Below are 47181 nucleotides of genomic sequence, written 5' to 3'. Positions count from 1 at the left end.
CGGCCTCCTGCTCCTTCAACACCGCGATGATCTGCTCCTCGCTGAACCTGCTCCGCTTCATATCCATCCAACTCCTTCACGGGCCGGACTCTACTCAAACCTGGAGGAAATCCACGGGCTCAGACCACTCAGACCAAGTTGTTAGCGGTCTGCCGCCCCAAAGCCAGCGCGCGATTGCGCAGCTGGGCAAGGACATTTCAATTGCTCGCCGCCGCCGAAAACTGCCGCAAAGACAAATGGCCGAGCACATGCTTGTTTCGGTGCAGACGCTTCAGCGCCTGGAGAGTGGCGATCCAACGGTGGGGCTCGCAGTTCTCGCGAGTGCCCTCCACGTGTTGGGTATGACAAAGCGTTTGGCCGAGCTTCTTGCCCCCGACACGGACCTCGCGGGCATAAGCGCAGACCTTGCTCGGCTACCCAAGGCCACACATGCCGTCCGAAGCGACGAACTCGATTTCTGAGGAACTTGGCGGCAGCACGGACCCGAAAGGCAAGCCGAAAAAACAGTAGAACTTGAATAAATTCCTTCAAAAATCTTGCAACAAGCAGATACTCTATGCTACAAAATGAATGTGCCTGAAACATCGCCCAGAGACCCAAATCTTTACTGCAAATGTGACTTGGGGGCACGGCAAGTGGCATTTCAATCTTCGAAATTGATATCTACCAAGTATTTCAAATACTTGAGTATTACTTTGTCGTCCTCTTCTGGGCACCATTTTCCGAAATTTGTCAGGGGCGATAGACCGCCCGGCAGGGCCAAGGGCCCGCAGCATGCAGACTTTTCGGTGCTTTCCGGCGCTGGTCAGCGCACTGCGCTTTGCGGGGCGGGTGCAGGGGGCTATGGCGTGGAAGCGGCGCCAGAAGCGGCGCCAGAAGCGGCGCCACTGGGGAACAGGACCAGCCTGATGAAAAGTTCGATCGCCACCGTTTCGCTCAGCGGCACTCTGGCCGAAAAGCTGGTCAGTATTGCCGAACGCGGGTTCGATGCGGCCGAGATCTTCGAGAACGACCTGCTGTCCGCGGCCCAATCCGCCGCAGAGATCGGGACTTTGGCGCGCGATCTGGGGCTGGTGATTTCGATCTTCCAGCCGTTCCGCGATTTTGAGGGCCTGCCGGACGATCTGTCGCAGCGGGCGCTTGAACGGATGCGCCGCAAGTTTGCGGTGATGGACGAATTGGGCACCGACCTGGTGCTATTGTGCTCGAACTGCTCGCCCCTGGCCAGCGGCGAGCGGGCGCGGCTGGTGGACGACCTGGGGCGGATCGCCGAACTGGCCGCCGCCCATGGCAAGCGGATCGCTTATGAAGCGCTGGCCTGGGCGCCGCACGTCAACGATCACCGCGAAGCCTGGGCCTTGGTCCGTGATGTCGATCATCCCGCGCTGGGGCTGTGCCTCGACAGCTTTCACTCGCTGGCGCGCGGCGTGCCTTCGTCCTCGATCGGGGACATTCGCGGCGACAAGCTGTTCATGCTGCAATTGGCCGATGCGCCGCGGCTGGACATGGACTTGCTCAACTGGAGCCGCCATTTCCGCTGCATGCCCGGCCAGGGCGATTTTGCGCTGGAGGAATACGCCGCCGCGATCCACCGCACGGGCTATCAGGGCTACTGGAGCCTGGAAATCTTCAACGATCGGTTCCGCGCCGGATCGTCAAGCCAGGTTGCGCGCGATGGGCTGCGCGGACTGAAGGTGCTGCACGACAGCGCGGTTCGGGCGGGCGGCGCGCCCGCAGAGCTGGCTCCGCCGTGCGAGCCGGAGCGGGTCGAATTCATCGAATTTGCCGCCAGCCATGCCGAGGCGGAGGAGTTCGGCCGCTATTTCCAGGCGCTGGGCTTTGCCCCGGCCGGGCGGCACCGCAGCAAGGACGTGGTGCGCTGGCAGCAGGGCGCGATCAACCTGGTGATCAATTCCGAACCCGAAGGGCTGGCCCACAGTTTCGACATCGTCCACGGCGGCTCGGTCTGCGCGATCGGGCTGGCGGTGGATGACCAGCAGGCCGTGCTGGACCGGGCCGATGCGCTCGACATGCAGCGCTTTGCCCAGGCCGTGGCACCGGACGAATGGGCGATACCGGCCGTGCGCGGGATCGGCGGGGCGCTGCTCTACCTCGTCGATGCGGCCACGCGCGAGGCGATGTGGCAGGAAGAATTTCCCCTGCCCGTGCCCGGCGCGCCGACCCCGCGCGCCGACCTTCGCGTGGTCGATCATGTGGCGCAGACCATGCAGTACGAGGAATTCCTCAGCTGGCTGCTGTTCTACACGGCGCTGTTCGCGATGACCAAGACGCCGCAGCTGGAAATCGCCGACCCGATGGGGATCGTCTACAGCCAGGCGGTCGAAACTCCGGGGCGGGGGGTGCGCTTTACCCTGAACGGGTCGATGGCGGCCAATTCGCTTTCGACCCGCTTCATTCACAACTATTTCGGCGCGGGCGTGCAGCACATCGCCTTTGCCACGGACGATGTGTTCGGCGCGGCCGAGCGGGCGCAGGCGGCAGGGCTGCCGATGCTGGAAATCGGGCCGAACTATTACGCCGATATCGAAGCGCGCTTTGGTCTGGACGCGGACCTGGTCGCGCGGATGGCGCGGCTCAACATCCTGTATGACCGGGATGAGCGGGGCGAATACTTCCAGTTCTATAGCCGGGCGGTGGCCAAGCGGGTGTTCTTCGAAGTGGTCCAGCGGCGCGGCTATGACGCCTATGGCGCGGGCAATGCCGCGATCCGGCTCAGCGCGCAGGCGCGCCACCGCGATCCGGCCGGGGTCTGACGATCCTGGCCGGGCGGGCCTGCCCGATCAGGCCTGGCCGAGCCGTTCGATCCGTTCCAGCCGCTGCACCTTTGCCGCGAACCGGTCCACCAGCGCGTCCAGTGCGGCGTCGGGGCGGGCGTCGGCCCCGCAAGTGAAGATGTCGATCGCGGCCAGGCCGTGTTCGGGCCAGGTGTGGATCGAGATGTGGGATTCGGCCAGCAAGGCCACCCCGGTCACCCCGAAGGCCGCGCCGAAGTGATGCAGGTTGAGGCCCAGCAGCGTCACCCGCGCCGCCGCTGCCGCTTCGCGTAGAGCGGCTTCGACAAAGGCGGGATCGTCCAGCCCCCGGCTGGCGGCCAGGTCGGCGATCAGGTGGATGCCGTGGGGCAGGGCGGGGGCGGGCGGGGTCACAGCAGGCTCGTGAACGAATGGCCCAGTGCGCGCAAGGCGGCTTCGGCAGCGGCGACGCCGCGGTAGTGCGCCTCCTCGAACAGTGACAGGCCCGACAGGTCGGAATGGGCGAGCAGCAGCGGCGGCGTCAGCGCGGTGGCGGCCTGGCGGGCAGGGTCCGACAGGAACCCCGGCACCGGGCGGATCATCGCATGGCCCCAGCGCCACAGGTCGATCCGCTCGATCGCGCCGTCCAGGTCCGGGTTCATCGTCAGCAGATCGTCGCGCACCAGCGCCTGCCATTCGCCCAGCGTGCGGGCCAGCAGCGCCTCGCGCGCGGCGCGCGGGGTTTCGCGCGACAGCGGCAGATACCAGGTCAGCACGGCGGGGCCCTGGCCCGCGCTTGAGGACTGGTGCGTGGCCATGACGTAGCCCAGCGATTCGCTGCCGGTGGAGACATTGTCCCAGGCCAGTGGCGCACCGGGCCCGGCGGGGCGGCGGCTGACCGTGACATTGGCGACCACCCAGGGCGCATAGCTGAACTGGCCGGCCGGGCCGGGCAGGGGGGCAATGCGGCTGGCCACGAAGTGCGGCATGGCCAGGATCGCCAGCGCGGCGCGGGTGCGGCGCGACTGGCCGCTGGCGATGTCGAACCGGTCGACGATCACGCCGCCTGCATCCGGCCGGGCGGCGAATACGGGGCTGGCCGGGCGCAAGTGGGCCGCCAGCCGTTCGCGCAGCAGCTGCACGAGGCGGCCGTTGCCTTCGGGCCAGGTCAGTTCCCGGTCCCCGGCGCCATCCGCTGCCCAGCCGCGCCGCGCCGCGAAATAGTGGATCCCCGCCCAGGCGGAAACCTGGTCCGGCTCGGTCCCGTAATCGTCGCGGCAGCAATAGCGCAGGTGGGCGAGCAGGGCGGGCGCGGTGAACCCTTGCGCCGCCAGCCAGGCGGCAAAGCTTTGCCCGTCGAGCGCTGCGAAGCGCGGATCGCGGCTGGACAGCGCCATCGGGCTGGCAAAGGCGGGGCGGCCATCGCTGCCCGTCGCGGCGCGAAATTCGGCCATGCGGGCGAAGAAGGCATCGCGCTGGCGCAGGTCCTCAGGGGGCAGGCCGGCGGCGGGAAACAGCCCTTCGTGCCACTTGCCGCCGCGCAGCACGCGCTCTTCCAGATCGGCGCACAGTTGCAGCGGATCGAATCGGGGGGCGCCCGCCCCGTCGCGCCCGGTGACCATGCCGAACTGGTCCAGCATGCGGTGCAGCGCGCGCGCCTCGCGGTTGGGGACGGGCAGGTAATGCGCGCCCAGCGGATAGGGGGATACCGCGTTGCGGCCCGACCGGGCGTTGCCGCCAGTCTCGTCCTCCAACTCGTACAGCACGAAATCGGTGTAGCCGGCTTCGCTGAGCGCCCAGGCGGCGGACAGGCCGGCCACGCCGCCCCCGGCGATCACCACGCCGGCGCGGTCATCTGGCGCGGTGGGCGGGGGAAAGGCGCGGGTGCGCAGGCGGTGGCCGCGCGCCATGTCCGCCCCGCCAAGCGTGCCGGGAAACGGGGTGGGGCCGCTGCATCCGCCCGGCAGCAGCGCGGCGGCGGCCAGCGCCGGACCCGCCGCCAGCACCGCGCGGCGGCTGGCCTCAACCGTCATAGCGGCCCCACTCCTCGGCAAAGCTGCGCACCAGCGCCTGGTTGTCGAGCCGGTTCACCGGGGCGGGGCGGCGGGCCATGTCGGGGGGGAAGTGGAACAGCAGCGGCTCACTGGCCTGGGTCAGGAACCGCAAGCCCGGCGGGATCGTCGCCTGCGCCGGAATTGCGCCGTGCGCGGCCATGGTAAAGCCCCATTCGCCAAAGCTGGGGACATAGGCGTGATAGCCGCGCGCGGTCAGCCCGGCGGCTTCCAGCGTGCTGGCCACGGTCCAGAAGCTGCGCGGGGCGATCAGCGGGGACGTGCTCTGCACCGTCATCACCCCGTTCGGGGCGAGCAGCCGCGCGACCTCGCGGTAGAAGTTCTCGGTATAGAGCTTGCCGAGCGAGAATTCGGTCGGATCGGGAAAGTCCACGATCACCGCGTCGTACTGGCCCGCCGCGCCGCGCACCCAGCGGAACGCGTCGGCGTTTTCCACCCGCAGCCGGGGCGAGGCGAGGGCATGGCCGTTAAGCGCGGCAAGCTGCGGCGTGTCGCGGAACAGCCGGGTCATTTCCGGGTCAAGATCGACCAGCGTCACCTGCCGCACGCGCGGATCGCGCAGCACTTCGCGCGCGGCCAGGCCATCGCCGCCGCCCAGCACCAGCACCCGGGCCGGATTGGCCACCCGGCCCAGCGCCGGCCAGACCAGCGCCTCGTGATAGCGGTATTCATCGCGCGAGGAGAATTGCAGGTTGCCGTTGAGATAGAGCCTGAGATCATCCCCGCGCCGAGTCAGCACGATCCGCTGGTACGGGGTGGAGCGGGCGTAGACGATCGGTTCGGCATAGGCGGCCACTTCCGACCAGCGTTGCAGCCGTTCGGCCATGACCAGCCCGGCCACCAGGCTGGCGGCGACCAGCAGCGCGGCGACCAGATCGGCCGCGACCTTGCGGCGGGCGCGGCCCAGCACCACCAACAGCGCGATCGCCACCGCGACATTGGCCAGGCCAAAGACGAACCCGGTGCGGATCATCCCCAGCCGGGGCACCAGCAGCAGCGGGAACAGGACCGAGGCGACCAGCGCGCCGACATAGTCGAAAGTCAGCACGTTCGACACGAGCTCGCGAAAGGCGAAGCGGTGCTGGAGGATGCGGATCAGCAGCGGGATTTCCAGGCCGACCATCGCCCCGATCGCCAGGACCAGGGCATAGAGCGCGAAGCGGAAGTCCGCGACCAGCGGGAACAGCAGGAACAGCCCGGCGGCCGACCAGCCGCCGAGCAGCGCGATCAGCACTTCGACCCGCACGAACACGCGCATCTCGTCGCCGCGGACATAGCGCGACAGCCAGCTGCCCATCCCCATGGCGAACAGATAGGCGCCGATCACGGTTGAAAACTGGGTGACGCTGTCGCCCAGCAAATAGCTGGCCAGCGTGCCCGCCAGCAATTCGTAGATCAGCCCGCAGGTGGCGACCACCAGCACGGACAGCAGCAGGATTGCGGCCAGCGAGGCCGGGGCGGGCGGCTCGTCCGGCGTGCCCGCCGGGGGTGCTTCAGCCATGCACGGCGGCAGCGATGATCGTGGAAATGCCGATCGCCACGGCCCCGGCCAGGATCGCCACGGCGTTGTTCTGCCGCTCGATGATCTCGCGCCACAGCTCGCCCGGAGTCAGCCGGTCAACCAGCACGAAGCTGATGATGAAGATCGCGATGCCCAGCCCGGCATAGAGCATGGTGGCAAGGAAAGTGTCGGTGGTCAGCATCATGGCTTGCTCCCTGGGAAATGTCATTTGTGGGTCGGACCGCGCACGCCCGCGCCGCCGCCGCGGGCTTCGTCGGAAAACGGCGACCAGCCGTACCAGGCCGCCGCGACCGATCCCGAAAAGACCATCAGGCACCAGGCGGCGAACAGGATCAGGCGTTTGCTCATCGGTCAATCATCATCATCGTTGTTGTGCCGCCACCACAGGATCAGCAGCGGCACGCCCAGCAGCAGCGCCAGTTCCAGCCACAGGTTGCCCCACATGATCCCGCCGGCGCTGGCGGTCAGCTTCACGCGGATGCGTTCGTCGCTGGCCCAGGCCGAACCGCTTGTGGCCGCAGGGGTAAAGCTCGATCCGCCCCAGGCATTGGCCTTGAGCTGGGCGACCACGTCATAGCTGCCGCGCGGCACGCTGGAAAAGCGGGTGGTGGTGGAATGGCTGCCCTCGCTCCAGGTCCCGTCGCTGTCGCGCCCGGTGTAATGTTCGACCACGCCATAGGCGGTGTAGCCGCGCTGGGTGGCCCGGTCGACCAAGGTATAGTCGATGTCGATCCAGCGGTTCTCGAACGGGTCGGCGCGCGCAGCGATCGATACCGCCTGGTAGGGCCGGTTGATCGTGATCCGGCCCACCGGCACGCTCACTTCCGGTCCGCCGACCACGAGTTGCGTTTCGGCGTTGACGCTGGCCGTGGTCCAGCCCAGCGCGATCATCGCCAGCAGCGAGAGCAGCAGCGTTGCGAGGGCGAGAGCGAACATGCGCGGCAGGTCCGACCAGGCCATGCCCTCGGCCGCGTCATAGGCTTCGCCCAGGCGGGCGGCCAGGCCATCGTCGCTGGGCGCGGCGGTCGCGGTCAGGCCCTGCACGCCGCGCCGGCCAAACGCCGGGCGCGGGCCGCTGCCGGCGGGCGGGGCAAGGCGGAAAGCCTGCTTCACCGTGTCGCCGGGCACCGGCACCAGGTGGGTCCAGTTGACTTCGTCGGCGCTCCATTCAGCCGACAGCAGTTCATCGCCGTGGCTGTATGTGGCCGCGCTCACTTCATCCCCGGCGCGGACCCGCCAGTAGAATTCGCCGATCACGCGGGTGGTGGTGGTCGGCGCCGGATCATAGTCCTGCGTATAGCGCGCGCCGCGCCACAGCGCCGCGCCGCCGCTGCCGGTGGGGCGGTCGATCAGCATGGTGCCAAAGGTCCATTCGCCTTCGCTCAGCACCAGCCAGCGATAGCCGGCATAGGGGTTGAACAGCAGCGTTTCGGTCCAGTCCACATCGCCGTCGCTGCGCGCCAGCGCGCCGATCGCTTCCCATTCGGTGTCCAGCAAGGTGCCGCGCCGCCCCAGCGGGATCGGCAGGTCCTGCATCGCGCCTTCGTACTGTTCAATTACCGCCACGTCCGGGTGGGCAACATCCAGCAGCGCGCCGCAGTGCTGGCAGCCGACCGACACGGAATAGCCCGCCGCCTTGACCGCGATGGTCCCCCCGCAATTGGGGCAGGTGATGGCGCGCGCCGCGTTCATCGCAGGCCCACCGGGATGGTCCAGCCGTCCAGCTGGCGCAGGCCAGTGGGGCGCAGTGCGGCCAGGTCCAACGCCGTGCCCAGCCAGGCGCTGGGGCCGGCGCCGTCCCGTTGCAGACTGATCACGCCGCCCCGGCTGCCGCGCAGGTCGATGCTGACCAGTTCGCTTGCCGCCGGGGTGGGGCGGGGCAGTTCACCCTCGCTGCCCAGGCACTGCGCGGTCTTGATGTCGCTTGCCTCGAACTCCTCGTCCCCCAGTGTCAGCCGGGTGCCGCGCGCCAGGGCGGCGCCTTCGGCAAAGCCGTGCAGTTCGGCGCGCTCGAGTAACTCGGGATGTTCCTCGGTCAGCATGAAGCTGCCCATCGCCTCGCCCAGCCAGCGCGGCTGGCCGTCGCTGCAATCGAGCAGCCATTCGTTCCACGATCCGTCGGCCCACCCCCAGCGCACCCGTCCGGCCACGCTGAAGCGCACCGGGCCGAAGCTGCCGGCAGTGCCGAGCTGGATCGGCGACACGTCGAACGGCAGCACCGCGCTTTTGCCGATCGCGCTCAGCGCTTCGCCCTCGCGGCGGATCAGGGTCTGGCAATAAGGGCAGGTGACATAAGGCAGCGCGGCGCTGCGCACCGGCACGGGGGCGCCGCACGACGGACAGGAAAGTTCGCTCACCGCGCGTGTCCCCCGGCGCCTTCGGCCCTACTTCACCCGGCCCAGCAGTTCGGCCTTCTTGGCGTCGAATTCGGCCTGCGACAGCGCGCCCATCGTCAGCAGCTTGTGCAGCTTTTCGATCAGCGCGAAGGGATCCTCGGCTGGGGTGGCGGGCGCGGCGCTGGCAGCCGCGCTGCCGCCAGTGCCCAGGCCCTGAGCCATGGCCCCGCCCATCGCGGCGGCGGCGGCCATCCCGGCGCCCATCGCGGCCAGGCCGCCATCCTGCCCGGCGGCCTTTTCCAGCGCTTCGGCGGCCTGGAACTTGGTGTACTTGTCCAGATCGCCGATCGCCCGCATCGAAGTGCCCTTGTCGAGATGGGCCTGGACTTCATCGGGCAGCGACACGCTTTCGACGAAGAAGGTCAGGCACGACAGGCCCCAGGCCGCAAAGGCCTTGTCCACTTCGGCCTTGATCTTGTCTGACATGGCCTGCTGGTTCGCCGCCAGGTCAAGGAACGGTACGCCGCTGCCGCCCAGCGCGGCGGCGATGGCGGTGACGATGGCCGAACGCAGTTGCGCTTCGAGCGCCTGCGCGGTGACTTCGCCGGTGGTGCCCAGAATGCGCTGGGAAAACGGCTGCAATTCGTTGATCTTGAAGGAATAGGTGCCAAAGGCGCGGAGCCGCACCGGCCCCAGATCGGCGTCGCGCACGGTGACCGGCTGGCTGGTGCCCCATTTCAGCCCGGCCTGTTCGCGCATCGAGAAGAACACCACGTCCGACTTGAACGGCGATTTGAACGCCTTGTCCCAGTTCAGCAGGTTGGTCAGCACCGGCAGATTGGCCGTGTCCAGCGTGTGCAGCCCGGGGCCGAAGAAATCGGCCAGTTGCCCTTCGTTGAAGAAGGCAGCGATCTGCCCTTCGCGCACGGTCAACTGCGCGCCGTTCTGGATCTCGTGATCGGCAAACGGCACCCGCCAGGCCAGCTGGCCCGGTTCTTCCAGCCATTCGATGACGTCAACGAACTGCTTTTTCAGGAAATCAAACATGGTCCACTCCGCCGGAGATCATGCCCCGGAGGATAGTGTATCGCTTGGGTAATACAATAAAAACCGGACAAGCCGTTGCCATATTTCAGGCACTTGCGGCCAGCACCGCCAGATGCGCCAGCGCCGCGCCCAGCGCCAGAACCAGTGCCACGGTCAGGCGCGGGCCGGCATAGATCGAGACCTGCCGCTGGGTCGGAAAGCTGAACGTGGTCGGGATGCCGAGCAGCTTGAAGGCGTGGTGATCGGCAAAGCGCGGATCGGTGATCATCGCCAGCATGTCGCGGCGGCTGCGATAGCGCATCAGCCCGAAGATGGTCCAACCCGGATCGGGTTCGACCTGCCAGGCATCGACATAAGGGCCAACCTTGCGCCCGACCATGCCGGGATGCCCGCCGCGCCGGATCAGCGCGCGCACGAACGGATCGGAATAACGCCGCATCATCTCGGGACCGGGGACGGGTTCGCCCGTGTGCGGATCCGCGACCACGCCCTGTTCGACCTTGACCAGGTTGAGCATGACGAATTCCTTGCCGTCGTCCGCCTCGAGGAAGGAGCGCAGCACGGCCGGATCGTTGCCGCCGGAGAACTTGCCCTGCACCGCCGCAAAGAAGGCGTCGATCTCCGCCTTGGTCAGCGGGCCGCGCCAGCTGTCGTACCACAGGCGGAACAGCAGGTAGAGCGCGGCCGCTGCCGTCCAGATCATCCCGCCGCTCACTTCGCGGTCTCCACCCTGGGGGCGGGAGCGAAGGGCCGGATGCCCAGCTTGGGATAGATTTCGGGCGGGAAATAGACCGTCCCGTCCTTGACCACCATGCCGATCGCCTTGATCGCCTTGAGATCCTTGGTCGGATCGCCGGGGATCAGGAAGAAGTCGGCCAGCTTGCCGCGCTCGATCGAGCCGAGCTGCTGGTCCTGGCCAAGGTACTGCGCCATTTCCAGCGTGGCGCGCGACAGCACCTGGGCCGGGGTCATCCCCAGCTTGCCGAACAGTTCCAGCTCGCGGTGATAGGTGAAGGCCCCGCCGGTATCTGTGCCCGGGATCAGCAGGATGCCCTTGCGGTTCATCTCGGTCAGCGTTTCGAGGATCTTGCCATAGGCGGCGACATATTCGGCGCGCTGCTGCGGGGTATCGGCCCCGAACAGCGCCTGCTTCAGCTGGCGCTGCTCGGACGGCGGCATGTGGTCGATATAATCCAGCGCGCCGGGATTGGCCTGGCCGTCCAGCGCGGTCAGGCCCAGCTCGTGGATGCCGATGGTCGGTTCATGCGCAACCTTGCGGGCGGCCATCGCGTCCAGCGTGCCCTGGACTTTGGCCGACTTGATGTCGAGCGTGGGGAAGCGCCGCATCGCGGTGAAGCGGAACAGGGTGCGGGTATCCTCGCCGGGTTGCAGCACCCAGCCCAGCATCAGCTGGTTGACGTGGGTCAGCTCGTCGAACCCGGCGGCGATCATCGCGTCGGCGCTGGAAAAGGCCGGCACGTGCCCGGCCACGCGCAGCCCGTGGCGGTGCGCTTCGGCGACCACCGCCGGGGCCCAGGCCGGGTCCATCGAATTGTACAGCTTGGCCTGCCAATAGCCGCGCGCCGCATACCAGCGCACCGCGTCAAGCGCTTCGGCCTCGCTTGAGGCGAGAATCCCGTTGCGCGCGCTGAACTGGCTCTTGCCTTCGATGAAGCCGCTGCGCACCACGCGCGGGCCGGCCACCTCGCCCGCCTCGATCCGATGGATCAACTGGTCGAGCACGGCGTTGTCATTGCCCATGTCGCGCAGCGAGGTGATCCCGGCCAGGACGTTGAGCAGCGCGTCTTCCTGGCCCAGGTGGCCGTGCATTTCGAACATGCCCGGCACCAAGGTGCCGCCGGCCCCGTCGATCACCGTTTCGCCCGCCGTCGCCTTGCTGCCGGCTGGCAGCACTTCGGCGATGGCGCGCCCGGCAACCACCACGTCGCTGGGCGCGGTCAGCGCCTTGGCGCGCGGATCGAACAGGCGGACGTTGCGGATCCGCACCGGCCCGGCATAGCGGTGCGCGCCGTCCTTCTGCAGCCCCGCCAGCCGTTCCGAGGCGAGCCGTTCGGACAAGTCGCGCAGCGGCTTGTCGGCGGCCTTTTCATAGCCCGCGCGGGCGATGATCAGATCGGGCGTGGCAAAGGCGAAGAACTCGCCCTTGCCGTCCAGCGTGATGTACAGCGGGGCAAGCGACAGTCCGCCCAGCTCGTAAGTGATCGCGTCCAGCCGCCCATCGGGACCGTCAAAGCTGGCGCGCGCGCGTTCGCGCAGCGTGGCCGTGCCGCCCGGGGCCACCGGCAGCCTCTTGTCCGGCGCGGCGAGCAGCGCCTTGGCGAGCAGCGACACGTCCAGCGGTGAGCCGTTCTGCGCGGCATAGAAACGCGGCGCGTCCTTGCCCGCGATCTTGCCGGGGCCGGACAGGTCGCGCCATTGCGCGCCCTTCGCCGTGCGGGTGAAGCGTTCGTTCACCGCGTTGCCGAACGTGGTGCGCCCGGTGATCGTCCAGTCGACCGGGCGGCCGTCCTTGTCCAGCCGCAGGCTTTCCTTGATCGTCGGCCCGCGTCCGTTCTGCTTGAAGTCATAGTCCACCGTCACCCGGTCGCCCTCGGTATCGACGATGTAGTGGCCGATGTCGGTGTCCTGGGTGACCACGCGGTAGGTTACGGGCTTGGCGGCCAGCGGCATGGCACAGGCGGCCAGGGCGACAGCGCCCAGCAGACGGAATTTCATGGCAGGTTCTCCCCGGAAGCGATTTGGGGGCAGCCTAGCCGATTATCGCACCCCCGCCAGTGCCTTTTGCCGGCGGCGCTGCACCGAACTGCCCAGGCCAATCGCCTCGCGGTACTTGGCCACGGTGCGGCGGGCGAGTTCGAAGCCGCGCGCCTTGAGCAGATCGACCAGCGTGTCGTCCGACAGGATCGCCTTGGGATCCTCGTTGTCAATCAACTGCTTGATCGCGGCTTTTACCGCTTCGGCGGAAGCGCCGCCTTCGCCATCGGTCGAACCGACGCCGCTGGTGAAGAAGTATTTCAGCTCGAAGGTGCCGCGCTCGCAGTGCAGATACTTGTTGCTGGTGACCCGGCTGACCGTGCTTTCGTGCATGGCAATCGCCTCGGCCACCTGGCGCAGGGTCAGCGGGCGGAGCTGCGAGACGCCGTGGCGGAAGAACCCGTCCTGCTGCTTCACCAGTTCGCTCGCCACTTTCAGGATGGTCTTCTGCCGCTGGTCGAGCGCCTTCACCAGCCAGTTGGCATCGGCCAGCTTGTCCGACAGCCAGCCGCGCGCGGCCTTGTCGTCGCAGGCATGGCGCATTTCGACATAGTAGCTGCGGTTGACGATCAGGCGGGGCAGGGTGGCCTGGTTGATGCTGACGTCCCAGCCGCCGTCCTTGCGCGGGGTGACCAGGATGTCCGGCGTTACCGGCTCGCCCCCGCCCGAACCAAACCTCAAGCCTGGTTTAGGATCGTATCCGCGCAGTTCGGCGAGCATCTCGGCGAAGTCTTCGTCGTCAACGCCGCACATCCGCTTCAACCGGGGCAGTTCCCCGCGCGCCAGCAGGTCGAGGTTGTCGAGCAGGCGGGCCATGCACGGATCATAGCGGTCCGCCTCTTTCGCTTGCAGGATCAGGCATTCTGCCAGGCCGCGCGCGCCGACCCCGGTGGGATCGAGCGACTGGATCAGCGCCAGGCCGTCCTCGGTCAGGTCCTCGCTGACCCCCAGTTCCGCCGCGATCTCGCGCAAAGGCACCGGCAGATAGCCCGCCTCGTCCAACTGGCCGGCGATATGGCGGGCGATGAAGGCCTGCACCGGATCGCGCGCCGCCGGACCGATCTGGCTGTCGAGGTGTTCGGCCAGGCTCGGCTCGCCGCCGCCGCGCTCGTCGATCCCCGGGCCGTCTTCGCCGGCCGGGCCGCGTAGTTCCGCACCCCAATCGCCGCGCTCGCCATCACCGGTGTCGCGCTCGGTATCGAGCGCGGCGGCGTCGATGTCGAGCGGGCGGTCGTCCGCCGCGCGCCCTTCGGCAACCAGTTGATCGACCGGCGAGCTTTCCAGCGTGGTGCGGCGCGCGTCGATTTCGTCCGGGACGGTGTCGGGTGCGGCGGGCGCGCCGTCACCCAGTTCGAGCAGCGGGTTGCCGTCGAGCGCTTCGCCGATGAAGGTTTCGATTTCGAGGTTCGACAGCGCCAGCAGCTTGATCGCCTGCTGCAATTGCGGCGTCATTACCAGCGACTGGCTTTGCCTTAGGTCGAGGCGAGGCCCCAGCGCCATTGATCCGTTCCGCGACCCGCCCCGATCAGAGCGTGAAGCCTTCGCCCAAGTACAGGCGGCGCACGTTCTCGTCCGCGACCAGCGCTTCGGGGCTGCCGGCGAACAGCACCTGCCCGCCATAGATGATGCAGGCGCGGTCCACGATATCCAGCGTTTCGCGCACGTTGTGATCGGTGATCAGCACGCCGATGCCGCGCTGCTTCAGGTCTTTCACCAGGTCGCGGATGTCGCTGATCGACAAGGGGTCGATCCCGGCGAAGGGTTCGTCGAGCAGCATGATCGACGGCTTGGCCGCCAGCGCGCGGGCGATTTCGCAGCGGCGGCGTTCCCCGCCCGACAGCGCCATGGCCGCGCTGGTGCGCAGCCGGGTCAGGCCGAATTCGCCCAGCAGGCGTTCCAGCTCGTCAGCGCGAACGGCCGGATCGGGTTCGACCAGTTCCAGCACGCAATTGATGTTCTGTTCGACCGTCATGCCGCGAAAGATGCTGGTTTCCTGCGGCAGGTAGCCGAGGCCAAGGATTGCGCGGCGATACATCGGCAGGTGGGTGACATCGACCCCGTCCATCAGGATCCGGCCGCTGTCGGGCCGCACCAGCCCCATGATCGAATAGAAGCAAGTGGTCTTGCCCGCGCCGTTGGGGCCAAGCAGGCCCAGCACCTCGCCCTTGCCGACCGACAGCGAAATGTCGGTCAGCACCGCGCGCTTGTCATAGCTCTTGGCGATCGAGATCACTTCCAGCCCGCCCTGCGGGATCGGCTGGGCGGCGCTGGCGCCGGAGCGCTCGGATTGAACGGTTTCGGTCATCACTTGCGTCATTTATGCGCCCCCCGTCCGGTCGGCAAGCACCTGCGGTGCCAATTGGCAAGATTCGTGCATGACCGGCGATAAACCGCATTGCACGGCAATGGTAAACGAGTCTTGCAAGGGGCCGCCTTCGGTGATTTACTCCGCCTCCGGGGAACGAGAGGGGAATGCCGATGGTCAAGGTGTGGAACGCCGCCGTCAACAATCGGGCCAATGCCAAGCCGCTCGACTGGCGCAAGCGGATGAGCGACAATATCGCCTATGCCCTGCTGGTCTATACCGGCTTGCAGATCTTCGTGACGATGGGCGCGCTGCACGGGCAGGGCGGGTCGATCCTGCCCTATTTCGCGCTGGTCCTGCTGGTCGCCGCGATCATCCCGGCCTGCCGTCGGTTTGAACGGCGCTGGGCGCGCCTGTCGGACGCGCAGGCGGCCGATCCCGAATTCGTCAGCTACTACCGCCGCGACCAGCGCTGGCTGTGGGCGATGGCTGTGGGCCTGCCCTTCATGGTCACCGCATTGTTCAAGCTGCTGGCGCTGGCGATCGGCTGATTGCACAATGCCGGGCTGATCCCTAGATCGGCAGCTCCCGCTTACGGAGTTGCTCACCGCCCATGCTTACGCCCCAACAGGCCCAGGATCGCGCCGCCGCGCTGATCGACCTTGCCCGCCGCGCCGGCGCCGATGCTGCCGATGCGGTTTATGCGGGCGGATCTTCCGAAGGGGTGTCGGTCCGGCTGGGCGAACTGGAAGACATCGAACGCTCCGAAAGCGAGCACCTTGACCTCAGGGTGTTCGTCGGTCGCTGCTCGGCCTCGATCGGGTCGAGCGACCTGTCGGACGCGGCGCTGACCGAACTGGCCGAGCGCGCGGTGGCCATGGCCCGCGCCACGCCCGAAGACCAGTATGCCGGGCTTGCCCCGCAGGACCGGCTGGCAAGCGGGCCGTTCGTTGATCTCGACATTGCCGATGCCACCGCGCTGTCGCCGCAGGACCTGCGTGAACGCGCGCTGGCGGCGGAAGATGCCGCGCGCGCCGTGGCCGGGGTGACCAACAGCGAAGGCGGCCATGCCAGCGTGGCGCGGCGGGTCTTTGCCCTCGTCACCAGTCACGGCTTTGCCGGGGCCTATGAAGGGGCAATGCACGGCCTGTCGGCCACGGTGGTCGCGGGCGAAGGTTCGGCCATGCAGCGCGACTATGCCTGGCGCAGCGCCCGGCACCTGGCGGACCTGCCCGACCCGGCCGAGATCGGCCGCGAGGCGGGCGAACGCACCGTCCGGCGGCTGAACCCCGGCAAGCTCAAGAGCGGGCCGCTGCCGGTGGTGTTCGATCCGCGCGTTGGCGGTTCGCTGGTCGGACACCTGACCGGGGCGATGTCGGGCAGTTCGATCGCGCGCCGGGCCAGCTTCCTGCTGGGCAAGGAAGGCGCGCAGCTGTTCGCGCCGGGGATCGAGATTGTCGATGATCCGCTGCGTCCGCGCGGACTGTCCTCGCGCGCGTTCGACGGGGAAGGGCTGCCCACGGCGCGCACCGTGCTGGTGGCCGATGGCAAGCTGGGCGGCTGGCTGATGGACAGCGCCTCGGCCCGGCAACTGGGCCTGGCGCCGACCGGCCACGCGGTGCGCGGCCACGGCGGCGCGCCGGGCGTGGGCACGACCAACCTGCACCTGTCCGCCGGCAGCGCGACCCCGGCCGAATTGATGTCCGACATCAAGGACGGCGTCTATGTCATGGAATTGATTGGCCACGGCGTGAACGGCGTGACCGGCGATTACAGCCGCGGTGCGTCGGGCTACCGGATCGTCGATGGGCAACTGGCCGGGCCGGTGGCGGAATTCACCGTGGCCGGCAACCTGCTCGACATGTTCGCCCACCTCAGCGTGGCGAATGACCTGGAATGGTATCGCAGCGTCAACGTGCCGACGATCCGGGTCGACGGCATGACGGTGGCAGGGGATTAGCAGGAAACCCGGGGAAGGCCGGTTGGCCTTCCCCGAGGGTTATCAGTCAACCGCAGCGGCCTTGGCGGCCTTGTCTGCTTCGTAGCGCTCGATGCATTCCAGCACGATGCGCTTGGCATCGTCGGCATCGCCCCACTTGCCGATGCGGACCCACTTTTCAGCTTCCAGGTCCTTGTAGTGGGTGAAGAAGTGTTCGATCTGCTGCAGCACGATCGAGGGCAGGTCCTTGCGTTCGCCCACGTCCGAATAATACGGGAAGGTCGAATCGACCGGCACGCAGATCAGCTTTTCATCGCCGCCGTGCTCGTCTTCCAGGTTCAGCACACCGATCGGCCGGACGCGGATGACGCAGCCCGGGACGAACGGCGAGCGCGCGATCACCAGCGCGTCCAGCGGGTCGCCATCGTCCGACAGGGTGTGCGGAACGAAGCCGTAGTTGGCGGGATAACGCATCGGCGTGTGCAGGATGCGGTCCACGAACAGCGCGCCCGATTCCTTGTCGAACTCGTACTTCACGGGTTCGCCGCCGACGGGCACTTCGATGATGACGTTAAGGCTCTCGGGCGGGTTATCGCCCACGGGGATCTTGTCGATACGCATAGTGGGATCGCCTTAGCGGCGATAATGTTGCGCTGCAACACGCCTTTGCGGGTTCTTTCTTTGGTGCGCCAATCGCATCCGCGGTTGGCTTGCAGCACCAGCCCGCTCCCCCGGCCCAACCACCCACAGGGTACCTTGAACGGGTGGTTGGGCCGGGGGAGCGGGCTGGTGTCGCAAGGACAGGCCGGATGGCCTGTCCGCACCAATCAACCAATCCCTAACCCGCCGCGCCGGCCAGCACGTTGATCGAAAAGGCCAGCACGCCGATGTTGAACACGAAGCTCAAGACGCTGTGCGCGGTCAGCACGCGGCGCACGGCGGTGTGGGTCACGTCGACGTCGCTGGCGGCAAAGCTCATCCCGGCGGTGAAGCTGAAATAGAGGAAATCCCAGTAATCCGGCTCGGGCGTGCCGGGAAAGTCGAACCCGCCAAGGTCCCGGCCATCGGGCCCGCGCGAATAGTGCATGTGCGCATAGTGCAGCATGAACACCAGGTTGGTGAACACCCACGACAGCGCCAGCGTGGCGATCAGCTTGACGATCGCCAGCGGCTCGCCGTGGTGCGCGGCCGGCAGTTCCGCGCTGATTGCGGCCAGGATCGCCAGCGCGGTGGCGGCAGTGACCACCAGTACGGTCGGGCGGTTGGCATCGTTCTGCGCGGCGTGGCGGCGCATTGCCGCCGCGCTGCGATCGCGCAGCAAGGGGGAAAGCGACAGGATGAAGGCCAGCGCGGCCACGTCAAACCCCAGCACCAGCGCGTCGCCCGGCGGGCTGGCACGGGCCAGCCGCCAGCCCAGCGCCACGGCTGCCATCACCGCCATGAACAGGACAAAGCGCGGCGGCGCGATCCGCTGGCCCAGCAAGGTGCGCAGGGCGCGAAGCGGGCCGCGCCGCGCGGTCACTTGGCTTTGCCGCCCTGGGCCCGCCTGGGCAGCAGCAGCAGGTCCAGGCCGACCGGGCCGGTGCCGGGGGCGGCGCGCTCAACCCAGGGCCAACGCAGCCCGCCCTTGTAGTCCAGCTTGACCGTCTGGAAGCGGTCGCCGCGCTGCACCAGCAGTTCCAGCGGCGCGCCGGTCTTGGCGGCGGTGATCGCCCGCTTCATGTCGTCGGCGGAATAGGCCGTGCCGTTGATCGCCAGAATCTTGGTGCCGGTCACCAGCCCGGCGTTGAAGGCCGGGCTGTCCCACTGGGTCGCGGTCACCCTGGCGTCCTTGTCGATCGTCAGGCCCAGCGAATAAGTCAGCGACAGGTTCTTGGCATCGGCCATGCGCGCCTTGTCGAAGGGGTTGGGTTCTTCCTTCCAGTTGAGGCGGTAGCCGCCCAGCTCGATCCCGCGCACCGGGGCGGGCTGGTTCGGCTGGTTCAGCCGGGTGTCGAGGAAGGTCTTCCAGTCATAGGGATAGACCTTGCCCAGGTCGCGGGCGACATCGGCCAGCTCGAACGTGATCTGCCCCCAATCGCCATCGTTCATCCCGAAGAACACCTTGGCGAAATCGTCGATCGACTTCTTCCCGCCGGTGCCGGCGCGGATGATCTGGTCGGCTTCCAGCCACACCAGCGCGCCTTCGGTGTAATAGTCCTCGCTGCGAGCGAGCGAGGCATAAGGCTTGGCTTTGCGCGCGCCGAACACCGGATCATGGCCCGTATCCTCGACCGAGCGCCAGCGGCGGCCCGGCTGGGTGGCGAAATTGCCCGCCCAGTTGGCCAGCATGCCCAATACCATGTCCTTGCCCTGCAGGCCCGAGCGCGCAGCCAGCACCAGCCCCCAGAACTGGTCCTGCCCTTCATAGGCCCAGAGCAGGTCGCCCTGCATCGGCTGGCGATAGTCCGGCGTCCACAGCCGCGCCGGGCGGCGGAACTTGCCCGACCAGCTGTGCGAATATTCGTGGGGCAGCAGGTTGCGGTCCCATTCGTTCTTGTCCCATTCGAGGAAGGCGCCCGGCTCCAGCTGGTTCTCGCTCGACCGGTGGTGTTCCAGGCCGATCCCGCCCATCCGGTCGGTCAGCGCCAGCAGGAATTCATAGCGGTCGAAATGGTTCGCGCCGAACGCCAGCCGCGCCTCGGTAACAAGGTTGCGGTGCAGCTCGATCTGTTCGGGCTTGGCCGCGAGCTGTTCCGGCTTGTCCGCCACGACGTTGAGCGTGACATTCTGCCCCAGGTCCCACTTGCGGAAATTCTTGCCGGCAAAGATCGGGCTGTCGATCAGCACTTCATAATTGGTTTCCGCCCAGGTCCAGCGGTTGCCGTCCTGCCGCACGCCGTCCAGCGCGGTCGCGGCGGTCCAGCCCTGCGGCAGGATGACCGATGGCCGCACCTTGACCTGGCGGACGTAATGTCCGGCCGGGTACAGGCTCATCATGTCGAATTGCAGGTTGAGCATTTCCTGCGTCATCGAAATCCGCCGCTCGCTGCTTTGCAGCGGGCTGGTGTGGATGAAGCGGGCAACCACGTCCTTTGCCCCTTCGGGCAGGGTGATGTGGAAGGCGTTCATTTCCACCCGGTCGCGCTTCCATGCCAGGGTCTGGCCATTGGCGGTGAAGGTGATGTCGACCAGTTCCGCCAGCGGCCCGCGCGGGGCGTGCTTGCCGGGCAGCCATTCGGGAAACAGCAGGGTCAGCTGCCGGGTGCCGGGGACGACGGGAACGGTCTGCGTCACGCGGTAGGTGCCGCGCACCGTATCGCTGGCGTCCACGTCCAGTTGCATGGTTCCGCCCGGATAGGGCACGTCGGCGGCATCCGGCACAGAAGCCTGGATGGGCACGGCCACGGGGGCGGACAGGCCGTTGGCGAGGGCGGCGGGGGCGCAGCCAAGGGCAAGCGCGGCGATCAGCGATCCGAAAGTCTTGTGCATTGCCAGTTCATGGCGGCAAGCCGCGCGCCGGGCAATCCGCGCATCGCGGCTTTTCGACAAAGCGCAAACCGGCTAGGGGCCAGCGCCATGAGCACACCACAGGCCATTCGCGGGACCCAGGACATCTTCGGCGCCGATGCCGAGGCCTTCGCCCATGTCGTCGAAACGTTCGAACGCGTGCGCAAGCTCTACCGCTTCCGCCGCGTGGAAATGCCCGTGTTCGAAAAGACCGAGGTGTTCAGCCGCAGCATTGGCGAGACGACCGATGTCGTCTCGAAGGAAATGTACAGCTTCGAGGATCGCGGCGGCGATTCGCTGACCCTGCGGCCCGAATTCACCGCGGGCATCTGCCGCGCCTTCCTGTCGAACGGCTGGCAGCAGTTCGCGCCCTTGAAGGTGGCGACCCACGGGCCGCTGTTCCGCTATGAACGCCCGCAAAAGGGGCGCTACCGCCAGTTCCACCAGCTCGACGCCGAAATCCTTGGCGCAGGTGAGCCGCAGGCGGACGTCGAACTGCTGGTCATGGCCGATCAGCTGCTGAATGAGTTGGGGATCGCCGATGGCGTGACGCTGATGCTCAACACCCTGGGCGATGCCGACAGCCGCGAAGCCTGGCGCGCCGCGCTGGTTGAATACTTCCGGGCGGTGAAGGGCGAGCTCTCCGAAGATTCGCAGGACCGGCTGGAACGCAACCCGCTGCGCATCTTGGATAGCAAGGACCCGCGCGACAAGGCGTTCGTGGCCGACGCGCCGAAGATCGACGATTTCCTCTCGGACGAGGCGCAGGCGTTTTTCGCGCAGGTCACCAGCGGGCTGGATGCGGCGGGCGTTGCCTGGACCCGCGCCCCGTCGCTGGTGCGCGGGCTCGACTATTACCGCCACACCGCGTTCGAATTCGTCACCGACCGGCTGGGCGCGCAGGGCACTGTGCTGGGCGGCGGGCGCTATGACGGGCTGATGGAAAGCCTGGGCGGCGCGCACACCCCCGCCGTGGGCTGGGCCGCCGGGATCGAACGGCTGGCGATGCTGGTGGCTGATGCCGGGGCGGCCAGCGCCGATCTGCTCGACGTGATCCTGGCGATCGAGGATGATGCGGCGATTACTTTCGGGGTCAAGGCGCTGAAGGCGCTGCGCGGCGGCGGCCTGTCGGCCGACATGATCGCCAGCGGATCGCCGCGCAAGCGCTTCGACAAGGCGTCGAAGATCAATGCCAAGGTGCTGGTCGGGATCACGCTGCGCGATGGCCAGATTGCCTGCAACGTGCGTTCGCCCGGCTATTCGCAGGACGCCGTGCGGGTTGAAGCCGTGCTGGAGCATCTGCGCGCGTGAGCGTCCCTGACGCCCGCCTTGCCCAGATCGCCGCCCGCTTCGCCGAGATCGAGGCGCGGCTGGCTTCGGGCACGCTGGAGGGCAAGGACTTCATCGCCGCCAGCCGCGACTATGCCGAGCTGGAACCGGTCGCCAAGGTCGCGGCCGAAGTGGCGGCAATGCGCGGCGAACTGGCCAGTCTGGCCGAGCTGGACGATCCCGAAATGCGCGAGTTGGCCGAGGAGGAACTCGCCCGGTTGAAGGACGCGCTGCCCGAGGCCGAACACCGCCTGGCGATTGCCATGCTGCCGCGCGACAGTGCCGACAGCCGCTCGGCCATGCTCGAAATCCGTGCCGGCACCGGTGGGGATGAAGCCGCCTTGTTCGCGGCCGACCTGCTGCGGATGTACGACCGGTTCGCCGCCGAACAGGGCTGGCGGGTCGAAGTGGTCAGCGCCAATGCCAGCGACATCGGCGGCTTCAAGGAAGTGGTCGCCGAAGTGACCGGCAGCGGCGTGTTCGCCAAGCTGAAGTTCGAAAGCGGCGTCCACCGCGTCCAGCGCGTGCCGGTGACCGAAAGCGGCGGGCGCATCCACACCAGCGCGGCGACCGTGGCGGTGCTGCCGCAGCCCGATGAAGTGGACGTGCAGATCGAGGACAAGGACCTCAAGATCGATGTCTACCGCGCCAGCGGGGCCGGGGGACAGCACGTCAACACCACCGATTCGGCGGTGCGCATCACCCACTTGCCGACCGGCACCGTGGTGACCTGCCAGGATGGGCGCAGCCAGCACAAGAACAAGGAAAAGGCGATGCAGGTGCTGCGTGCCCGGCTCTACGAGGCCCAGCGCGAAGCCGCCCAGGGCGAGGAAGCCGCCGCGCGCAAGGCGATGGTCGGCTCGGGCGACCGCAGCGAACGCATCCGCACCTACAACTTCCCGCAAGGCCGCGTCACCGATCACCGCATCAACCTGACCCTGCACCGCCTGCCCGAAATCCTCGAAGGGCCGGGGCTGGGCGAATTGATCGACGCGCTGCTGGCCGAGGACCAGGCCAAGCGGCTGGCCGCCCTGGGGGAATAGGGCGGTGAGCCCGACCATCGCCGAGGCCTTGCGCGCCGCGGCGGAGCGACTGTCCGCCACCAGCGACACGGCCCGGCTCGATGCCGAAGTGCTGATGGCCCACGCGCTGGGCGTGACCCGTTCCGACCTGCTGCTGCGGCACCTGCGCGGTCCCGTGCCGCCGGGATTCGCCGCGCTGGTCGAGCGCCGCGCGGGGCACGAGCCGGTCGCTTACATCACCGGCACGCAGGACTTCTTCGGGCTGACGCTGCAGGTTTCGCCCGCCGTGCTGATCCCGCGCGGGGATAGCGAGGTCTTGGTCGAGGCTGCCCTTGCCGCGCGGGCCGATGCGCGCCGGGTGCTTGATTGCGGGACGGGTTCGGGCGCCTTGCTGCTCGCCGTGCTCAATGCCCTGCCGCAGGCCAGCGGGGTGGGAATCGATGCCAGCGCGGCGGCGCTGGACGTTGCGCGGGCCAATGCCGCTGCGCTTGGGCTGGCGCAGCGGGCCGACGTGGTGCTGGCCGACTGGCACCAGCCGCGCTGGGCCGATGCGCTCGGCGGACCGTTCGACCTCGTACTCGCCAACCCGCCCTATGTCGAAGCGGACGCGCGGCTGGCCCCGTCGGTGCGCGATCACGAACCGGCCAGCGCGCTGTTTGCCGGGCCGGACGGGCTGGACGATTACCGCGCGCTGATCCCGCAATTGCCCGCCTTGCTGGCGCCGGGCGGGGCGGCGCTGGTGGAAATCGGCGCAGCCCAGGGCGCGGCGGTGGCGGCCATCGCGGACGCCGCCGGGCTTGCCGTCCGCCTCCACCGCGACCTGGCCGGACGCGACCGCGTGCTCGAACTCAAGATTCCGCTTGGCAAGGCTGGTGGCAGCGCGTAAGCGCACAGGCAGGCCAGCGCCGGACCGAATGCGTGTCCCGTCGGTCAAATCCAACATTTGCAATCGGAACGGCAAGCTGCCGTCGCTGCTCGCAAGTGTCGGGGCCCCGGCATGCAGGGAGCAGCCAGGGCACAGGGTCATGCGGCCGGACAGGTGGGACAAGCCGAGGGCGGCCGCCGGATTAGGGAACTTTCACCCTTGAATAACAACAATCGTGGCAACAATCGGCGGCGCGGCCGGGGTAATCGGCAGAGTGGCGGCGGCGGCGGTCAGCAGCTTAACCGGATCGACAGCCGGGCGCGCGGCAATGCGCCGCAGCTGCTGGAAAAGTATCGCAAGCTGGCGCAGGACGCACACCTCAACGGTGACCGCGTGACGGCGGAGTATTACCTCCAGTTTGCCGACCACTATTTCCGCGTGATCGCCGATGGCCGCCAGCGCCAGGAAGAACAGCGCATGCGCCGCGAGGACCGCTGGGAAGGCGGTGAGGATCAGGGTGACGATGCCGGCGATTTCGCCGTGGACAACGATTTCCCCAGCTTCGACCAGCCCACCTACAGCCGCCGCGAGCGCGAGGAGCGCCCCCGCCGCAGCGAGGAACCGCGCAGCGACGAAGGCGAGACCGTCGTGGCTGACGAGGAAGCTGCCGCGCAGCCCAATCCCTATGAACCGGCGGAAAACCCGTTCGTGCGGGGCGATCGGCCCAGCCGCGGGCTGCGTCCGCGCCGCGATGATCGCCGCCCGCGCCGCGATGACCGGGGTGCTGAGCGAGGCGAAGACCGGGGTGAGGGCGATGCCCCCGCCGGGCTCGATCCTTCCTCGCTGCCGCCGGCCATCGGCGCGCCGCGCAGCGATGACGCCGAAGCCGAAGCACCGGCCGCCGAAGCCAAGCCCAAGCGCGGCCGCCCGCGCAAGAAGCCGGCTGCGGACGAATCCGGCGAAACGCTCGAATCGGTCGGCTAAGCCACTGGCAATTAACCCACTGGCCGGTTAGTCCCGCAATGATGGATCGACTGACCGGCTGGCTGGAACGCGTGCTTGCCCATCCGCGCAAGCTGGCGCCGCTGCTGGGCGCGCTGGTTGCCTGCGGATTCCAGCCGCTTGGGCTGTGGCCGCTCGCGCTGGCCGCGCTGGCGCTCCAGATCGAGCTGACCGCCCGCGCCCCCAATGGCCGCCAGGCCGCGCTGATCGGCTGGCTGTTCGGGCTGGGCCTGTTCACCGTGGGCAACAACTGGATCGCGGTGGCCTTTACCTACCAGGCGGCAATGCCGGTCTGGCTGGGCTGGGGCGCGGTGATGGCGCTGGCGTTGTACCTGGCGGTCTGGCCGATGCTGGCCGCCTGGGCCACCTGGCGCTTTTTTCGGGCCAACTATGCCAGCCTGGTGCTGGCGTTCGCCGCGCTGTGGATCATCACCGAATGGCTGCGCGGCTGGGTGTTCACCGGATTTCCCTGGAACCCGCTGGGCGCCTTGCTGCTGGGCCCGTTCGACCGGGCCGGGGCGGCGCAGCTGGCCACGCTGGTCGGCAGCTATGGCCTGTCGGGGATCGCCGCGATTATGGCCGGGGCCTGGCTGATCGCGCTGCGGCGGGGCCGGGCAGACTGGCGCGGCGCCCTGCTGGTGGCCCTGCCAGCGGCGCTGTGGTTCCTGCCGCAAGGCACGGCGCAAGCACCGCGCGGCGGCCTGGCCTATACCCTGGTCCAGCCGATGATCCCGCAGGAACAAGTCAACGATCCCGCCAGTTACGAGGCGAACTTCCGCCGCCTGGCCGCATTGTCCGGCGCGGCGGATGATAGCCGCCGCCTGCTGCTGTGGCCCGAAAGCGGTGTGCCCGATTACCTGCGCGAAGGCTATCCGGACCGCTATTACCTCGACAATTACGGCGCCGATCCGGTGCTGGCGCGGCGGCGGCTGGGCCAGGTCGCGGGTGCCGAGACCATGCTGCTGACGGGCACGGTCGATCTTGAAATCGCCCAGGACCGGGCGGCAGGCGCGCGCAACGTGGTGACCGCGCTGGACGGCGCGGGGCAGATCCGCGGTTCCTATGCCAAGGCGCACCTGGTGCCTTATGGCGAATACCTGCCCATGCGCCCGCTGCTGACCCCGCTGGGCCTCGCCCGGCTGGTGCCGGGGGACATCGATTTCTGGCCCGGTCCGGGGCCGCGCACGATCGAGCTGGGGCCATGGGGCCGGGCGGGCGTGCAGATCTGTTATGAGATCATCTTTTCGGGCCAGGTGGTGGACCGCGCCCACCGCCCGGACTTCATCTTCAACCCGTCCAACGATGGCTGGTTCGGCAGCTGGGGCCCGCCCCAGCACCTGGCCCAGGCGCGGCTGCGCGCGGTGGAGGAAGGGCTGCCGGTGCTGCGTTCCACCACCACCGGGATCAGCGCGGTGATCGACGCGGGCGGTGTGGTCGAACGGCATGTGCCGCGCCATGAAGCCGGGCGAATCGATGGCGCACTGCCCGCCGCCCGCGCGCCCACGCCGTTCGCGCGGTGGGGCAATATGCTTCCGCTTGGCCTGGCCGCATTACTTCTTGCCCTGTCCTTGGTTGCCAGACGCCGCCGCCATGGGTAGGACGACAGTTACATAAAGCTTGCTTTATATCGAGAGAGCATGATGCGCACCGATTACCTGTTCACTTCCGAAAGCGTTTCCGAAGGCCATCCCGACAAGGTGGCCGACCAGATCTCGGATTCGATCGTCGATCTGTTCCTGTCGAAGGATCCCGAAGCGCGGATCGCCTGCGAAACGCTGTGCACCACCCAACTGGTCGTGCTGGCCGGGGAAATCCGCTGCAAGGGCGTGTACGAGAACGGCGCCTGGGCACCCGGTGCGCAGGACGAGATCGAAGCCACCGTGCGCCGCACCGTGCGCGAGATCGGCTATGAACAGGACGGCTTCCACTGGGAAAAGTTCGAATTCATCAACCGCCTGCACGGCCAGTCGGAACACATCGCGCAGGGCGTGGATGCGGCCGCCAACAAGGATGAAGGCGCGGGCGACCAGGGCATCATGTTCGGTTACGCCACCGACGAAACGCCCGACCTGATGCCGGCGACGCTCTATTACAGCCACAAGATTCTGGAACGCATGGCCGCTGACCGCCATTCCGGCGCCGCGCCGTTCCTTGAACCTGATGCCAAGAGCCAGGTGACCCTGCGCTATGAAGGCAGCCTGCCGGTTGCCGCGACGGCGGTGGTCGTCTCCACCCAGCACGCGCCGGGCTATGACGAGGGCGACAAGGAAGCCGAACTGCACGCCTATGTGAAGCGCGTGGTGGCCGATGTGATCCCGCCCGTCCTGCTGCGCGAGACCGAATATTTCATCAACCCCACCGGCAGCTTCGAAATCGGCGGGCCGGATGGCGATGCGGGCCTGACCGGCCGCAAGATCATTGTCGATACCTATGGCGGTGCGGCCCCGCACGGCGGCGGCGCATTCAGCGGCAAGGACCCGACCAAGGTTGACCGCAGCGCCGCCTATATCAGCCGCTACCTCGCCAAGAACGTGGTCGCCGCCGGGCTGGCCACGCGCTGCACGATCCAGCTGGCCTATGCCATCGGCGTGTCGAAGCCGCTGTCGCTCTATGTCGATACGCATGAAACCGGCACGGTGGGTGATGACAAGATCGAAGCGGCGATCCTGTCGCTGCCCAAGCTGGGCGGGCTGACCCCGCGTTCGATCCGCACGCACCTGGGGCTGAACAAGCCGATCTATCGCAAGACTGCGGCCTATGGCCACTTCGGCCGCAAGGCTGAGGGCGACCTGTTCCCGTGGGAACGGCTTGACCTGGCTGACGACCTGAAGGCGGCGCTGGGCTGAACGGGCTGGCCCTCTCCAGCGATGGAGAGGGTTACCAGCGGTAGTCGGCGGTAATCACCCCGGCAGCGGCGAGTTCTTCCTCGTGCGCGGCTTCACGCCAGGTTTCGGCCAGCGCGGCCTGTTCCCATTCCAGCATCGCCGGGTGGGCCAGCATGTGATCGACCCAGGCCTGCCCAGCGCCCACGTCCAGCCCATAAGTGCGGATGCGGAAGGCGACCGGCGCAAAGAAGGCGTCGGCGGCGGAAAAGTCCGCCCCGGCCAGCCACGGCCCGCCAAAGCGCGACAGGCCGGTTTCGAAGATCTCGCGCACGCGCGCCACGTTGCGGCGCAGGCCCTCGCTCATCGGCTTGGGTGCCACGCGCACGCCGACGTTCATAGTGCAGTCGTTGCGGAGGTGGCCAAAGCCGCCGTGCATTTCCGCCACGGCTCCTTGGGCGAAGATGCGGGCTTCCTCATCGCCCGGCCAAACGCCCGCATGGCGATCCGCCAGGTAAAGCGTGATCCCCAGCGAATCCGGAATCACCCGCGCGCCGTCGATCAGCACCGGGACCTGACCCGTCGGGGAAAAGCGGCGGAAATCGTCGTAATTGTCGGGCTTGGCGAAGGGTTCCAGCCGGTCTTCGAAGGCAATGCCCAGCGCCTTTAGCAGCAGCCAGGGGCGCAGCGACCAGCTGGAATAGTTCCGGTTGGCAGTGATCAGGGTATAGGTCATGTTCCCAGCGCGGCGTTGAGGCCACTGACCGCGTCGATGAAATCCTCGCGGAAGTCCTGGACCACGGCCTTGGCGCTGCGCACCTGTTCGACCAGCCCGACGCCCTGGCCCACGAAATAGCTGACCAGCTCGCGCGCCTGCTGGTTGCCGCCCAGCACGGCCTTCTCGATCTTCTGGAAGCTGGGTTCGCTGACCATGCCCATCAGCGGCATTGGCAGGGTGCCGGGGCTGTCCGCGCCGTCCCAGGCTTCGTGCCAGGCGGTTTTCAGCTGGCGGGCGGGCTTGCCGGTGCGGCTGCGGCTGCGCACCGTATCGCGGCTGCGCGCGGCGACCATCTTGTCGCGGAAGGTCTCGCTGGTCTCGGCCTCGGTCGTGGCGAGCCAGACCGAGCCGGTCCAGGCCCCTTGCGCGCCGGCGGCCATCATCGCCGCCATTTGCGCGCCGGTCATGATCCCGCCCGCGGCCAGCACCGGGATGTCGGCGCCCGCCTGCTTGAGCGCGCGGACCACTTCGGGGATCAGCACCAGGGTCGAAACCTCGCCGCAGTGGCCGCCCGCCTCGCCGCCCTGGGCGACGATAATGTCCACCCCGGCCGCCGCCTGGCGCAGCGCGTGTTCCTTGGCCCCGACCAGCGCGGCCACGGGGATGCCGCGCTTCTTGCCTTCCTCGATCATGCGCGGCGGGGCAATGCCCAGCGCATTGGCGATCAGCTTGATCGGGTGGCGGAAGGCCACTTCCATCTGGGCATAGCCGTTTTCGGGCGTGATCCCGGCGCGGCCTTCGTAATGGACCACGCTGTCGGCACTGGCCGCGATCCCGTACTGGTTCAGCAGGCCGGCGGTGAAGCGGCGGTGTTCTTCGGAAATGGCGGCGGCGCGGGTTTCATTGTCGCTGAAATCGGCCACGCGCGGATCGATCGTTTCAGGCACCAGCACGTCGACACCATAGGGCGCGCCGTCGATGTGGGCATCGATCCAGGCCAGTTCTTCTTCAAGCTGTTCGGGGGTGAAGCGGGTTGCCCCCAGCACGCCGAAGCCGCCCGCCTTGCTGACGGCGACCACCACGTCGCGGCAGTGGCTAAAGGCAAACAGCGGAAATTCGCAGCCGGTCAGCCGGCAGACCTGATTGTCCATGATTCTCTCCCTTTGGCCCGATCATGGCGAGGGAGTTTGGTTGCGGCAAGAGACCTTTCCCGTGCGCGCCGCACACGGGATTGGCGTTGCACTGCGCGTTCAGGCCAGCTTGCGCACGTCGGTCAGCCGGCCGGTCACCGCCGCCGCCGCCGCCATCGCGGGCGAGACGAGGTGGGTGCGCGCACCCGGCCCCTGCCGGCCGACGAAGTTGCGGTTGCTGGTCGAGGCGCAGCGTTCGCCCGCCGGGACCTTGTCCGGGTTCATGCCCAGGCAGGCCGAACAGCCCGGTTCGCGCCATTCAAGGCCCGCGTCGATGAACACCTGGTCCAGCCCTTCGGCTTCGGCCTGGCGCTTGACCAGGCCCGAGCCCGGCACGACGATCGCCCACTTGACGTTGGCGGCCTTCTTGCGGCCGCGCAGCACTTCGGCGGCGGCGCGCAGATCCTCGATCCGGCTGTTGGTGCACGAACCGATGAACACGTTCTGGATCTCGACCGCTTCCATCGGCTGGCCGGGGGTCAGCCCCATGTAGTCGAGCGACTTCTGCGCGGCTTCCTGCTTGCTGGGATCGGCAAAGCTGGACGGGGCGGGGACCACGCCGCTGATCGGCACGGTATCTTCCGGGCTGGTGCCCCAGGTGACGGTCGGGGCGATGTCGGCCGCATGGATCACCACCACCTTGTCATAGCTGGCGCCCGGATCGGTCGCCAGGCTGCGCCACCAGGCAACGGCGGCGTCCCATTCCGCGCCCTTGGGCGCATAGGGGCGGCCCTTGAGGTAGGCGAACGTGGTATCGTCCGGCGCGATCAGCCCGGCGCGCGCGCCGTGCTCGATCGCCATGTTGGAAATGGTCAGGCGCCCTTCCAGGGTGAGGTCGCGGATCACTGGACCGGTATATTCGATGACATAGCCGGTGCCGCCGGACGCGCCCAGCACACCGCAGATGTGCAGCACCACGTCCTTGGCCGAAACGCCGGGGGGCAGGGTGCCTTCCACCCGCACTTCCATGGTCTTCGACTGGGCCAGCAGCAGGGTCTGCGTGGCCAGCACATGCTCGACCTCGCTGGTGCCGATGCCGAAGGCCAGCGCGCCCAGCCCGCCGTGGCAGGCGGTGTGGCTATCGCCGCAGACGATCGTCGCGCCGGGCAGGGAAAAACCCTGTTCCGGGCCGACCACGTGGACGATGCCCTGTTCCGCATCGGCATCGCCGATGTAGCGGATGCCGAATTCGGGCGCATTGCGTTCCAGCGCGGCAAGCTGCTGCGCGCTTTCCGCGTCGGCGATGGGGATGTGACGCCCGGCCGCATCGCGCCGCGCGGTGGTGGGCAGGTTGTGATCCGGCACGGCCAGGGTCAGGTCCGGACGGCGGACCTTGCGCCCGGCGCTGCGCAGCGCTTCGAAAGCCTGGGGGCTGGTCACTTCGTGAACCAGGTGGCGGTCGATGTAGATCAGGCAGGTGCCATCGTCGCGGCGTTCCACCACGTGGGCGTCCCAGATCTTCTCGTAAAGGGTGCGGGGTTTGCTGGCCATGATGCTTAGCGCCTTAAGCGTGCCGTGCGCCGCTTGGCAAGCGGGGATGGCGCTATTCCGCGCGGGTCCAGATCCAGCCGCCGCAGATCACCAGCACTGCCAGCGACATCAGCACCCACGGCCAGCCCAGCGTCAACTGGGTGAACAGCACCCCTGCGCCCATCGCGGCGATGGCGGAAACCTTGGCCTTGCGCGGGATGGCGCGGCGGTCGCGCCATTGGCGCATCCCCGGGCCCCAGTGCGGGTGGGCATAGAGCCGCTCGGCCCATTCCGGCCGCCCGCGGGCAAAGCAGAACGCGGCCAGCAGCAGGAACGGGACCGTGGGCACGATCGGCAGCGCCGCGCCCACCGCGCCCAGCCCGAGGCAGACCAGCCCCGCGCCCTGCCAGGCCAGTCTAGCCGGCCGCATAGCGCGCCGCCGTTTCGCGGATCAGCGCAATCATGTTGGGCACGCCCTGGGTGCGGTTGGACGACAGCTGGTTCCTGAGGTCGAACGGTTCGAGCAGCGCGGCGATGTCGCAGGCGGCGACTTCGCCGGCGGGCCGGTCCTGCACGGCAGAGACCACCAGCGCGACGATCCCCTTGGTAATCGCGGCGTTGCTGTCAGCCAGGAAGTGCAGGCGGCCATCATCCTGCGCCCGGGGATAGACCCAGACGCTGGCCGAACAGCCGCGCACCAGCGTGGCGTCGGTCTTCAGCGCATCGGGCATCGGCTCCAGCTCGCGCCCCAGCTCGATCAGCAGGCGATAGCGTTCGTCGCCTTCGAGGAATTCGTATTCTTCAAGGATGTCGGTCAGGCTGCGCATGGATCGTCTCAGAAGCTTTCACAGGCAATGAACCGGCGCTTCACCGGATCGCGGAAGTTCACTTTCAGCCGCGGCGAAAACAGCAGGACATAGCCGCCGTCCTTGCGTTCCACGGTCACCAGGTCTTCGGGATTGTCGTCATTGGTCCAGTTGAGATCGTCCCACGGGCGCAAGTTGAGCATGATCTGTCCGGGCAGCACGCTGCGGCTGGCCCGGCGGGCGTGGGGAAAGATCACCTGATCGCCTTTCATGCAGCGCGCCGAATTGTCGGCCGGGGTGGTCTGCAGGCGCCAGGCCTGGCCCACCGCGTCGATCTCGTCGCGCTTGCCGATCCCGATCATCTGGCTGGCGGCCAGCTCGATTTCGGCGAGGCGCAGCGCGGCCAGGCTCTCCTGGCCCTTGAGGGCATCGGGCAGCGCCGGGCAGTCGGTCGCCTTGGGGCGGCGCTGCTTGCACATCAGCATCAGCACCGCGACCACTTCCTGGCGCAGTTGCTCGTTCCGGTCGGCGATCGCTTGCTGGCTGTTGGCCTTGACCAGCGCGTCGCGCAGTTGCGACTGGTAGACGTAATGGGTCCCCGGAGCATAGGTGCCCATCCGGGCGATCCCGGCGGTCCAGCCGGGCTGGCCCGAAAAGCCCGAATAGAAGTCCAGCCGGGTCAGCCAGTCGAAGGTATTGATCAGGGCCTGGCCCGCAACCTGGGTTTGGTAAGGCCCCACGCAGGGCATCGCAGAGGGCTTGGCCGGCGCGACGTTGATCGACGGGACCTGCGACTTGGCCAGCTTGCGCTGCAAGGCCAGTTCGCGGCGCTGGAGCAGGTCCATGCTGGCGGTGGCGAATTTGCAGCCGGTGGCCTGTCCGTCATATTCGGCCCACTGCCGTTCGGCATCGGTCAGGGCCTTGGTGATCTGGGCGGGATCGGCCGGGGCGGCGCGGGCCGGGCTGGCCAGCAGCGCCAGCGCGGCCAGCGCGGGCAGGATACGGAACATGGGCAATCGGGTTACCTTGGCACAAGCGGATTGCGGCTCAATCACCGCCGCCGCCGGGCTTGTCAATCGTCAGCCAGACAGCCCGCCGGGCCGGGTAAGCGCATAATAGATCACGTAGAACCAGCCAAGCACGCCGTGGATCAGCGCCCAGACGATCGACTTGTTGAGGCTCCAGCTGATCGCCACGGCAATCGCGCTGCCCAGGCCAATCCCGGCCTTGGCCGCATCGCGGTGCGGGGCGCCGCTCACAGGTCGACCCCGGCGGCGATGGCTTCAAGCTTGCGGATCCGCTCCTTCAGGTCGGCAATCTCGATCCGGGCCATGCCGGCCGGATTGCCGCCTTCCAGATCCGGGCGGCGCTGGTCAAGCTCGCGCGACTTGAGGTTGAGCCAGCCCTGCCAGCCTCTCAGCATGGCCATGGCAATCACCATGGTGGCGGCAAGGGCGGCGGCGGAAAAGACGATGGTATCGCTGATCATGGCCTGTTCTCCCCAACGTGCGGGTCAATTGGCGGCGGGTTCGCGCAGTTGTTCGATCTGGCGGGCCAGGTCCTGGCCCTTATCGGTGGCAATGCGTTCGAGCACGCGGACGCGCGCTTCAAGCCGCTCGGTTTCTTCGGCGTCGGCGCTGCGTGCGGGGCCGCGCGCGATCATCGCTTCGTATTCGCGTTCCTTCACGCGCAGGCGGGCCTTGTAGGCTTCGGTGATCATCCCGAACACCGCGATCATCCCGCCGACCACGACCATCAGGCCCATGACTTCGCCAAAGCTCATTGCACCGGCTCCTTGTCCATACGCAGCGCCTCGATCTGGTGGGTCAGGTGATAGCCGCTGTCGGTGACGATCCGCTCGACATTGGCGAGCCGGTCCTTGACCGAGCCCAGTTCGGCCCGCAGCTGGGCGTTTTCCTGGCTGAGCAGCTTGATCCGTTCCTGTTCCTGGCTGGTGGTCTTGGGATAGACCGCCTGGCCCCAGGCCCCGTCCAGCGGATAGCCGTTCTTGATCCGCAGCCAGGTGGTGATGACCCAGCCGGCCATCCCGGCCACGCCCACGGTCGATACGACCGGCGCGACCACGCGAAAGGTTTCAAGGGCTTCGGGGCTCATTTGCGCAGGTCCTCGATTTCGGCGGCAAGCCGCGTCGGGGTGTCGGTGGCGATCCGTTCCAGCACTTTCACGCGGTCGGCAAAGTGGGCCAGCTGTTCGCGCAGCTCGGCGTTTTCGGCCTGGAGCTGGCTCATCGCCTGGCTGTCTGCAGGGCGGGTCTTGCCGCCCCATTCGTCTTCCAGGGCATAGCCGTGGCGGGCGCGGATCCAGTTGTTGATCAGCCAGCCGCCGGTCGACAGCGCGATGATCGCGAGGATGAATTCGGGTCCGGCGAAGCTCACTTGCGCAGCTCCGCTTCGCGCTGGTCCAGCAGCGCTTCGGTCTGGCGGGCATCGCGCAGCGCCTCGATCTGGTGGGCCACGTCATAGCCCTTGTCGGTGACGATCCGTTCCAGCACCCGCAGCCGTTCTTCCAGCGCGCTGGTGTTGCCGCTGCCCAGTTGGGCCTGGGCTTCCAGCTTGCGCACTTCCAGTTCGGCCATGTTGCGCTTGTGGCGAGTGGTGATCGCGACGATCGGGATCATCAGGGCGACGATCGGGATCATTGCGCCGATTTCTGCGACACTCATTGCATTTCCCCCTCAGTGGCAGCCGGTGCTTAGCGCAGCTGCTCGATTTCGGCCGACAGGCGCGGATTGCTGGATACGTAGTAGGCTTCGACTTCGGCCAGGCGGCGGTCGATGTCGCGCATCTGGGCGCGGACCTGCTTGGCGGTGCGGCTGGGCGATTGGCGCACGCCTTGCCAGAACTTCTGTTCCTGGCGGTCGCCGTACAGGTAGCCCGGCTTCTTCTGGGCGAACATGCCGACCAGCAGGTAGGCCAGCGGGATGAAGCCGACCCCCATCAGGGTCAGGCCGACCGTGCCCAGGCGAACCCACAGCACGTCCACCCCGGTATAGTCGGCGATGCCTGCGCAAACGCCGAAGATCTTGCCGTTGAGCTTGTCGCGATAGAAGCGGGTGCGTTCGCTGTTCACCGGTTGGTCCTCCCCTTGGATTCGAGCAGTGCGCCGAATTCGCGCAGCTTTTCATTGTCGGCTTCGCGGTCGTGCATGATCCGGGCCGGCTGGAAATCGGGATGATCGGCGGAAACCAGGCGTTCGACGGTGTCCATCCGGTCATCGAGGCGGCGGGCGATCTGGTAGAGTTCTTCCAGCAGCGCCTCGTCATCGTTGGTCAGCGTCGCGGCGGTCTTCCAGCGGGTGATGTAGTGCAGGATGATCCACGGCAGCCCGACGAACAGGAAACCGCAGACCGCGATGGGAACAAGGACGTCTTCCACGGCTCAACCTTCCTTCTGCTGATCCGCGCCGCCCGACAGGGCGCGCTTCATGGCTTCGAGTTCTTCGTCGATCTTGTCCTGCCCGGCGAGGGCGGCGATCTCGTCCGCCAGGCTCGGCTTGGCGCGGCCATCGGCCAGGCTCAGCGCGTCGGCGCGGCCTTCGGCATAGTCGACCCGGCGTTCCAGCTGGTCGAACCGGGCCATTGCCTCGTCCACGCGCTCGCTCGCCAGCAGGGTGCGCAGCTTGACGCGGTTTTCGGCGCTTTCGAGGCGCGCGGCGATCGCGGTCTGGCGGCTGCGGGCTTCGCGCAGGCGGGTCTGGAGCTTGTCGATGTCCACTTCATAGGCGCGCAGCGCATCGTCGAGCACGGCGATTTCCGCCTTGAGCTGCTCGGCCATGTCGGCGGCCTTCTTCTTTTCGACCAGCGCCGCACGGGCCAGGTCCTCGCGGTCCTTGCTCAGCGCCAGCTGGGCCTTTTCGCCCCAGTCGGCCTGGAGCCGGTCAAGCTTGACGGTGTGGCGGTGCATTTCCTTCTGGTCGGCAATGGTCCGCGCCGCGCTGGCGCGCACTTCGACCAGGGTTTCCTCCATTTCGAAGATGATCATGCGGATCATCTTTTCCGGATCGTCGGCCTTATCCAGCAGGTCGCTGAAGTTGGCGGCGATGATGTCACGGGTGCGGCTGAAAATGCCCATCAAGGGTGCTCCGAAGCTGGAAAGCGATTGGGTGGTGGGAGTGGGGCTCTTGCGCAGCCGCTCCACCTCGTCGTCGAAACGCGAGGCCTTGCGGCTGGCGCCGGGGCTGGACGGGGTCTGGGCCGGAACCTCGCTATGGCGGGGGGACTGCGTGCCGCCAGCGGGGGGCTGGGCGGGTTCCGGCCCAAGCTCGTTGTTGAAGGGGTCGCTGCCCATGTGCGGGTGCCTTTCCTGCTCAGGCCTGGCGGACGGCAGTGGTCTGCTGCGCCAGCTGGAGGGCGGGATCGGCCTGCATCTGCTGGGCCAGGACGAACAGGTTCATGCCGAGCATCGCGGCGACCGACAGGGCGATGGCCTTGTCGAGCTTGCTGGCGGACTTGAGCGACTTGGTGAACATGGTGTGCCTCGTTGAAGCGGGTTTGTGCACTGTTCAGCAAGGGGCGTGCCAATTGTGCCCGAGGGCTGATTTCCGCCACTTCGTCCATCATTCGACGAACGACATGCAGGAATTCTTTCCCAATGTTGGGAATTTTCGCTACATATTGGTCATGGAGCGCAACATCCAGTTCGTCGGCCAGTCCACCGCCTTCCTCGATGCGGTCGAACGCACCAGCCGCGCCGCGCCCTTGCAGCGCCCGGTTCTGGTCATCGGCGAACGCGGCACCGGCAAGGAATTGATCGCCGAACGCCTGCACCAGCTGTCGCGGCGCTGGTCCGAACCGCTGGTCACGCTGAACTGCGCGGCCTTGCCGGAAACCTTGATCGAGGCGGAATTGTTCGGTCATGAGCAGGGTGCCTTCACCGGTGCTACCAGAGCGCGCGCCGGCCGGTTCGAGGAAGCCGACAAAGGCACGCTTTTTCTCGACGAACTGGCCACGCTGTCGATGGGCGCGCAGGAACGCCTGCTGCGCGCGGTCGAATATGGCGAGGTGACGCGGATCGGCTCGTCACGGCCGGTCAAGGTCGACGTGCGGATCGTCGCGGCGACCAACGAGGATCTGCCCCGCCTGGCCGAACAGGGCCGGTTCCGCGCCGACTTGCTCGACCGGCTGAGCTTCGAGGTCATCACCCTGCCGCCGCTGCGGGTGCGCGAAGGCGATATCCGCGTACTGTCAGACTATTTCGGCCGGCGCATGGCCGCCGAACTGCACTGGGAAACCTGGCCCGGCTTTTCCGACCAGGCGCTGGCGCAGCTGGAAGAACACCAGTGGCCCGGCAACGTGCGTGAATTGCGCAATGTGGTGGAACGGGCGGTCTACCGCTGGGACCAGTGGGACAGCCCGGTGGGGCACGTCCAGTTCGATCCGTTCGACAGCCCGTGGAAGCCCACCCAGTCGATGCGCGGCGAACCTGCGCCGGAATTCGACGCCAAGAGCGCACCGCCGGCGGCCTCGCCCGCCGCACTAGACGCGGTCACGGACTTGCGCGCCGCGGTGGACGCGCACGAAAAGGCGATTGTCGAACAGGCTTTGGCCCGGCACCGCTACAATCAGCGCCAGACCGCCAAGGCGCTGGGCCTCAGCTATGATCAACTGCGCCACTGCATGAAGAAGCACGGGTTGATGGAGCGCGGCAGCTGAGCGCTGTGCGCCCGGCCGGTTACTTCAGCGCATATTGCCCGGCCTTGGCGTTGAAATTGGTCCGGGCCCAGGTCTTGGCAGCGGCAGCGGTGGGGAACTGCTCGGCCTGCATCACGCCAGTGACGATCGGATAGCCCTGCGAATTGTAGCGCACGTCGCGCACGGTCAGGCGGAAGTGGCCTTCGCCGTCCTGGTTGATCAGGAAGGGCCGGGTTGCATTATCGCTCATTCGCAATCTCCACTTGCCTTGCCCGGTCGCGGTCCGCGCGGGCGTTCTGGACTTCGATTTCGCGGGCTGCCAGCGCCAGCCAGACGGCCTTTGATCGCAGCAGCACAGCGCGGCGGTTGGCCAGCGGGCTGGCCGCAGCCGGCGTGTCGCAATCCTCGGCCTGTTGCAGGTAGAAGTGCGAAGCAGCGGACATGGCGGATACTTTCAGTTGGCAGCGCAGCGCGATCAGCCGAGAACGGCGATCACCTCGCGCAGCAGTTCATCGCGGGTGAGCGTGGCGGCGGGCTGGCCGCTGCGGGCGGCGGCGGCGGGTGCGCCGACCGGATGCCTGGCGCTGCCGAAACGGCTGCGCGGCAGGCGGAAATTTGTAAACATGGTCATGGTATTCTCGTATCTTCCGGCGCGCACTGCGCGCGCCACTTGTCATCGGGCAGCGGCCTTAGCGCCGCTTGCCTTGGCGATTGCCTGGCGGTCCGCCGCCGGGACCCTTGTCCCGGTAGACGATGCGGCCCTTGCTCAGGTCATAGGGGGTCATTTCGACGCGGACCCGGTCGCCCATGATCGTGCGGATGCGAAACTTGCGCATCTTGCCGGCCGTATAGGCGATGATCCGGTGGTCATTCTCCAGACGGACGCCAAAACGTCCGTCTGGCAGAACTTCATCGACGAGGCCGTCGAGGGTAAGCAGGTCTTCCTTGCTCACCCGGTCAGGCGGCTTCGAGCTGCACTGCGGAAGTGCGGCCGCGCTGGTCGGTTTCCAATTCGAACTTGATGCGCTGGTTCTTGTCCAGCGTGGCCATCCCGGCGCGTTCGACCGCACTGATGTGCACGAAGCTGTCGGGGGTGCCGTCGTCGGGCGCGATGAAGCCGTAACCCTTGTCGGTATTGAAAAACTTTACGGTGCCGATGGGCATGGTGGGGTTCCTTTCATGAAACCATAGGAAAACCCTGCGGCAACGTGCCGCAGAAGCATGGAAGCATGTAAGGGAACTTAAGGGACCCCGCGGGCCGAGAAGGTTCCGTCGCAGGCGACGTCAGCGAGGAGGGATATAGGCGCACTTGCCGGAAAAGCAATGTTTAACGGATTCCCTGCTTGCTTTTGCGGGATCGCGGCTCTATCTGGCCACCTATCCCGACATTGTGAACCAAGGTCAGGGCTGGCGCCGAAAGGGGCCGGCGCAAATCGCCTTTGGCGCTGCGCCGCAAAGCACGGAGTGAGAATGGCGGACATCGCGCGAATTACCGAGATTGTCGAGCTTGAGGCCAAGGCCCTGGGCTTCGATCTCGTGCGCGTGCGCTATTTCAAAGGCGGAGAAATCGGCCCGCTGTCCGACGAAGAGGAATATACCCTCCAGATCATGGCCGAGCGCCCCGACACCGGCCAGCTGGTGATTGAGGATTGCGCCGCGCTGTCGCACCGCATTTCCGACCGTTTCGACGCGCTGGAAGAAGCTGGCGAAGTGTTGATCAACGATGCCTACCGGCTCGAAGTCAGCTCGCCCGGGATCGACCGGCCGCTGACCCGGTCCAAGGACTACGCCCAGTGGGCCGGGCACGAAGCCCGCGTCTCGCTGACCAATCCGGTCGATGGCAACCGCAAGTCGCTGCAGGGCGACCTGATCGGCATCGATGGCGACGTGGTGACGCTGGACGACAAGAAGTCGGGCCGCGTGTCCTTTCCGCTGGCCGACATCCATTCCGCCAAGCTGGTCCTGACCGACAAGCTGATCGCCGCAACCCGCCCGCTCGACACCAGCGGGGCCGACGACATTCTCGAAGAAGAACAGGAAGACTGATATGGCCAGTCCGATTTCCGCCAACCGCGCCGAACTGCTTGCGATCGCCAACAGCGTCGCGACCGAGAAGATGATCGACAAGGCGATCGTCATCGAGGCGATGGAAGAAGCGATCCAGAAGTCTGCCCGCAACCGCTACGGCGCGGAAAACGACATTCGCGCCAAGCTTGATCCGCGCACTGGCGACCTGCGCCTTTGGCGCGTGGTTGAAGTGGTCGACGAGGTCGAGGACTACTTCAAGCAGGTCGATCTGAAGGCCGCGCAGAAGCTGCAGGCCGATGCCAAGCTGGGCGACTTCATCGTCGATCCGCTGCCCCCGGTGGATCTGGGGCGCATCGATGCGCAGTCGGCCAAGCAGGTGATCTTCCAGAAGGTCCGCGATGCCGAGCGTGACCGCCAGTACGAGGAATTCAAGGACCGCGCCGGCGAAGTGGTGACGGGCGTGATCAAGTCGGTCGAATTCGGCCACGTGATCGTCAACCTGGGCCGCGCCGAAGGCGTGATTCGCCGCGATCAGCAGATACCGCGCGAAGTCGCCCGCGTGGGTGAACGCGTCCGCGCGCTGATCCTCAAGGTCGAACGCCAGAATCGCGGGCCGCAGATCTTCCTCAGCCGCGCGCACCCCGAATTCATGAAGAAGCTGTTCGCGCAGGAAGTGCCCGAAATCTACGACGGCATCATCACCATCCAGGCCGCCGCCCGCGATCCGGGCAGCCGCGCCAAGATTGGCGTGATCAGCCGCGACAGCTCGATCGACCCGGTCGGCGCCTGCGTCGGCATGAAGGGCAGCCGCGTCCAGGCCGTCGTGCAGGAACTGCAGGGCGAAAAGATCGACATCATCCCGTGGAGCGAAGATACCGCGACTTTCGTGGTCAACGCACTTCAGCCGGCCACTGTCAGCCGCGTGGTGATCGACGAGGAAGAAAGCCGCATCGAAGTGGTGGTGCCGGACGACCAGCTGAGCCTGGCGATCGGTCGCCGCGGCCAGAACGTCCGTCTCGCCAGCCAGCTCACCGGCTCGCAGATCGACATCATGACCGAGGCCGAATCGAGCGAGAAGCGCCAGAAGGAATTCGCCGAGCGTTCGAAGATGTTCGAGGAAGAGCTCGACGTCGATGAAACCCTGTCGCAGCTGCTGGTTGCTGAAGGCTTCAGCGAGCTGGAGGAAGTGGCCTACATCGAACTGGCCGAACTCGCCACGATCGAAGGCTTCGACGAGGAACTGGCCGAGGAACTGCAGAGCCGCGCGATCGAAGCGCTGGACCGGCGCGAGGAAGCGCACCGCGAACAGCGCCGCGCGCTGGGCGTGGAGGATGCCCTGGCCGAACTGCCGCACCTGACCGAAGCCATGCTGGTCACCCTGGGCAAGGCCGGGATCAAGACGCTCGACGACCTGGCCGACCTCGCCACCGACGAGCTGATTGCCAAGAAGCGCACGGAGCAGCGCCGCCGCGATGCCAGCGCGCCGCGCCGTCCCGAGCGCGAGCAGGACAAGGGCGGGGTGCTGGGCGAATATGGCCTGAGCGAGGAACAAGGCAACGAGATCATCATGGCCGCTCGCGCCCACTGGTTCGACGACGAGCCGGAATCAAACGAGGAGGCCGCCAATGCGGATTCCTCGCAATGAGCGCCTGAGCTCCGACAGCGCTGAAAGTGGCCCGGAAAGGAAATGCATCCTTTCCGGGGCTCACGGCACGCGCGATGAATTCGTGCGGCTGGCAATCTCGCCGGACGGGCTGGTCCTGCCCGATGCCTTGGCGCGTGCGCCGGGGCGGGGGGCGTGGATCGGCGTCAGCCGGGCCGAGCTGGAACAGGCCATGGCCAAGGGCAAGCTCAAGGGCGCGCTGGCGCGGGCCTACAAGGGTGCGGCCCTGACCATTCCCGATGACCTGCCCGAACGGATCGAGGCGGCGCTGCAACGCGCCTTCACCGACCGGCTGGGGCTGGAAATGAAAAGCGGCAAGCTGCTGACCGGGTCCGACCGGATCGCGGAGCATGCCCGCGCCGGGCAGGTGGCCTGGCTGGCCCATGCGCGCGATGCTGGCGAAGACGGCAACCGCAAGCTTGACCAGGCTTGGCGGGTTGGGCGCGAAGCCGAAGGGTCGGGGCTGATAGGCCTCACCTTGCCACTGGACCGGATGGCGCTGTCTGTGGCATTGGGCCGCGACAACGTCGTCCACCTGGCGCTGACCGATCCGGCCGCGGCCGGGCGGCTCGCGGCCCCGCTCCAGCGCTTGTTGCGCTATCAGGGGCAGGCAAACGAGACCGGACAGATTGAGGGCACGCGGACGGCAGATGATGCCGCGCCGCAGCCTGTGACGACGAATTGATTTTGAAGGGCGAAGTGTAGCGATGAGCGATAGCAACGACAAACCGACGCTGGGCAGGAAGCCTCTGGGCCTGAAGCGCTCGGTCGAAGCCGGTGAGGTCAAGCAGACCTTCAGCCACGGCCGCACCAACAAGGTGGTGGTCGAGGTGAAGAGCCGCAAGCTCATCCGCAAGCCCGGCGAAGCCCCGGTTGCGGCCCCGCCGCCGCCCCCGCCGGCTGCTCCGGCCCCGGCTCCGGTCGCCGCCGCGCCGGCAGCGCCGGTTGCGCCGCGTCCGGCCCCGCCATCGAACGAGACGCGCCAGGAAATGCAGGCCCGCCTGCTGCGCGAGGCCGAGGAAGCCCGCCTCGCCGTGCTGGAAGAACAGACCCGCCGCGAGCTGGAGGAAAAGGCCCGCGCGCTTGAGGAAGAGCGTCGCCGCGCCGAGGAAAACCGCAAGGCCGAAGCCGCCGCTGCTGCTGCTGCCGCCGCCCCGGCAGCCCCGGCCGAGGCCGAGCCCGAGGCCGCGCCGGTCGAAGTGGCCGAACCTCGCGCCGAAGCGCCCGCCGCGCCTGCCGCGCCGGCCGCAGCCAAGCCCGAAACGGCCGCCGCCGCGCCCGCGCCGCGCCGGTTTACGCCGGTTGCCCCGGTCAAGCGTCCCGAACCGGTCGCCAAGAAGCCGGCCCATCCCGCCCGCGACCGCAAGGGTGCGGATGAGCGCCGCGGCGGCAAGCTGACCGTCACCCGCGCGCTGAACGAGGACGAGGGCGCCCGCGCCCGCAGCCTCGCCGCGCTCAAGCGGGCGCGTGAAAAGGAACGTCGTGCGCACTTTGCCGGCCAGTCGCAGCCGCGCGAAAAGCAGGTCCGCGATGTGGTCGTGCCCGAAGCGATCACCGTGCAGGAACTGGCCAATCGCATGGCCGAAAAGGGTGCCGACCTGGTCAAGGCGCTGTTCAAGCTGGGCATGATGGTTACCGTCAACCAGACGATCGATCAGGATACCGCCGAACTGCTGGTCGAGGAATTCGGCCACAACATCACCCGCGTGTCGGAAAGCGATGTCGACATCGTCTCTGGCGAGGATGTCGACGCGCCCGAAACGCTGAAGGCGCGGCCGCCGGTGGTCACCATCATGGGCCACGTTGACCACGGCAAGACCAGCCTGCTCGACGCGCTGCGCGGCACCGACGTGGTGCGCGGCGAAGCCGGCGGGATCACCCAGCATATCGGCGCCTACCAGATCAAGACCAAGGGCGGCGAGCTGATCACCTTCCTCGATACCCCGGGGCACGAAGCCTTTACCGAAATGCGCATGCGCGGGGCCAATGTCACCGACATCGTCATCCTGGTGGTGGCCGGTGATGACGGGCTGATGCCGCAGACGGTCGAGGCGATCAACCACACCAAGGCGGCCGGCGTGCCGATGATCGTGGCGATCACCAAGAGCGACAAGCCGGAATTCAACCCGCAGAAGATCCGCGAACGCCTGCTCGAACACTCGATCATCGTCGAGCAGATGTCGGGTGACGTGCAGGACGTCGAAGTGTCGGCCAAGACCGGTGCGGGGCTGGACGAGCTGATCGAGAAGATCCTGCTCCAGTCCGAACTGCTCGAATTGAAGGCCAACCCTGACCGCGCCGCGGAAGCCACGGTGATCGAAGCCAAGCTCGACAAGGGCAAGGGTCCGCTTGCCAGCGTGCTCGTCACGCGCGGCACGCTGAAGGTGGGCGACATCCTGGTGGTCGGCACCCATTCGGGCCGCGTTCGCGCCATGCTCGACGACAAGGGCCGCCAGGTAAAGGCCGCGCCGCCCTCGCTTCCGGTCGAAGTGCTGGGGCTGAGCGGGGTGCCGATGGCCGGAGATACCCTAACCGTGGTCGACAGCGAGGCCCGTGCCCGCGAAGTGGCCGCCTTCCGCCAGGAAAAGGCTACCGCCAAGCGCACTGCCAGCGCCCCGACCAGCCTCGAGAACATGTTCTCCGCGCTGTCGGCCAAGCAGAGCGTCATCGAATACCCGGTGGTCATCAAGGCCGACGTCCAGGGTTCGACCGAAGCGATCATCAATGCGCTGAACCGCCTGTCGAACGACGAGATCAAGGTCCGCGTACTGCAATCGGGCGTGGGTGCGATCACCGAAAGCGACGTCGGCCTGGCCCAGGCCAGCGGCGCGCCGATCGTCGGCTTCAACGTCCGCCCCAACGCCAAGGCGCGCGAGATGATCGAACGCCAGAAGGTGCGGCTGAAGTACTTCGACGTGATCTATCACCTGACCGAGGACATCGCCAAGGAAATGGCCGGTATCTGGGGGCCGGAACGGATCGAACACGTGGTTGGCCGCGCCGAGGTCAAGGAAGTGTTCCCGGCCGGCAAGCGCGACAAGGCGGCGGGTCTGCTGGTGCTCGAAGGGTTCATCAAGAAGGGCATCAACGCTCGCCTTACCCGCAACGATGTCATCGTCTCGCAGACCGTCATCGCCTCGCTGCGGCGCTTCAAGGACGACGTTGCCGAAGTGCGCGCGGGCCTCGAATGCGGCGTGGTGCTGCAGGATACCAACGACATCAAGCCTGGCGACATGCTTGAAGTGTTCGAGGTCGAGGAGCGCGAACGGACGCTGTGATCGACTATACCACACCGCGCGGCGCCCATACCCAGTTGATGGGGATCCGTTATGGCGGGTTCGATCCCGCCACGGAAACGGTCACGCTGCACTGCCACGCGCCGGATAGCTTCATTACCCCGCGCGGGGGAGTGCAGGGCGGCCTGGTTGCCGGCTTTCTTGACGAGGCGATGGGCTGGGCCCACGTGATCGCCACCGAAGGGGTCGAGGCGCCGCTCAACCTGGAAATCAGCATGACGCTGCTGAACATGGTGCCGGCCGGGCCGCTGGTCTGCACCGGCCGGGTGCTGCGCCGGGGCAAGCGCGTGATCTTCCTGGAAGGCGAGCTGTGCGATGCTGCCGGCAAGGTGCTGGCCCGCGCCACCTCCACCGCCATTCCCACCCCGCGTCCCGGGAGCCAGTGATGTCGCGCCAGCAAGCCACGCCTGAAACCCGCTCGGTCCGCCTGCTCAAGGTGGGCGAGCAGGTGCGCCACGTGATCAGCGAGTTGCTGACCCGGCAGATGGTGCACGACGAGGTGCTGAGCGCCCATAGCGTCAGCGTGACCGAGGTGCGCATGTCGCCCGACCTGCGCCACGCGACGGTGTTCGTGAAGCCGCTGCTGGGGTCGGACGAGGAAGTCGTGCTCAAGGCATTGCGCACCAACACGGCCTTCTTCCAGAAGGAAGTGGCCGGCAAGCTGCGGCTGAAATACGCCGCGCGGATCAAGTTCCTGCCGGACGAAAGCTTTGACGAGGCCAGCCGGATCGACGCCCTGCTGGCCGATCCGCGCGTCGTGCGCGACCTCGACGAGGAATAGCGTTCAGCCCGGCACCATCCGCGCGTGGATGGTGATTTTCACCTTGTGGCCGATCAGGATCGGGAAAGCGCCCATGCCGAACTGACGGCGATCGATCGTGGTCGTGCCGACGATCGACAGCGGCTCATCCGGTCCTGCTTCCCACGGCACCTTGGAAAAGCCGATCGCCAGCTTGACCGGACGGGTCACGCCCTTGGCGGTCATCAATCCGGTCACCACGCCGCTGCGCTCCCCGGTCAGTTCCATTTTCTGCGCGACGAAGCGGACCGTGGGATGGTTGGCCACATCGAAAAACTGCTTGCCGCGCAGCCGCTTGGTTTCGGAATCCCCTGTGGTCAGGCTGCGTGCATCGACATCGACGGTCATGCTGACCTGCTCGTAATTGTCGATGTCCAGGCTCAGCGCGCCCTTCATGTCGGGAAACCGCGCGGTCTTGGTCGCGATACCCAGGAACGGCACCTTGGCATCGACCTGACTGAAGGCATCGTCGACCACGTAGCGCCGCGCGGCGGCTTCGGCGGATGTCGGTATAAGCAGTGCGCCAAATAGCGGCAGAACCAGGCAAATAACCCGTCGCAAGAACAACTCCATTGTTTCCTGCGCGCCCGGACTGGCTATGGCCCGTCCACAAGCGCACTGTCAATCACGCTGGCCTTTCGCCGCGCAGGCCCTATCTCTGCGCGCCATGGCAAAGCTCTATTTCTATTACTCCAGCATGAATGCCGGCAAATCGACCACGCTGCTGCAGGCCGATTTCAACTATCGCGAGCGGGGCATGCAGACCATGCTGTGGACCGCCGCGCTGGACGACCGGGGCGAGCGGAACGCCGATCACGCCATCGAAAGCCGCATCGGTCTGCACGCCCAGGCGCACCGCTTTGCCGCCGAAACCGACCTGTGGGCGCGGATCGGGGCCGCCCACAGTGTCGAGCCGCTGTCCTGCGTGCTGGTGGACGAGGCACAGTTCCTGAGCGAGGTGCAAGTCTGGCAGCTGGCGCGGGTCGCGGATCAGCTTGGCATTCCGGTGCTGTGCTATGGCCTGCGCACCGATTTCCAGGGTGAACTGTTTCCCGGCGCCATGGCGCTGCTTGGCATTGCGGATTCTCTGATCGAGCTGAAGGCGGTGTGCCACTGCGGCCGCAAGAGCAGCATGAACCTGCGGGTCGATGGCGAAGGCAAGGCGGTGAAGCAGGGCGCGCAGACCGAGATCGGCGGCAACGACCGCTATGTCGCGCTGTGCCGAAGGCATTTCACCGAAGCGCTGGGGTGGTGGAACTGATCCGCCGCGCCTACATGGTGAACCATGGCTAATCCCTTTTACGATGCGCTTGCGCTGCTGATCCCGCTGGTGCTGGCAATCGTGTTTCACGAGGTTGCCCACGGCTGGACCGCGCGGGCACTGGGCGATCCGACCGCGGCGGAGATGAACCGGCTCAGCCTCAATCCCTTTCGCCATGTCGATCCGGTCGGCACGGTTATCCTGCCGGGCTTCCTCGCGCTGGTGAAGGCGCCGGTGTTCGGCTGGGCCAAACCGGTGCCGGTCAACCAATGGCGGCTGCGCAACCCGCGCTTTGGCATGATGCTGGTCGCCGCCGCCGGACCGGGGATGAACCTGCTGATGGCGCTGGTCAGCGTCGTCCTGCTGGGCCTGCTGCTCCAGCCCTATGCTGATGCCGAGCCGGTGGGCCTGGCGCGCTTTGCCATGGATAACCTGGTCAACTTCCTCAAGATCAACGTGTTCCTGGCGCTGTTCAACCTCCTGCCGATCCCGCCCTTCGATGGCTCGCACATTCTCGAAGGGCTGCTGCCGGACGGTGCTGCCCGTGCCTATGCCAGCCTGCGCCAATATGGCTTCCTGCTGGTGATCGGGCTGATCGTGGTATTGCCGTCGCTGATCCCGGGGTTCGATCCGGTGGGGGCGATCATCGACAAGCCGTTCGCTTGGGTGATGGAGCAATACCTGGCCGTGCTGAAAAGCTTGGTCGGGGCGTGACAGCGGTGCCGCACGGCTGGATCATCCTCGATAAGCCGCATGGGCTGGGCAGCACCCAGGCCGTCGCGGCGGTGAAGCGCAACCTGCGCCAGGCGGGCTTTGGCAAGGGCGTGAAGGTGGGCCACGGCGGCACGCTCGATCCCTTCGCGACCGGGGTCCTGCCGATTGCCGTGGGCGAGGCGACCAAGCTGTGCGGGCGCATGCTCGATGCCAGCAAGGTCTATGCCTTTACGGTCGAATTCGGCGCCGAAACCGATACGCTCGACCTTGAAGGGCAAGTGGTGGCCCGCAGCGAGGTGCGGCCCTCG

57 protein-coding genes (1 of these 57 only partly in view) are annotated in these 47181 nt (G+C 67.2%); 20 read left to right on the top strand and 37 right to left on the bottom strand.

Annotated features, from left to right (window positions below):
* The coding region (locus ACE3N9_RS04450; RefSeq protein WP_374281244.1) for a helix-turn-helix domain-containing protein at nt 1-461 on the top strand (461 nt) is incomplete at its 5' end.
* Between the two features lie 447 nt (nt 462-908).
* A complete protein-coding gene (locus tag ACE3N9_RS04445) occupies nt 909-2774 on the top strand; it encodes a bifunctional sugar phosphate isomerase/epimerase/4-hydroxyphenylpyruvate dioxygenase family protein (RefSeq protein ID WP_374281242.1) in 1866 nt (621 codons plus the stop codon).
* Between the two features lie 27 nt (nt 2775-2801).
* Here ACE3N9_RS04445 and speD read toward each other — a convergent pair whose 3' ends face one another.
* From speD to lptB, 12 genes are all read right to left on the bottom strand, one after another.
* Entirely contained in the window at nt 2802-3167 is a 366-nt protein-coding gene (speD, locus tag ACE3N9_RS04440) for an adenosylmethionine decarboxylase (protein ID WP_374281240.1), read from the bottom strand.
* Nucleotides 3164-4786: an NAD(P)-binding protein gene (locus tag ACE3N9_RS04435; RefSeq protein WP_374281238.1), complete on the bottom strand. Its 1623-nt coding sequence runs from the start codon at nt 4784-4786 to the stop codon at nt 3164-3166. The genes speD and ACE3N9_RS04435 overlap by 4 nt, the downstream gene beginning before the upstream one ends.
* Entirely contained in the window at nt 4776-6326 is a 1551-nt protein-coding gene (locus ACE3N9_RS04430) for a polyamine aminopropyltransferase (protein ID WP_374281236.1), read from the bottom strand. Before ACE3N9_RS04430 ends, ACE3N9_RS04435 begins: the two co-directional genes overlap by 11 nt.
* The gene (locus ACE3N9_RS04425; protein WP_374281234.1) at nt 6319-6531 is read right to left on the bottom strand and encodes a DUF350 domain-containing protein; all 213 of its coding nucleotides are present in this window, start codon (nt 6529-6531) and stop codon (nt 6319-6321) included. Before ACE3N9_RS04425 ends, ACE3N9_RS04430 begins: the two co-directional genes overlap by 8 nt.
* Nucleotides 6532-6551: 20 nt before the next feature.
* A complete protein-coding gene (locus ACE3N9_RS04420; protein ID WP_374281232.1) occupies nt 6552-6695 on the bottom strand; it encodes a hypothetical protein in 144 nt (47 codons plus the stop codon).
* A 3-nt stretch (nt 6696-6698) separates the two neighbouring features.
* A complete protein-coding gene (locus tag ACE3N9_RS04415; protein ID WP_374281230.1) occupies nt 6699-8039 on the bottom strand; it encodes a DUF4178 domain-containing protein in 1341 nt (446 codons plus the stop codon).
* Complete coding sequence (locus ACE3N9_RS04410; protein WP_374281228.1) at nt 8036-8704, bottom strand: DUF4178 domain-containing protein; 669 nt, start codon at nt 8702-8704, stop codon at nt 8036-8038. The genes ACE3N9_RS04415 and ACE3N9_RS04410 overlap by 4 nt, the downstream gene beginning before the upstream one ends.
* A gap of 27 nt (nt 8705-8731) precedes the next feature.
* Complete coding sequence (locus ACE3N9_RS04405) at nt 8732-9730, bottom strand: SPFH domain-containing protein (protein ID WP_374281226.1); 999 nt, start codon at nt 9728-9730, stop codon at nt 8732-8734.
* An 85-nt stretch (nt 9731-9815) separates the two neighbouring features.
* Nucleotides 9816-10433: a hypothetical protein gene (locus tag ACE3N9_RS04400; RefSeq protein WP_374281224.1), complete on the bottom strand. Its 618-nt coding sequence runs from the start codon at nt 10431-10433 to the stop codon at nt 9816-9818.
* An 8-nt stretch (nt 10434-10441) separates the two neighbouring features.
* A complete protein-coding gene (locus ACE3N9_RS04395; RefSeq protein ID WP_374281222.1) occupies nt 10442-12466 on the bottom strand; it encodes an amidohydrolase family protein in 2025 nt (674 codons plus the stop codon).
* A 42-nt stretch (nt 12467-12508) separates the two neighbouring features.
* Entirely contained in the window at nt 12509-14005 is a 1497-nt protein-coding gene (rpoN, locus tag ACE3N9_RS04390) for an RNA polymerase factor sigma-54 (protein ID WP_374281220.1), read from the bottom strand.
* Between the two features lie 25 nt (nt 14006-14030).
* On the bottom strand, nt 14031-14810 hold the full coding sequence (lptB, locus tag ACE3N9_RS04385) for an LPS export ABC transporter ATP-binding protein (protein ID WP_374281218.1): 780 nt from the start codon (nt 14808-14810) through the stop codon (nt 14031-14033).
* A gap of 167 nt (nt 14811-14977) precedes the next feature.
* On the opposite strand from lptB, the gene ACE3N9_RS04380 reads away from it, so the two are divergent.
* Both ACE3N9_RS04380 and ACE3N9_RS04375 read left to right on the top strand, forming a co-directional pair.
* Nucleotides 14978-15361, top strand: a complete 384-nt coding sequence (locus tag ACE3N9_RS04380) for a hypothetical protein (protein WP_374281217.1) — start codon at nt 14978-14980, stop codon at nt 15359-15361.
* Between the two features lie 62 nt (nt 15362-15423).
* Nucleotides 15424-16770 carry a TldD/PmbA family protein gene (locus ACE3N9_RS04375; protein ID WP_374281215.1) on the top strand — a complete coding sequence of 449 codons (1347 nt, stop codon included), beginning with the start codon at nt 15424-15426 and terminating at the stop codon, nt 16768-16770.
* Between the two features lie 42 nt (nt 16771-16812).
* On the opposite strand, the gene ppa is transcribed toward ACE3N9_RS04375, so the two are convergent.
* The 3 genes from ppa to ACE3N9_RS04360 all read right to left on the bottom strand — a co-directional run bounded on the left by ppa (nt 16813) and on the right by ACE3N9_RS04360 (nt 20220).
* Nucleotides 16813-17370 (bottom strand): inorganic diphosphatase, encoded by a 558-nt coding sequence (gene ppa, locus ACE3N9_RS04370; RefSeq protein WP_374281213.1) that lies wholly within the window; start codon nt 17368-17370, stop codon nt 16813-16815.
* Between the two features lie 217 nt (nt 17371-17587).
* A complete protein-coding gene (locus tag ACE3N9_RS04365; protein WP_374281211.1) occupies nt 17588-18271 on the bottom strand; it encodes a DUF1345 domain-containing protein in 684 nt (227 codons plus the stop codon).
* The gene (locus ACE3N9_RS04360; protein WP_374281209.1) at nt 18268-20220 is read right to left on the bottom strand and encodes a M61 family metallopeptidase; all 1953 of its coding nucleotides are present in this window, start codon (nt 20218-20220) and stop codon (nt 18268-18270) included. The genes ACE3N9_RS04365 and ACE3N9_RS04360 overlap by 4 nt, the downstream gene beginning before the upstream one ends.
* Before the next feature lie 87 nt (nt 20221-20307).
* Here ACE3N9_RS04360 and hisS point away from each other — a divergent pair, with 87 nt between their 5' ends.
* The 6 genes from hisS (at nt 20308) to metK (ending at nt 27302) form a co-directional block, all read left to right on the top strand.
* Nucleotides 20308-21549 (top strand): histidine--tRNA ligase, encoded by a 1242-nt coding sequence (gene hisS / locus ACE3N9_RS04355; RefSeq protein ID WP_374281207.1) that lies wholly within the window; start codon nt 20308-20310, stop codon nt 21547-21549.
* Nucleotides 21546-22610 (top strand): peptide chain release factor 1, encoded by a 1065-nt coding sequence (prfA, locus tag ACE3N9_RS04350; RefSeq protein ID WP_374281205.1) that lies wholly within the window; start codon nt 21546-21548, stop codon nt 22608-22610. The genes hisS and prfA overlap by 4 nt, the downstream gene beginning before the upstream one ends.
* Nucleotides 22611-22614: 4 nt before the next feature.
* The gene (gene prmC / locus ACE3N9_RS04345; protein ID WP_374281203.1) at nt 22615-23475 is read left to right on the top strand and encodes a peptide chain release factor N(5)-glutamine methyltransferase; all 861 of its coding nucleotides are present in this window, start codon (nt 22615-22617) and stop codon (nt 23473-23475) included.
* A gap of 198 nt (nt 23476-23673) precedes the next feature.
* A complete protein-coding gene (locus tag ACE3N9_RS04340; RefSeq protein ID WP_374281201.1) occupies nt 23674-24438 on the top strand; it encodes a DUF4167 domain-containing protein in 765 nt (254 codons plus the stop codon).
* Nucleotides 24439-24479: 41 nt separating this feature from the next.
* Nucleotides 24480-26054 (top strand): apolipoprotein N-acyltransferase, encoded by a 1575-nt coding sequence (lnt, locus tag ACE3N9_RS04335; protein WP_374281199.1) that lies wholly within the window; start codon nt 24480-24482, stop codon nt 26052-26054.
* A 42-nt stretch (nt 26055-26096) separates the two neighbouring features.
* A complete protein-coding gene (gene metK, locus ACE3N9_RS04330) occupies nt 26097-27302 on the top strand; it encodes a methionine adenosyltransferase (protein WP_374281256.1) in 1206 nt (401 codons plus the stop codon).
* A 31-nt stretch (nt 27303-27333) separates the two neighbouring features.
* On the opposite strand, the gene ACE3N9_RS04325 is transcribed toward metK, so the two are convergent.
* The 16 genes from ACE3N9_RS04325 to ACE3N9_RS04250 form a co-directional block, all read right to left on the bottom strand.
* The gene (locus ACE3N9_RS04325; protein ID WP_374281197.1) at nt 27334-28014 is read right to left on the bottom strand and encodes a glutathione S-transferase family protein; all 681 of its coding nucleotides are present in this window, start codon (nt 28012-28014) and stop codon (nt 27334-27336) included.
* Nucleotides 28011-29147: a nitronate monooxygenase gene (locus ACE3N9_RS04320; RefSeq protein WP_374281196.1), complete on the bottom strand. Its 1137-nt coding sequence runs from the start codon at nt 29145-29147 to the stop codon at nt 28011-28013. Before ACE3N9_RS04320 ends, ACE3N9_RS04325 begins: the two co-directional genes overlap by 4 nt.
* Before the next feature lie 99 nt (nt 29148-29246).
* Nucleotides 29247-30677, bottom strand: coding sequence for a 3-isopropylmalate dehydratase large subunit (gene leuC / locus ACE3N9_RS04315; protein WP_374281194.1), 1431 nt, complete (start codon nt 30675-30677; stop codon nt 29247-29249).
* A 52-nt stretch (nt 30678-30729) separates the two neighbouring features.
* A complete protein-coding gene (locus ACE3N9_RS04310; RefSeq protein WP_374281192.1) occupies nt 30730-31086 on the bottom strand; it encodes a YbaN family protein in 357 nt (118 codons plus the stop codon).
* Complete coding sequence (locus ACE3N9_RS04305) at nt 31073-31483, bottom strand: SufE family protein (protein ID WP_374281190.1); 411 nt, start codon at nt 31481-31483, stop codon at nt 31073-31075. Before ACE3N9_RS04305 ends, ACE3N9_RS04310 begins: the two co-directional genes overlap by 14 nt.
* An 8-nt stretch (nt 31484-31491) precedes the next feature.
* Complete coding sequence (locus ACE3N9_RS04300) at nt 31492-32472, bottom strand: hypothetical protein (RefSeq protein ID WP_374281188.1); 981 nt, start codon at nt 32470-32472, stop codon at nt 31492-31494.
* A gap of 69 nt (nt 32473-32541) precedes the next feature.
* A complete protein-coding gene (locus ACE3N9_RS04295) occupies nt 32542-32721 on the bottom strand; it encodes a hypothetical protein (protein ID WP_374281186.1) in 180 nt (59 codons plus the stop codon).
* The gene (locus ACE3N9_RS04290) at nt 32718-32951 is read right to left on the bottom strand and encodes a hypothetical protein (RefSeq protein ID WP_374281184.1); all 234 of its coding nucleotides are present in this window, start codon (nt 32949-32951) and stop codon (nt 32718-32720) included. Before ACE3N9_RS04290 ends, ACE3N9_RS04295 begins: the two co-directional genes overlap by 4 nt.
* A 24-nt stretch (nt 32952-32975) precedes the next feature.
* Complete coding sequence (locus ACE3N9_RS04285; RefSeq protein WP_374281182.1) at nt 32976-33245, bottom strand: hypothetical protein; 270 nt, start codon at nt 33243-33245, stop codon at nt 32976-32978.
* The gene (locus tag ACE3N9_RS04280; RefSeq protein ID WP_374281180.1) at nt 33242-33577 is read right to left on the bottom strand and encodes a hypothetical protein; all 336 of its coding nucleotides are present in this window, start codon (nt 33575-33577) and stop codon (nt 33242-33244) included. Before ACE3N9_RS04280 ends, ACE3N9_RS04285 begins: the two co-directional genes overlap by 4 nt.
* Nucleotides 33574-33858, bottom strand: coding sequence for a hypothetical protein (locus ACE3N9_RS04275; RefSeq protein WP_374281178.1), 285 nt, complete (start codon nt 33856-33858; stop codon nt 33574-33576). Before ACE3N9_RS04275 ends, ACE3N9_RS04280 begins: the two co-directional genes overlap by 4 nt.
* Nucleotides 33855-34145: a hypothetical protein gene (locus ACE3N9_RS04270; protein ID WP_374281176.1), complete on the bottom strand. Its 291-nt coding sequence runs from the start codon at nt 34143-34145 to the stop codon at nt 33855-33857. Before ACE3N9_RS04270 ends, ACE3N9_RS04275 begins: the two co-directional genes overlap by 4 nt.
* 29 nt (nt 34146-34174) lie before the next feature.
* Nucleotides 34175-34552 carry an envelope stress response membrane protein PspC gene (gene pspC / locus ACE3N9_RS04265; protein WP_374281175.1) on the bottom strand — a complete coding sequence of 126 codons (378 nt, stop codon included), beginning with the start codon at nt 34550-34552 and terminating at the stop codon, nt 34175-34177.
* A complete protein-coding gene (gene pspB, locus ACE3N9_RS04260; RefSeq protein ID WP_374281173.1) occupies nt 34549-34857 on the bottom strand; it encodes an envelope stress response membrane protein PspB in 309 nt (102 codons plus the stop codon). Before pspB ends, pspC begins: the two co-directional genes overlap by 4 nt.
* Before the next feature lie 3 nt (nt 34858-34860).
* Complete coding sequence (pspA, locus tag ACE3N9_RS04255) at nt 34861-35769, bottom strand: phage shock protein PspA (protein ID WP_374281171.1); 909 nt, start codon at nt 35767-35769, stop codon at nt 34861-34863.
* 19 nt (nt 35770-35788) lie between these two features.
* Nucleotides 35789-35950 carry a hypothetical protein gene (locus ACE3N9_RS04250; RefSeq protein ID WP_374281169.1) on the bottom strand — a complete coding sequence of 54 codons (162 nt, stop codon included), beginning with the start codon at nt 35948-35950 and terminating at the stop codon, nt 35789-35791.
* Nucleotides 35951-36101: 151 nt separating this feature from the next.
* Here ACE3N9_RS04250 and pspF point away from each other — a divergent pair, with 151 nt between their 5' ends.
* Nucleotides 36102-37133, top strand: coding sequence for a phage shock protein operon transcriptional activator (pspF, locus tag ACE3N9_RS04245; protein ID WP_374281167.1), 1032 nt, complete (start codon nt 36102-36104; stop codon nt 37131-37133).
* 19 nt (nt 37134-37152) lie between these two features.
* Here pspF and ACE3N9_RS04240 read toward each other — a convergent pair whose 3' ends face one another.
* From ACE3N9_RS04240 to ACE3N9_RS04220, 5 genes are read right to left on the bottom strand one after another with little or no spacing between them, the layout of a single operon-like run.
* Nucleotides 37153-37362 (bottom strand): hypothetical protein, encoded by a 210-nt coding sequence (locus ACE3N9_RS04240; RefSeq protein ID WP_374281165.1) that lies wholly within the window; start codon nt 37360-37362, stop codon nt 37153-37155.
* A complete protein-coding gene (locus ACE3N9_RS04235) occupies nt 37352-37555 on the bottom strand; it encodes a hypothetical protein (RefSeq protein ID WP_374281164.1) in 204 nt (67 codons plus the stop codon). The genes ACE3N9_RS04240 and ACE3N9_RS04235 overlap by 11 nt, the downstream gene beginning before the upstream one ends.
* A 32-nt stretch (nt 37556-37587) precedes the next feature.
* On the bottom strand, nt 37588-37743 hold the full coding sequence (locus ACE3N9_RS04230) for a hypothetical protein (protein WP_374281162.1): 156 nt from the start codon (nt 37741-37743) through the stop codon (nt 37588-37590).
* A gap of 58 nt (nt 37744-37801) precedes the next feature.
* Nucleotides 37802-38065, bottom strand: a complete 264-nt coding sequence (gene infA / locus ACE3N9_RS04225; protein ID WP_374281160.1) for a translation initiation factor IF-1 — start codon at nt 38063-38065, stop codon at nt 37802-37804.
* A 4-nt stretch (nt 38066-38069) separates the two neighbouring features.
* Nucleotides 38070-38276: a cold-shock protein gene (locus ACE3N9_RS04220; RefSeq protein ID WP_374281158.1), complete on the bottom strand. Its 207-nt coding sequence runs from the start codon at nt 38274-38276 to the stop codon at nt 38070-38072.
* 306 nt (nt 38277-38582) lie between these two features.
* Here ACE3N9_RS04220 and rimP point away from each other — a divergent pair, with 306 nt between their 5' ends.
* From rimP to rbfA, 6 genes are read left to right on the top strand one after another with little or no spacing between them, the layout of a single operon-like run.
* Nucleotides 38583-39158 (top strand): ribosome maturation protein RimP, encoded by a 576-nt coding sequence (rimP, locus tag ACE3N9_RS04215; RefSeq protein WP_374281156.1) that lies wholly within the window; start codon nt 38583-38585, stop codon nt 39156-39158.
* 1 nt (nt 39159) lies between these two features.
* A complete protein-coding gene (gene nusA, locus ACE3N9_RS04210) occupies nt 39160-40785 on the top strand; it encodes a transcription termination factor NusA (RefSeq protein WP_374281154.1) in 1626 nt (541 codons plus the stop codon).
* Entirely contained in the window at nt 40766-41488 is a 723-nt protein-coding gene (locus tag ACE3N9_RS04205; protein WP_374281152.1) for a DUF448 domain-containing protein, read from the top strand. Before nusA ends, ACE3N9_RS04205 begins: the two co-directional genes overlap by 20 nt.
* A gap of 22 nt (nt 41489-41510) precedes the next feature.
* Complete coding sequence (gene infB, locus ACE3N9_RS04200) at nt 41511-44081, top strand: translation initiation factor IF-2 (protein ID WP_374281150.1); 2571 nt, start codon at nt 41511-41513, stop codon at nt 44079-44081.
* On the top strand, nt 44078-44485 hold the full coding sequence (locus ACE3N9_RS04195) for a PaaI family thioesterase (RefSeq protein WP_374281148.1): 408 nt from the start codon (nt 44078-44080) through the stop codon (nt 44483-44485). Before infB ends, ACE3N9_RS04195 begins: the two co-directional genes overlap by 4 nt.
* Nucleotides 44485-44880: a 30S ribosome-binding factor RbfA gene (rbfA, locus tag ACE3N9_RS04190; protein WP_374281147.1), complete on the top strand. Its 396-nt coding sequence runs from the start codon at nt 44485-44487 to the stop codon at nt 44878-44880. Before ACE3N9_RS04195 ends, rbfA begins: the two co-directional genes overlap by 1 nt.
* Nucleotides 44881-44883: 3 nt before the next feature.
* Here the strand turns inward: rbfA and ACE3N9_RS04185 are convergent, their stop codons facing one another.
* On the bottom strand, nt 44884-45459 hold the full coding sequence (locus tag ACE3N9_RS04185; protein WP_374281145.1) for a YceI family protein: 576 nt from the start codon (nt 45457-45459) through the stop codon (nt 44884-44886).
* A gap of 106 nt (nt 45460-45565) precedes the next feature.
* Here ACE3N9_RS04185 and ACE3N9_RS04180 point away from each other — a divergent pair, with 106 nt between their 5' ends.
* The 3 genes in view from ACE3N9_RS04180 to truB are tightly spaced (at most 24 nt apart) and all read left to right on the top strand, a layout consistent with a single transcriptional unit that may run on beyond the window.
* Nucleotides 45566-46159: a thymidine kinase gene (locus tag ACE3N9_RS04180; protein WP_374281143.1), complete on the top strand. Its 594-nt coding sequence runs from the start codon at nt 45566-45568 to the stop codon at nt 46157-46159.
* Between the two features lie 24 nt (nt 46160-46183).
* Nucleotides 46184-46873 carry a site-2 protease family protein gene (locus ACE3N9_RS04175; protein ID WP_374281141.1) on the top strand — a complete coding sequence of 230 codons (690 nt, stop codon included), beginning with the start codon at nt 46184-46186 and terminating at the stop codon, nt 46871-46873.
* 5 nt (nt 46874-46878) lie between these two features.
* Nucleotides 46879-47181, top strand: the beginning of a protein-coding gene (gene truB / locus ACE3N9_RS04170) for a tRNA pseudouridine(55) synthase TruB (protein ID WP_374281254.1). 600 nt of this gene lie beyond the right edge of the window; only the first 303 of its 903 coding nucleotides appear in the window; its start codon is at nt 46879-46881; the stop codon falls past the right edge of the window.

Origin of the sequence: Novosphingobium sp., assembly GCF_041905565.1 — a bacterium.
Classification (GTDB): Bacteria; Pseudomonadota; Alphaproteobacteria; order Sphingomonadales; family Sphingomonadaceae; genus Novosphingobium.
Note: the sequence above shows the minus strand (reverse complement) of the source record. Positions and strands in the feature narration are given on the sequence as shown.

Coding starts and splice junctions, on each gene's coding strand:
- ACE3N9_RS04250 (WP_374281169.1), bottom strand. CDS start 35,950: ATGTTCACCAAGTCGCTCAAGTCCGCCAGCAAGCTCGACAAGGCCATC.
- ACE3N9_RS04395 (WP_374281222.1), bottom strand. CDS start 12,466: ATGAAATTCCGTCTGCTGGGCGCTGTCGCCCTGGCCGCCTGTGCCATG.
- ACE3N9_RS04415 (WP_374281230.1), bottom strand. CDS start 8,039: ATGAACGCGGCGCGCGCCATCACCTGCCCCAATTGCGGGGGGACCATC.
- pspA (WP_374281171.1), bottom strand. CDS start 35,769: ATGGGCAGCGACCCCTTCAACAACGAGCTTGGGCCGGAACCCGCCCAG.
- ACE3N9_RS04300 (WP_374281188.1), bottom strand. CDS start 32,472: ATGTTCCGTATCCTGCCCGCGCTGGCCGCGCTGGCGCTGCTGGCCAGC.
- ACE3N9_RS04405 (WP_374281226.1), bottom strand. CDS start 9,730: ATGTTTGATTTCCTGAAAAAGCAGTTCGTTGACGTCATCGAATGGCTG.
- ACE3N9_RS04320 (WP_374281196.1), bottom strand. CDS start 29,147: ATGGACAATCAGGTCTGCCGGCTGACCGGCTGCGAATTTCCGCTGTTT.
- ACE3N9_RS04230 (WP_374281162.1), bottom strand. CDS start 37,743: ATGACCATGTTTACAAATTTCCGCCTGCCGCGCAGCCGTTTCGGCAGC.
- ACE3N9_RS04175 (WP_374281141.1), top strand. CDS start 46,184: ATGGCTAATCCCTTTTACGATGCGCTTGCGCTGCTGATCCCGCTGGTG.
- ACE3N9_RS04280 (WP_374281180.1), bottom strand. CDS start 33,577: ATGAGCCCCGAAGCCCTTGAAACCTTTCGCGTGGTCGCGCCGGTCGTA.
- ACE3N9_RS04420 (WP_374281232.1), bottom strand. CDS start 6,695: ATGAGCAAACGCCTGATCCTGTTCGCCGCCTGGTGCCTGATGGTCTTT.
- lnt (WP_374281199.1), top strand. CDS start 24,480: ATGGATCGACTGACCGGCTGGCTGGAACGCGTGCTTGCCCATCCGCGC.
- ACE3N9_RS04180 (WP_374281143.1), top strand. CDS start 45,566: ATGGCAAAGCTCTATTTCTATTACTCCAGCATGAATGCCGGCAAATCG.
- metK (WP_374281256.1), top strand. CDS start 26,097: ATGCGCACCGATTACCTGTTCACTTCCGAAAGCGTTTCCGAAGGCCAT.
- ACE3N9_RS04430 (WP_374281236.1), bottom strand. CDS start 6,326: ATGGCTGAAGCACCCCCGGCGGGCACGCCGGACGAGCCGCCCGCCCCG.
- ACE3N9_RS04305 (WP_374281190.1), bottom strand. CDS start 31,483: ATGCGCAGCCTGACCGACATCCTTGAAGAATACGAATTCCTCGAAGGC.
- ACE3N9_RS04375 (WP_374281215.1), top strand. CDS start 15,424: ATGCTTACGCCCCAACAGGCCCAGGATCGCGCCGCCGCGCTGATCGAC.
- ACE3N9_RS04380 (WP_374281217.1), top strand. CDS start 14,978: ATGCCGATGGTCAAGGTGTGGAACGCCGCCGTCAACAATCGGGCCAAT.
- ACE3N9_RS04235 (WP_374281164.1), bottom strand. CDS start 37,555: ATGTCCGCTGCTTCGCACTTCTACCTGCAACAGGCCGAGGATTGCGAC.
- ACE3N9_RS04205 (WP_374281152.1), top strand. CDS start 40,766: ATGCGGATTCCTCGCAATGAGCGCCTGAGCTCCGACAGCGCTGAAAGT.
- ACE3N9_RS04310 (WP_374281192.1), bottom strand. CDS start 31,086: ATGCGGCCGGCTAGACTGGCCTGGCAGGGCGCGGGGCTGGTCTGCCTC.
- rbfA (WP_374281147.1), top strand. CDS start 44,485: ATGTCGCGCCAGCAAGCCACGCCTGAAACCCGCTCGGTCCGCCTGCTC.
- rimP (WP_374281156.1), top strand. CDS start 38,583: ATGGCGGACATCGCGCGAATTACCGAGATTGTCGAGCTTGAGGCCAAG.
- ACE3N9_RS04220 (WP_374281158.1), bottom strand. CDS start 38,276: ATGCCCATCGGCACCGTAAAGTTTTTCAATACCGACAAGGGTTACGGC.
- ACE3N9_RS04400 (WP_374281224.1), bottom strand. CDS start 10,433: ATGATCTGGACGGCAGCGGCCGCGCTCTACCTGCTGTTCCGCCTGTGG.
- ACE3N9_RS04290 (WP_374281184.1), bottom strand. CDS start 32,951: ATGATCAGCGATACCATCGTCTTTTCCGCCGCCGCCCTTGCCGCCACC.
- lptB (WP_374281218.1), bottom strand. CDS start 14,810: ATGACCGAAACCGTTCAATCCGAGCGCTCCGGCGCCAGCGCCGCCCAG.
- rpoN (WP_374281220.1), bottom strand. CDS start 14,005: ATGGCGCTGGGGCCTCGCCTCGACCTAAGGCAAAGCCAGTCGCTGGTA.
- ACE3N9_RS04360 (WP_374281209.1), bottom strand. CDS start 20,220: ATGCACAAGACTTTCGGATCGCTGATCGCCGCGCTTGCCCTTGGCTGC.
- hisS (WP_374281207.1), top strand. CDS start 20,308: ATGAGCACACCACAGGCCATTCGCGGGACCCAGGACATCTTCGGCGCC.
- ACE3N9_RS04240 (WP_374281165.1), bottom strand. CDS start 37,362: ATGAGCGATAATGCAACCCGGCCCTTCCTGATCAACCAGGACGGCGAA.
- ACE3N9_RS04270 (WP_374281176.1), bottom strand. CDS start 34,145: ATGAGTGTCGCAGAAATCGGCGCAATGATCCCGATCGTCGCCCTGATG.
- leuC (WP_374281194.1), bottom strand. CDS start 30,677: ATGGCCAGCAAACCCCGCACCCTTTACGAGAAGATCTGGGACGCCCAC.
- infB (WP_374281150.1), top strand. CDS start 41,511: ATGAGCGATAGCAACGACAAACCGACGCTGGGCAGGAAGCCTCTGGGC.
- ACE3N9_RS04445 (WP_374281242.1), top strand. CDS start 909: ATGAAAAGTTCGATCGCCACCGTTTCGCTCAGCGGCACTCTGGCCGAA.
- pspF (WP_374281167.1), top strand. CDS start 36,102: ATGGAGCGCAACATCCAGTTCGTCGGCCAGTCCACCGCCTTCCTCGAT.
- ppa (WP_374281213.1), bottom strand. CDS start 17,370: ATGCGTATCGACAAGATCCCCGTGGGCGATAACCCGCCCGAGAGCCTT.
- ACE3N9_RS04425 (WP_374281234.1), bottom strand. CDS start 6,531: ATGATGCTGACCACCGACACTTTCCTTGCCACCATGCTCTATGCCGGG.
- nusA (WP_374281154.1), top strand. CDS start 39,160: ATGGCCAGTCCGATTTCCGCCAACCGCGCCGAACTGCTTGCGATCGCC.
- ACE3N9_RS04285 (WP_374281182.1), bottom strand. CDS start 33,245: ATGAGCTTTGGCGAAGTCATGGGCCTGATGGTCGTGGTCGGCGGGATG.
- ACE3N9_RS04435 (WP_374281238.1), bottom strand. CDS start 4,786: ATGACGGTTGAGGCCAGCCGCCGCGCGGTGCTGGCGGCGGGTCCGGCG.
- ACE3N9_RS04325 (WP_374281197.1), bottom strand. CDS start 28,014: ATGACCTATACCCTGATCACTGCCAACCGGAACTATTCCAGCTGGTCG.